This window comes from Hydrogenophaga sp. GW456-12-10-14-TSB4, assembly GCF_059424305.1.
The window spans coordinates 1-41,280 of record NZ_JBWKZH010000052.1; the positions used below are offsets into that span (position 1 = coordinate 1).

The following is a 41,280-nucleotide window of genomic DNA, read 5'->3' on the forward strand; positions in this document are numbered from 1 at the left end:
CTCCAAACGCGCAGCCCTGCTAGCCCCCGACGCCTACTCCCTCCGAGCCGCCGAAGAGCCACTGGACTTGATCCCTGTTGCGGAACCCTCCGCACCGGTCACGACCGCCGCCCCGGCGGCACAGGCCCCGAAGGGCAACGGCCGCGGGCGAAAACCGACCACCACCGCGACCAGCGCACGCGCCGAAGTGCCGAAGACGCCCGTCCGCGCACCAGCGCCGGTGGTGGCCAAAGCCCCTGAGGTGCGCCAACCCGTCCCCGAGACGCCAGCCGAAACCCGCACCCCCGTCTCGCCGGTGGCCAGCAACCGCCGACGCAGCGGGGGCAAGTCGGGCACTGGGCCGGCGCGGCTGTTCGTGCTGGACACCAACGTCCTGCTGCACGACCCGATGAGCCTGTTCCGCTTCGAGGAACACGACATCTTCCTGCCCATGATCGTGCTCGAGGAGCTCGATGGACACAAGAAGGGCATGACGGAAGTGGCTCGCAACGGCCGCCAGACCAGCCGCACGCTCGACGCCCTGGTTGCCCAGCAAGGCGGCGACATGGCCAAGGGCCTCAAGCTCTCGGCCACCGGCCACCAGTCGGCCCGCGGTCTGCTGTTCTTCCAGACCGAACCCCTGGACAACGCCCTGCCCTCCAGCCTGCCACAGGGCAAGGCCGACAACCAGATCCTGGGCGTGGTGCATGCCCTGCGCGAGCGGTATCCGCAACGCGAGGTGATTCTGGTGTCGAAAGACATCAACATGCGCGTGAAAGCGCGCGCGCTGGGCCTGCCGGCCGAGGACTACCAGAACGACAAGACCCTGGACGATGGGGAACTGCTCTACGCCGGCGCCCTGGCCCTGCCCCAGGACTTCTGGACGCGCCAGAGCAAGACCATCGAGAGCTGGCAAAGCGGCAGCCACACGTTCTACCGCGTGAGCGGCCCCGCCGTGAGCCAGTTCTACATCAACCAGTTCGTGTACTTCGAGGCCCCCGGCGAGCCCTCGCTGTACGCCCGCGTGACCGAGATCCGCGACAAGACGGCGGTGCTCAAGACGCTGAAGGACTACACCCACCTCAAGAACGCCGTGTGGGGCGTGACCAGCCGCAACCGCGAACAGAACTTTGCGCTCAACCTGCTGATGGACCCGGAGATCGACTTCGTGACGCTCGCCGGCACGGCGGGCACCGGCAAGACGCTGATGGCCCTGGCCAGCGGCCTGACGCAGGTGCTCGACGATCGCCGCTACACCGAGATCATCATGACGCGCGCCACCGTGAGCGTGGGTGAGGACATCGGCTTCCTGCCCGGCACCGAGGAAGAGAAGATGGGCCCGTGGATGGGCGCGCTCGACGACAACCTCGAGTTCCTGGCCAAGGGCGACGGCGGCAACGCCGGCGAATGGGGACGCGCGGCGACCAACGAGCTGATCCGAAGCCGCATCAAGGTCAAGAGCATGAACTTCATGCGCGGGCGCACCTTCATGAACCGGTACGTGATCATCGACGAGGCGCAGAACCTGACCCCCAAGCAGATGAAGACCCTGATCACCCGCGCCGGCCCGGGCACCAAGATCATCTGCATGGGCAACCTCGCCCAGATCGACACGCCCTACCTCACCGAAGGTTCGTCGGGCCTGACCTACGCGGTGGACCGCTTCAAAGGCTGGCCGCACGGAGGGCACATCACGCTGGCCCGCGGCGAGCGTTCGCGCCTGGCCGATTTCGCCAGCGAAGTGCTGTAAGCCGGCGGAACTTCCCCATGAAAAAACCCGGCCAAGGCCGGGTTTTTTCATGGGCGTCGCCCGTCGTCAGTAGTCGCTGCCACCGCCCATGCCCCCACCCGCCAGGCTCTCGAAGCGCGTGAGCATGTTCAGGAAGGCCAGCTTCACCGTGCCGGTGGGGCCGTTCCGCTGCTTGCCGATGATGATCTCGGCCACGCCCGGCTCCTTGCAGGCATCCCGGGTGTAGTACTCATCGCGGTAGATGAACATGATGATGTCCGCATCCTGCTCGATGGCGCCGGACTCGCGCAAGTCCGACATCATGGGGCGCTTGTCCGTGCGCTGCTCGACCGAGCGGTTGAGCTGCGAGAGCGCGATCACCGGGCACTGCAGCTCCTTGGCCAGCATCTTCAAGCCCCGCGAGATTTCACCCAGCTCGGTGGCGCGGTTGTCACCGCCGGCCGCACTCGAGCCGCTCATGAGCTGCAGGTAGTCGACCACGATGAGGCCCAGCTTGCCGCACTGCCGGGCCAGGCGGCGCGCGTTGGCACGCAGCTCGCTGGGCGTGAGGCCCGGCGTCTCGTCGATGTGCAGCGACACAGTGCGCAGCTTCTCGATCGCCTCCGTGAGGCGCGGCCATTCGTCGTCCGTGAGTTTGCCGGTGCGCAGGTGCCCCTGGTTGATGCGGCCGATGGAGCCGACCACCCGCACCGCCAGCTGCGACGCGCCCATTTCCATGGAGAACACGGCCACGGGGAGGCCTTCGTTCAGCGCCACGTGTTCGGCGATGTTGATCGCGAACGCGGTCTTGCCCATGGAGGGTCGAGCCGCCAGCACCACCAGGTCGCCCGCCTGCAAGCCCGACGTCATGCGGTCCAGGTCGATGAAGCCGGTGGGCACACCGGTCACATCCGCCGGGTTGTCGGCCATCTCCTGCACGCGGTCCAGGAGGTCGACCACGAGCTTGTCCATGCTCTGGAAGCCCTCCTTCATCCGCGAGCCTTCCTCGCCGATCTTGAAGACCTTCTGCTCGGCCTCGTCCAGAATCTTGGCGACCGGCCGCCCTTGCGGGTTGAAGGCGGCGGTCGCGATCTCGTCGCTGGCGGCCACGAGTTTGCGCAGGATGGCGCGCTCCCGCACGATCTCGGCATAGCGGCGGATGTTCGCCGCGCTCGGCACGTACTGCGCCAGCGAGTTGAGGTAGCCCAGCCCGCCCGCCTCTTCGGCCTTGCCAAAACTCTGCAGGTGCTCGAAGACCGTCACCACGTCAGCCGGCTTGCTGGCATTGACCAGCGTGGCGATGGCTGAATAGGCCAGCCGGTGCTCGTAGCGGTAGAAGTCGGAGTCGTTGATCAGGTCAGCGACCCGGTCCCAGGCGCCGTTGTCGAGCAACAGGCCGCCCAGCACACTGGACTCGGCCTCGATCGAATGGGGTGGGACCCGCAGTTGGGCGATCTGGTGGTCGGCGCTGCCGCCGACCTCGTCAAGGCCGGGATCAAAGGAGGAGAAGGAACTCGAGAAAGCAGTCGACATGGGTGTTCGGAAGTTAGGGGCCATGGTACCCCCTGGGGGTGTCGGCCGTCATGGGACAACCCTGTGCACAACCTGTTCAAAGGCGGTGAATTGCGGTGCAGGCGCCGAAAGGGAGCAGGCATGAAAAAAGCCGCTGCCCGGAGGGAAGCGGCTTTCGGGCAGGCGCCTTGGCGCCCGCGGGGCACTCAGGCGGTTTCGCCGAGCACCGAGACGTTGACGTCCACCGTCACGTCGGTGTGCAGGTTCACGCTCAGCGTGTAGTCACCCACGTTCTTGAGCGGGCCGTTCGGCATGCGCACGTCGGACTTGGCCACGGCGAAGCCTTGCTTGTTCAGCTCGTCGGACACGTCGCGGTTGGTCACGGAACCAAACAGGCGGCCGTCCACACCGGCCTTTTGCGACAGCTTGACCGTGAGGCCGGCCAGCTTCTCGCCCAGGGCCTGGGCTTGCGCCAGGGTTGCAGCGGCTTCTTTTTCGAGCTTCGCGCGGTTGGCTTCAAATTCGGCGATGGCTTGCGCGGTGGCGCGGCGGGCCTGACCCGTGGGGATCAGGAAGTTGCGGGCGTAGCCGTCTTTGACCTTGACCTTGTCACCAAGGGCGCCGACTTTGGCAACTTTTTTGAGCAGGATGATTTGCATGTCAGGCTCTCTTTCAGACGCGGTGCTGGTCGCTGTAGGGCAGCATGGCCAGGAAGCGTGCGCGCTTGATGGCGGTGTTGACCTGGCGCTGGTAGAAGGCACGGGTGCCGGTCAGGCGCGCGGGGATGATCTTGCCGTTTTCGGCGATGAAGTCACGCAGGACATCAACGTCCTTGTAGTCGACTTCTTCGACGTTGGCCACGGTGAAGCGGCAGAAGCGCTTGCGCTTGAAGAGCAGCGACTGGGTGTTGCGCTTCGGGCGCTTGTCTTTGTTGAAACGTTTGGGTGCAGCCATGATGGGCCTTCCTATGTTTTGCTGAAATCTTGGATGTGGAACACCACGCCTTTGCCGTTGCGCGCATTCGTCATGAAACCGTGAAACTCGCAAACCGCATCCAGGCCCTGTCGGGAGAGGATTTCGGCCTGGGCACCGAAGGCGATGGCCCTCAGTTGCAACTTCACCTGCCGGGGTGTGTCCATCTCGACGACCTGGGACTCGTGTTCAAGCACGAGGTTGACGGCCGGGATGCCTGCCGGTGTGTAACGCAGGCTCTGCACCTGCACCACCACGGCGGACAACTGGAGACGGTTCACCCGATGACGATGTCGCGCCGCGAACTCAGGCGGCGGCCTGCTCCTGCGACTGGTGCGGGGCCGGCTGTTGAAGCTTGCGGGCTTCTTCGCGCTCGACCGACTTCATCATGGCCGAAGGACCGGTGTCGGCCTTCTTGCGCAGCACGGTGAGGTGACGCAGCACGGCATCGTTGAACTTGAACGCGTGTTCCAGTTCAGCCATCACGGCCTGATCGGCCTCGATGTTGACGCACAGGTAGTGGGCCTTGGACAGCTTGTTGATCTGGTAAGCCATCTGGCGACGGCCCCAGTCTTCAACACGGTGGATCTTGCCGCCACCGTTGGTGATCATGCCCTTGTAACGCTCCAGCATGGCCGGAACCTGTTCGCTTTGGTCCGGATGGATCAGCAAAACGATTTCATAGTGACGCATAGACACTCCTTGAGGATGAGCCATGGGGTAACCCACAGCGGGATTCAGCCACCCGCCGCGTCTGGAAGCGGTGTGGCAAGGCGAAAAGCTCACGATTATAGCAAATCGCGGCTTTTCGGCGCCATGGGCGCTTCAGCGGTCGTTCAGCGCCTGGTCCAGCGGTGCGAACTTCTCGGGCCCCACCGCTTCCCGGATGCGGGGAGCCAGTTCCGCCAGCTGCTCATAGTTGCCGGCCGCTTCCACGGCCAGGTTCAGGCGGAACCCTCTCAGACCCAGGCTGGCGGTGAGCCGCGTGGCGATGGGATAGGCGTCCTGGTAGCGCTGCATCGGACTGCGCGACTTGTGCTCCCTGACCGCCTCCTCCTGCGCTGCCGCGGTCGCCTGCTCGGCCGCCGATGGGCGGGGACCCGAATCGGTGATCAGGCCCAGCTCGAACAGGTGCTCGACGTCTTCCTGGGACACACCCATGGCAGCCGATGCCGTGAGCAGCTCCGCCATGGAGCGCCGGCCATCGACGAGGATGAAGACCGACCGTTGGCGCGGTGTCAGCGGTACCGAGCGGTCTTTCATGACCTGCAGCCCGGTTTCGGTTTTCACAATGCTCATGGGTTCTCTCAAGGAAGCTCCACCGGGGCTGGTTTGTACCGGTCACCGGGAGAGCTCGACGCGGAAGTTGGATGAAACGAGCTTTACATGCGACTGGCGGCATTTGAATTGGGGTTTATCCATACCGGGGCACCCATGAAAAAGCCCGCACAAGGCGGGCTCTGTGAAGAAAGTCGCACCCGCTGCGGGAGCGGATGCGGCTCGGGGCGCCGTCAGTCCTTGGCGTAGATGTCCACGTCCTTGGTCTCGCGGATGAAGATCATGCCGATGATGAACGTGCCGGCGGCCACGATCACCGGGTACCAGAGGCCGTAGAAGATGTCGCCGGTCGCGGCCACCATGGCGAACGCCGTGGTGGGCAGCAAGCCGCCGAACCAGCCGTTGCCGATGTGGTACGGCAGGCTCATCGAGGTGTAGCGGATCCGCGTGGGGAACATCTCGACCAGCATGGCGGCGATCGGGCCGTACACCATGGTCACCAGGATCACGAGGAACACCAGGATGAGCAGGACCATGCCCTTGTTCATCTTGGCGGGATCCGCGGGAGTGGTCAGGCCTTCGGCCTTGGCGGTGTCGGTCAACGCCTTGCGGAAGTCGGCAATGGTCTTGGCGCTGTCAGCCGCAAACGCATCGCGCTTCTCGTTGAGCACGCCCACGGGCGAGTTCAGCACCTTGTCGCCCATCGTGACCGTCGCAGGTGCGCCGGCCGGGCCCTGCACGCTGGTGTACGGGATGTACGCTTGCGTGAGTGCGCGCTTGGCGATGTCGCACGAGGTGCGGAAATCGATGTCGCGTGCAATCGGGCTGCCCTGGAACGAGCATTCCTTCAGGTCGGCCGTCACCGTCACCTTGTTGGCCTTCTGCGCAGCCACCAGCGCCGGGTTGGCGTAGTTGAGCAGCATCGGGAACACGGTGAAGTAGGTCAGCGCGGCAATCAGGCAACCACCCATGATGATGGGCTTGCGGCCGATCTTGTCGGACAGCGTACCGAAGAAGATGAAGAACGGCGTACCGATCAACAGCGACGCGGCGATCAACAGGTTGGCGGTCGTCGCGTCCACCTTGGCGATGGTCGTCAGGAAGAACAGCGCGTAGAACTGGCCGGTGTACCAGACCACAGCCTGGCCGGCGGTCAGGCCCAGCAGCGCCAGGATCACGACCTTCAGGTTCTTCCACTGGCCGAAGGATTCGGTCAGCGGCGCCTTGGAGGTCTTGCCCTCGGACTTCATCTTCTGGAACGCCGGCGACTCGTTGAGGCTCAAGCGGATCCAGACCGAAATGCCCAGCAGCAGGATGGACACCAGGAACGGAATGCGCCAGCCCCATTCGCCGAACTCCTTGTCGCCCATGGCCGTGCGCACGCCCAGGATCACCAGCAGCGACAGGAACAGACCCAGCGTCGCCGTGGTCTGAATCCATGCCGTGTAGGCGCCCCGTTTGCCGTGCGGCGCGTGCTCGGCCACATAGGTCGCGGCACCGCCGTACTCACCGCCCAGCGCCAGGCCTTGCAGCATGCGCAGGATGATGAGGATGACGGGAGCGGCCAGACCGATGGACGCGTAGCTGGGCAGCAGACCCACGATGAACGTGGACGCGCCCATGATCAGGATGGTCACCAGGAAGGTGTACTTGCGCCCGATCATGTCGCCCAGGCGGCCGAAGAAGATCGCACCGAACGGCCGCACCAGGAAGCCGGCCGCGAAGGCCAGCAAGGCGAAGATGTAGGCGGATGTTGGATCGAGACCCGAGAAGAACTGCCGCGCGATGATCGCCGCGAGCGAGCCGTACAGGTAGAAGTCATACCACTCGAAAACCGTCCCTAGAGAAGAGGCGAAGATCACCTTTCTCTCCTCCTTGGTCATCGGTGCAGAAGCACTGGCCGTCGAAGTTGCCATGATGTTGAAGTCTCCTAAGTTAGATGGCTGGCACAAGATGCCATCGCAGTGTTTTAGGAGCGTCTGACAAGAAACTGACATTGCGAGTCCGCAGGCCGCCGGCGCCCTCGGAACTGGTGTAAACCCCTAAGCGCCAGTGCCCTTGCGGCGCTGCAGCAAGCTCAGCAGGCCGATCACGACGAAGCCCACGGGCACACCGAAGACCCCTGCGGACAAAGGCTGGATGCCGAACCAGAGGTCCTGGCCGGCCGGCAGCGCGAAGAAGGCGCGCACGGTGGGCGCGTTGATCATCATGTACAGCACCGTGGTGCCCAGTCCGATCAGCATTCCGGCCACGGCGGCCGGGCCGGTGGTGCGGGACCAGAAGATGCCCATGATCATCGCGGGCACGAAGGCCGAGGCGGCGAGCGAGAATGAGGACGCCACCAGCGGCAGGATCTCGGCCGGCTTGAGCGCGGCCACGAAGGCCGCCAGCGTGGCCACACTGAGCAAGGCGAACTTGGAGAGGATCACGCGCTGTTCGGGCGTGACATTGCGCTTGACCTCATGGCAGTAGGTGTCGCGCACCAGCGAATTGCTGATCGTGAGCAGCAGGCCATCGGCGGTCGACAGCGCCGCCGCCAGGCCTCCTGCCGCCACGAGACCGGAGACCACGTAAGGCATGCCGCCCAGCTCAGGGGTGGCCAGCATGATGACGTCGGCCCCCAGGCGGAGCTCACCGAACTGCAGGATGCCGTCGCCGTTGATGTCGCTCACCGAGACCAGCGAGCCGTCCATGCGCGACCACTGCGCGATCCAGGGCGGCAAGGCATCGAAACTGCTGCCCACCACGTTCTGCATCACCTCGTACTTCACCAGCACCGCCAGCGCAGGCGCGCTCAGGTACAGCAGGGTGATGAAGAACAGCGACCAGGCCACCGAGGAGCGCGCGGTCGCCACGGAGGGCGTGGTGTAGTAGCGCGTGAGCAGGTGAGGCAGGCCGGCGGTGCCGACCATGAGGCAGAACATCAGGGCCAGGAAGTTCGCGCGCGACGACTGGAAGGTCTCGCGCTCGGCCGCCGTGCCGTCCGGGTCACCCGCGAAGGCCTGGCTGTGCGGCAACAGCCCGCCCAGCGGTCGGGACCGCTCCTCGCTTTCCTGCATGGCGCGGGTCCATCGCTCGCGCGCCGTCGCCACGTCGGGCGGCAACGCGGCCAGTTCGCGCGTGGCGGCGACCACCAGCGCCATGTCGGCGTTCTGCGATTTGAGCGCGCGAACGCGCTCCTGCTTGGCGGCGCGCTCGCGCCTGAGCGTGCCCTCCACGTCCTGCAGCCACACGGCGTACTCTCGCGCGCGCCGCCCGAACTCGGCCTGCACCTGCTGTTCGGCCGGCGAGGCCATGAGCTCGTGTTCGAGCTTGGCGATCTTCTCGAGCTGTTCGCCGTACACCAGCGGCGCCAGCGGGCTGCCCAGCTGCTTGTAGGCCAGCCAGGACACCGGGATGAGGAAGGCGAGCAGCAGGATGATGTACTGCGCGACCTGGGTCCAGGTGATGGCCTTCATGCCCCCCAGGAACGAGCACAGCACCACCCCGCCCAGGCCCAGCATGATCCCGATCTCGAACTGCACGCCGGTCAGCCGCGAGGCCACCAGGCCGATGCCGTAGATCTGCGCGACCACGTAGGTGAAGGAACACAGCACGGCGGAAAACGCCGCGATGCGCCGCGGCCAGCGGCCGCCGAAGCGCTCCTTGAAGTAGTCCGGCACCGTGTACAGATTGAGCTTGCGCAGATGGGGCGCAATGAGCAAGGCCACGAGGCAGAAGCCCCCGGTCCAGCCCAGCACATAGGCCAAGCCGCCGGCCTGTGTCTCGGTGCCGCCGAAACCCTGCAGGTACAGCCCGCCCGCAAGGCTGATGAAGGACGCCGCGCTCATCCAGTCGGCGGCGGCGGCCATGCCGTTGTAAACGGGCGGAATGCGCCGCCCGGCGACGTAGTACTCCTCGGGATCGGCGGTGCGGCTGTAGATGCCGATGCCGCCGTACATCATCACCGTGGAGAACAGGAAGATGGGCCCCAGCCAGCGCCGCGACAGGCCGCTCTGCTCGGCCCAGGCCATGAGCAGCAGGAAGGCGATCAGGGCCAGGATGTAGAACGCCAGGAACCGGTGCAGCCGGCGCTGGTAGGCCGCGTAGGCGGGGCTGTCAGGCATCGCCGGCCTCGCCTGCCCCGTCGCGCGCCTCCTGCGCTTCCAGGCGGCTCATGACGCTGGCGTAGACGACGACCACGACGATGAACACCAGGACCGCCCCCTGGGCCGCCATCCAGAAGTGCACCGGCCAGCCCATCACGACGACGCTGAGTTCCCGTGCGAAGAAGCAGACCCCGAACGAGGCCAGCACCATGACCGACAACAGCACCGCCTTCAGCGCCAGGGCGCGGCGGTCGTGTTCGTCGGTCGTGGAGGGGCGCTCGGACATCACCGGATCATCGCACCCGGGCGGCTCGCGCCGCCTAGGTATTTGCTCGCAGCAGCGAGGCGATCACTCCTTCGCCAGCTGCTTCCAGGTGTCGATCACGCTGTCCGGGTTGAGCGAGATCGAGCTGATGCCCTCGTCGCGCAGCCATTCGGCGAAGTCGGGATGGTCGCTGGGGCCCTGGCCGCAGATGCCCACGTACTTGCCCTCGGCCTTGCAGGCGCCGATGGCCATCGTCAGCAGGGCCTTGACGGCCGGGTCGCGCTCGTCGAAGTCGCGCGCCAGCAGCTCCAGGCCCGAGTCGCGGTCCAGGCCCAGCGTGAGCTGCGTCAGGTCGTTGGAGCCGATCGAGAAGCCGTCGAAGAACTGGAGGAACTGCTTGGCGAGCACCGCGTTGCTGGGGATCTCGCACATCATGATGACCTTGAGGTCGTTCACGCCGCGCTTGAGGCCCTTGTCGGCCAGCAGCCCGGTGACGCGCTCGGCCTGGGCCAGCGTGCGCACGAAGGGCACCATCACCTGCACGTTGGTCAGGCCCATGTCTTCGCGCACGCGCTTGAGCGCCTCGCATTCCATGGCAAACGCCTCGCGGAACTCTTCGCTGACGTAGCGCGCTGCGCCCCGGAAGCCCAGCATGGGGTTCTCTTCCTCGGGCTCGTAGCGCGAGCCGCCCACCAGCTTGCGGTACTCGTTGCTCTTGAAGTCGGACAGGCGGACGATGACGGGCTTGGGCCAGAAGGCCGCCGCGATCGTGGCCACCCCCTCGGCCACCTTGTCGACGTAGAACGCGCGCGGCGAGGCATGGCCTCGCGCCACGGACTCGACCGCCTTCTTCAAATCGGCGTCGACATTCGGGTAGTCCAGGATGGCCTTGGGGTGCACGCCGATGTTGTTGTTGATGATGAATTCGAGCCGCGCCAGGCCCACTCCGCCGTTGGGGATCTGGGCGAAGTCGAACGCCAGCTGGGGGTTGCCCACGTTCATCATGATCTTCACGTCCAGCGCCGGCATCTCGCCGCGCTGCACTTCGGTGATCTCGGTCTCGAGCAGGCCGTCGTAGATGTTGCCGGTATCGCCTTCGGCGCAGCTCACCGTGACCAGCGTGCCGTCCTTGAGCAGGTCGGTCGCGTCACCGCAGCCCACCACGGCCGGGATGCCCAGCTCCCGCGCGATGATGGCGGCGTGGCAGGTGCGCCCGCCGCGGTTGGTCACGATGGCGCTGGCGCGCTTCATCACCGGTTCCCAGTTCGGGTCGGTCATGTCGGTCACCAGCACGTCGCCCGGCTGCACCTTGTCCATCTCGCTGATGTTGTGCACCAGGCGCACGGGACCGGTGCCGACCTTCTGGCCGATCGCGCGGCCGCTGGCCAGCACGGCGCCCTTGCCCTTGAGCTTGTAGCGCACCTCGGTCTTGCCGGCGCTCTGGCTCTTCACCGTCTCGGGCCGCGCCTGCAGGATGTAGATCTGGCCGTCGGTGCCGTCCTTGCCCCACTCGATGTCCATCGGGCGGCCGTAGTGCTGCTCGATCACCAGGGCGTACTTCGCCAGTTGTTCGACGTCGGCGTCGGAGAGGCTGTAGCGGTTGCGCTGCTCCACCGGCACGTCCACGGTCTTCACCAGCTTGCCGCTGGCGGCCTTTTCCTCGGGCGTGCTGAACACCATCTGGATCAGCTTGGAGCCCAGGTTGCGGCGGATCAGCGCGCGCTTGCCGGCCTTGAGCATGGGCTTGTGCACGTAGAACTCGTCCGGGTTCACCGCGCCCTGCACCACCGTTTCGCCCAGGCCGTAGCTGGAGGTGATGAAGACCACCTCCTCGAAACCGCTCTCGGTGTCGATGGTGAACATGACGCCGGCCGCGCCGGTGTCGGAGCGCACCATGCGCTGCACGCCAGCGGAGAGCGCCACGTCGGCATGGGCGAAGCCCTTGTGCACGCGGTAGCTGATGGCGCGGTCGTTGTACAGGGAGGCGAACACCTCCTTCATCTTGTGCAGCACCTCTTCGATGCCCACCACGTTCAGGAAGGTTTCCTGCTGGCCGGCGAACGAGGCGTCGGGCAGGTCTTCGGCGGTGGCCGAGGAGCGCACCGCGAACGAGGCCTTGGCATTGCCCGCGCTCAGGGTGACGAAGGCGTCGCGGATCGATTTCTCGAGGTCGGCCGGGAACGGCTGGTTTTCGACCATGGCGCGGATTTCGGCACCGGCCTGGGCCAGGGCCCGCACGTCTTCGGTGTCCAGCTGGTCCAGCCGGGCGTTGATGCGCTCGGTCAGGCCATCGTGCTTGAGGAATTCGCGGAAGGCGTGCGCCGTGGTGGCAAAGCCGGTCGGCACCTTCACGCCGGTGGGCAACTGCGAAATCATCTCGCCGAGGCTGGCGTTCTTGCCGCCGACGGACTCGACATCGCTCATTCGCAGTTTTTCGAACGGCACGACCAGATCGGTCGCTCCAAACAGCTGGGACATGGGAAAGCTCCTAAGGTTGAAAAACCGGGGGTTCCATGCGCCAGCTGGGCGACCTGTTGTTCTGTTGTGGGTCCGGCACCGGGCAGGGAAGTACATCCAGGGTGCCGACGGCAGGATAATGACGTCGGCACAACACCCAGCATTGTAAGGACGCGGCACCATGCCCAATCGGACGGTCTTTTTCATCTCGGACGGCACCGGCATCACGGCCGAAACCTTCGGCAACGCCATCCTGAACCAGTTCGAGGCCACCATGCGCCGGGTCCGGCTGCCCTTTCTGGACAGCGTGGACAAGGCGCACCAGGCGGTGCGCCAGATCAACCACGTCGCCGAGGTCGAGGGCAAGCGCCCGCTGGTGTTCACGACCGTGGTCGACATGGACGTCCTGTCGGTGTTCCGCACCCAGTGCCAGGGCGTGCTGCTGGACATGTTCGGCACCTTCGTCGCGCCGCTGGAGCACGAGCTCGGCATCAAGTCCAACCACCGCGTGGGCCGTTTTTCGGACGCCTCCAAGAGCCAGGCCTACCACGACCGCATCGAGGCCATCAACTTCTCGCTGGCCCACGACGACGGCCAGAGCCACAAGGACCTGGAGGGCTCCGACGTGATCCTGGTGGGCGTGAGCCGCAGCGGCAAGACGCCGACCTCGCTCTACCTCGCCATGCAGTACGGCCTGAAGGCCTCGAACTACCCGCTCATTCCGGAGGACTTCGAGCGCCGCCAGTTGCCTCCTGCCCTGGCGCCGCACCGCAAGAAGATCTTCGGCCTCACGATCGCCCCCGAGCGCCTGAGCGAGATCCGCAACGAGCGCCGCCCCAATTCGCGCTACGCGCAGTTGGACAACTGCCGCATGGAAGTGGCCGAAGCCGAAGCCATGATGCGCCGCGAAGGCATCCGCTGGCTCTCGACCACCACGAAGTCGATCGAGGAAATCGCCACCACCATCCTGCAGGAGATCCGGCCCGAGCGGCTCGAGTACTGAGGGCCCGGCGCGGGCGCTGTCAGAAAGACGTCAGCCAGTGCCCGAAAAATGGGCCGGCGGGCCCTGCCCGTTCCCGCCCTTCCCTGCCCCTGCGGCAGACGCCAACACCTATTCGAGACATGATCAAGATCTTCATCGCCTTCGTCATCTTCGCCGCCGTCGCCCTCTTTGCCCTCATGAAGGGTGGCGACATCGACATGGGCGGTGAGAAGCACGGCATGGATGCCCCGCACACCGAGCAGGCGGCTCCCGCCGCACCCGCAGCCCCTGCGGCACCAGCGCCCGCCGAACAGCCCAAGTAAGCCAGGAACAAGGCGCGGGTCAGCCCCGCGTCAGCCAGAGGTCAGTGCACCGTAAGTGCCAGGTCCTACGCTCCATGTCACCCGAAATCAACCCGAGAGACATGCATGGACGAGAACCTGGTTCAGCGGATCGCGAGCCATCCGACCTACCTTCAACTCAAGGCGAAACGATCGCGTTTCGGCTGGTGGCTCACGCTGGCGATGATGGCCGTGTACTACGGCTTCATCCTGCTGGTCGCCTTTGACAAGGCCTTGCTGTCGCAACTCACGGGCGACGGCGTCATGACCGTCGGCATCCCGCTGGGCTTCGGCGTCATCGTCTTCACGATCGTCATCACCGCGGTCTACGTCAGGCGCGCCAACACCGAGTTCGACGAGCTTTCGGCCGCCGTGGCCAAGGCGGTGCAGCAATGAGGCGCGTGCTCACCCTGCTGGCCCTGGCCAGCGTGTCCGTCGCGGCATGGGCCGCCGGCGCCGACCTCGGCCAGGCCGACAAGCAGGCCACCAACTGGACGGCCATCGGCATGTTCGGCCTCTTCGTGCTGGGCACGCTGTACATCACCAAATGGGCGGCCGCCAAGACCCGCTCCGCGTCGGACTTCTACACCGCCGGCGGCGGCATCACCGGCTTTCAGAACGGCCTGGCCATCGCGGGCGACTACATGTCGGCCGCGTCCTTCCTGGGCATCTCGGCGGCGGTGATGGCCTCCGGCTTCGACGGCCTGATCTACTCCATCGGCTTCCTCGTGGGCTGGCCCGTCATCACCTTCCTGATGGCCGAGCGCCTGCGCAACCTGGGCAAGTTCACCTTCGCCGACGTGGCCGCGTTCCGCTTCCAGCAGGCCCCCATCCGCATCTTCGCGGCCTCGGGCACGCTGGTGGTGGTCGCGTTCTACCTGATCGCGCAGATGGTGGGCGCGGGGCAGCTGATCAAGCTGCTGTTCGGCCTGGAATACTGGATCGCCGTGGTGATCGTGGGCGCGCTGATGATGGTCTACGTGCTCTTCGGCGGCATGACTGCCACCACCTGGGTACAGATCATCAAGGCCTGCCTGCTGCTGGGCGGCGCGTCCTTCATGGCCTTCATGGTGCTGCTGCACTTCGGCTTCAGCCCCGAAGCCATGTTCGCCGGTGCGGTGAAGATCAAGACCGAGCTTGCGCTCAAGGACGGCAAGGTGGCCGAAGCGGCGGCCTCCATCGGGCAGTCCATCATGGGCCCGGGCAACTTCGTCAAGGACCCGATCTCGGCCATCAGCTTCGGCATGGCGCTGATGTTCGGCACCGCCGGCCTGCCCCACATCCTGATGCGCTTCTTCACCGTGCCCAGCGCCAAGGAAGCCCGCAAGTCCGTGATGTGGGCCACCGGCTGGATCGGCTACTTCTACCTGCTGACCTTCATCATCGGTTTCGGTGCCATCACCTTCGTGCTGACCAACCCGCAGTTCCTCGATGCCAAGGGCGGCCTGCTCGGCGGCAACAACATGGCCGCCGTGCACCTGGCCAGCGCCGTGGGCGGCAACGTGTTCCTGGGCTTCATCTCGGCCGTGGCCTTCGCCACCATCCTGGCCGTGGTGGCCGGCCTCACGCTCTCGGGCGCCTCGGCCGTGTCGCACGACCTCTATGCCACCGTGCTGAAGAAAGGCAAGGCCGATTCGGCCGCCGAGCTGCGCGTGTCCAAGATCACCACCATCGGCCTGGGCATCGTCGCCGTGGTGCTGGGCATCGCCTTTGAAAAGCAGAACATCGCCTTCATGGTCTCGCTGGCCTTCGCCATCGCGGCCTCGGCCAACTTCCCCGTGCTCTTCATGAGCGTGCTGTGGAAGGACTGCACCACCAAAGGCGCGGTGATCGGCGGCTTCCTCGGTCTGGTGTCCTCGGTCGCCCTGACCGTGGTCTCGCCTTCGGTGTGGGAAGCGACACTGGGCAACCCCAAGGGCTCCGCCCTGTTCCCCTACACCTCGCCCGCGCTGTTCTCCATGGCGATCGGCTTCGCGGGCATCTGGCTGTTCTCGGTGCTGGACAAGAGCCAGCGCGCACGGGTGGACCGGGCCGGCTTCCTGGCCCAGCAGGTGCGCTCCGAAACGGGCATCGGCGCTGCCGCGGCCAGCGCCCACTGAAACGGCGAACCAGCCCGGGGCCTCACGGCACCCGGGCCTTGCGGTATCAGGCCGCGACGGCTTCGGCCGGTGCCGCCACCGGCTGGCGGATCAGGTGGTCGAAGGCGCTGAGCGCGGCCTTCGATCCCTCGCCGGCGGCGATCACGATCTGCTTGTACGGCACCGTCGTGCAGTCGCCCGCCGCGAACACGCCGGGCACGTTGGTGTGGCCCTTGGCGTCCACCACGATCTCGCCGAAGCGACTCAGCTCCACCGTGCCCTTGAGGAACTCGGTGTTGGGCACCAGACCGATCTGCACGAACACCCCTTCGAGCTCGACGTGCTTCACCTCGCCGCTCACGCGGTCCTTGTAGCTCAGGCCGTTGACCTTGCCGTCGGCGCCGGTGATCTCGGTCGTCTGCGCGTTCACGTGGATGTCCACGTTGGGCAGGCTCTTGAGCTTGCTCACCAGCACGGCATCGGCCTTGAGCGCATCGGCGAACTCGATCAGCGTCACGTGCTTCACGATGCCCGCCAGGTCGATCGCGGCCTCGACGCCCGAGTTGCCGCCGCCGATCACCGACACGCGCTTGCCCTTGAACAGCGGGCCGTCGCAGTGCGGGCAGTAAGCCACGCCCTTGTTGCGGTACTCGGCCTCGCCGGGCACGTTGACATTGCGCCAGCGCGCGCCGGTGGACAGGATCACGCTGCGCGCGCTCAAGGTCGCGCCGTTGGCCATCTGCACCTGGATCAGGCCGTTGGGCTCGCTCGCCGGGATCAGCCTGTCGGCGCGCTGCAGGTTCATGATGTCCACGTCGTAGTGCCGCACCTGCGCTTCGAGCGCGGCGGCGAACTTCGGGCCGTCGGTTTCGAGCACGCTGATGTAGTTCTCGATCGCCATCGTGTCGTTGACCTGGCCGCCGAAACGCTCGGCCGCCACGCCCACGCGGATGCCCTTGCGGGCGGCGTACACCGCCGCCGCCGCACCGGCCGGGCCGCCGCCGACGATCAGCACGTCGAACGGGTCCTTGGCGTCGAGCTTCGCGGCTTCGCGCGCGTCGGCATTCACGTCGAGCTTGCCGACGATCTCTTCCACCGTCATGCGGCCCGAGCCGAACACCTTGCCATTGAGGAACACGATGGGCACGGCCATGATCTCGCGCGCCGTCACCTCGTCCTGGAAGGCGCCGCCTTCGATCACCGTGGTCCGGATCTTCGGGTTCTGGATCGCCATCAGGCTCAACGCCTGCACCACGTCCGGGCAGTTGTGGCAGGTCAGGGACATGTAGACCTCGAAGTCGAAGTCACCGTCCAGCGCCCGGATCTGTTCGAGCACGTCCTGCTCGACCTTGGGTGGGTGGCCACCGGTCCACAACAGGGCCAGCACCAGCGAGGTGAATTCGTGGCCCAGCGGCAGGCCGGCAAAGCGCAGCGAGGTGTCGCTGCCGGCGCGCTGCAGGGTGAAGGAAGGCCGGCGCGCGTCCTGGCCATCGGTCTTCAGGGTGATCTTGTCGCTGCGCAGCGCCTGGATGGTCTGCAGCAGATCGAGCATTTCGCGGGAGCTCTCAGAGTCGCTCAAGGAAGCGACGATCTCGAAAGGTTGTGTCACGCGCTCGAGGTAAGCGCCGAGTTGAGCCTTGAGGGTGTCGTCCAACATGTTGTGTTTCCTTTATCAAGCGACTTTGAGAACCGGCCTCCTCAGGGATTGAAAGGCGGCCAGGGGGCAACCCGGCGGGCCTTCTGGGCCCGCGGGTTCTTCGATATCCAACCGGTGAGGCCGGGCCTCATCTCGGATCAGAACGGTGGATCAGATCTTGCCGACCAGGTCCAGCGAAGGAGCGATGGTCTTGGCGCCTTCGTTCCACTTGGCCGGGCAGACTTCGCCGGGGTGAGCGGCGGTGTACTGGGCGGCCTTGAGCTTGCGCAGCGTTTCCTTGACGTCGCGGGCAATCTCGTTGGAGTGGATTTCAGCGGTCTTGATCGTGCCTTCGGGGTTGATGATGAAGGTGCCGCGCAGCGCCAGGCCTTCTTCGGGGATGTGCACGCCGAACGCGTTGGTCAGCACGTGGGTCGGGTCGCCCACCAGCGGGAACTTGGCCTTGCCCACGGCGGGCGAGGTTTCGTGCCACACCTTGTGCGAGAAGTGCGTGTCGGTGGTGACGATGTAGACCTCGGCACCGGCCTTCTGGAATTCGGCGTAGTTCTCGGCAGCGTCTTCCACTTCGGTCGGGCAGTTGAAGGTGAAGGCAGCGGGCATGAAGATCAGCACCGACCACTTGCCCTTCAGCGTTTCGTCGCTGACGTCGATGAACTTGCCGTTCAGAAAGGCCGTGGTCTTGAAAGGCTGGACGCTGGTATTGATCAGGGACATGGTTTTCCTTGGGTTGGGTTGAGAAAAGAAGCGGCGACCAGAAAGGGTTTTCCGTATCGCCATGGAATGAATGATAGCAAATAACTACCAATCTCAAGGATTGATAGTGTTTATCCGCCCGATAGCTTTTCTTGTTGCTGTGCAGCAACTCGCCCGATGAGGGCCATTCGTGTTTACCACATTCCGGCGACAGCCCTATTGAGGCTCGTCTTCAGAGGGCAAACCGCGTTCCTGCCAGAAGCTTTCCGGCATGCCGCGATCGGGCTATCACAAAAAAATTATCAAAAACTTAACAAGAATGGTTTTCATTTGTAATAATAAAAAAAGTAGCCAGCCCGCCCCTCCCCCTGCCGTCCTTTGTGTGATGCGCGCGATGTCGAGTGGATGCATGCCAGCCAACTCCATCAACGCATGCATACGTAAGGATTTTCGATGTCGAGAGCATCCACCCCGTCGGCCGGCCGGCGCGGCGTTTCGTCGGACTACCGCTTCCCCCTGCAGGCCACGGCGGTCGCCTGCAGCCTGTACGTGATGAGCCTGGGCGTGGCCCACGCCCAGCAGGCCGAGACGACCTCCTTGTCCGAGGTCGTGGTATCGGCTTCCGGCTTCGAGCAGAAGATCACCGATGCGCCCGCCTCCATTTCCGTCATCACGCAGGAGGAACTCTCGCGCCGGCCTTACGTGACCCTGCTCGATGCCGTGCGCGACATCGAAGGCGTGGACGTGGGCGAAACCCGCGACAAGACCGGCCAGGGCACGATTTCCATGCGCGGCATGGGCTCGGACTACACCCTGATCCTGGTGGACGGCAAGCGCCAGAACAACCACGGCGACATCTACCCCAACAGCTTCAGCGGCAACCAGTTCGGCCACGTGCCGCCGATGGACGCCATTGAGCGGATCGAAGTCATCCGCGGCCCCGCCTCCACGCTGTACGGCGCGGATGCCATGGGCGGCGTGATCAACATCATCACCAAGAAGGTGGCCAACAAGTGGAGTGCCTCGGTCACCCACGGCCGCACCTTCGAGACCAAAGACGAGTACGGCAACGACCGCACCACCGACTTCTATGTGTCCGGCCCCCTGGTGGAAGGCAAGCTGGGCCTGACCCTGCGCGGCAGCCTCTACAACCGCGACGCCTCCAACCCGATCTACAACTCGGTGACCGACCCCGCTGGCGCGGTGCACGACCGCTCGCTGGGCTTCGGCGGCGGCGGCAAGACGGTGGAAAACGAAAACAAGGCGCTGGGTGCGCGCCTGTCCTGGGCCCTCACGGACAAGCAGACGGTCTACGTGGACGTGGACACCTCCAGGCAGACCTACGACAACCGGATCCGGATCAACGACGCTGGCGTGGAAGAGTACCCCGTCGGCACGGTGGATTCGCTGGCCGCCATCTGGACCGCCAGCGGCGCCGGCGCCAGCCGCCGCGCCAACCCCCGTGCCGGCTATGCCCCCGAGCAGGAGTTCACCCGCGACACGTTCTCGGTGACCCACGAAGGCAAATGGGACATCGGCAACAGCACGGTCTCGCTGTCGCACATCGCCACAAACAACAACGGCCGCACCCTGCCATTCGGCGTGGAGGAGCGCAAGCACCTGCTCGCCATGATCGACTCGGCGTCGTACACCGCCCCGGACGGCACGGTGAGCAACTACGCCGGCATGACCTTGGCCGAACGCCAGGCTGCCGCCTCGTCCACCTTCCTGCCGCGTCCCAAACGCACGCTGGAAAGCCGCCAATACACCCTGGACGGCAAGCTGGACATGCCCTTCGGCGATCACATGGTGGTGGTCGGCGCGCAGGTCATCCGCGGCGAGCTGGAAGACGGCGTGTTCGGGATGGAAAGCGGGACGCCCGGCGGCGTGCAGAGCCACAACATGGTCTCGCTGTTCGCGGAAGACAGCTGGAACGTGATCCAGCCCCTGGTGCTGACCGGCGGCCTGCGCTACGACCACCACAACGTCTTCGGCAACCAGGTGAGCCCGCGCCTGTACGGCGTCTACACGCTGAACCCGAACTGGACCATCAAGGGCGGCGCCGCCACCGGCTTCAAGACGCCCAAGACCACCCAGCTGTACGACGGCATCACCGGTTTCGGCGGCCAGGGCACGAGCCCGATGTACGGCAACCCCAACCTGAAGCCCGAAACCAGCCTCAGCAATGAAGTGGCCGTCTACTGGCAAGACCCGCGCGGCCACAACTTCAACGCCACGGTGTTCCACAACACCTTCGACGACAAGATCGCCAGCCAGCCTTGCGGCGCCGGCACCAGCCTCGTCTGCGCCACCGCAGGTGATTTCGCCGAGCTGGGCTACGCCGCCGGCTCCACCCGCACCACCAACATCGACAAGGTGGTGATCCAGGGCGTGGAACTGGCCGGCCGCTGGCAGATTTCCCGCGCCTTCGGGCTGCGCGGCAACTACACGTACACCGACAGCGAGCAAAAGAGCGGCGTGGACCGGGGCAAGCCCCTGGGCAACACCGCCAAGCACATGTTCAACGCCTCGCTGGACTGGCAGGCCACCGACAAGCTGAGCTTCCTGCTGAGCGCGCAGGCGTTCATGGACCGCTACCGCGGCCAGCACGTGATCACCAACGAAGCCCTTTTCTACAAGGACTACCACGTGTTCAACCTGGGGGCCTCCTACAAGGTGAGCAAGAACGTCACCCTGAATGCCCGCATCAACAACCTGTTTGACCGCGACTTCACCTCCTACACGAGCGAGTTCCGCGACCTGAACGGCAACGGCGTGTACCAGGCCGGCACCAACGAAGTCCTGCACTACGACGACTACAACAACAAGGAAAAGGCCCGCAGCTTCTGGGTCAGCCTGAACGTGCGCTTCTGACGCACCCCGCCTGAATCGCTGACCCGCTCAGCGACCCGCGCCACGGCCCCCGGGCCCTGGCGCCTTTCGTCGTTTCCGATGCAAATCCACAACAAAATGGAAGAATTGTGAATAGGAATGATTTTTATTTGTGATAATCCCGGCCGAAGCCAGCCAAAGCCCCTCTGACGACCTGCCGTGCCTTGCACCGTGCCGGCGCGACGTGGAAGCCCGCCAGCCAACACACCATCGCACCGCAAGGACAACTCCCCAATGGCACACATCCGCAGCCGCAAGCACAGCAAACCCGTCCACCTCCTGGCCCTCCTGGCCGCATCCGTTCCCGCCGCCGGCATGGCGCAACCGACCGCCACCCTGCCCACGGTGACCGTCAAGGAAGCCCCCGAAGTGCCGTACAAGGCCGACAAGTCGGCCAACGACAAGCTGACGGCTCCGCTGGTGGATACGCCCAAGACCATCCAGATCATCAAGAAGGAAGTGCTGGAAGAGCAAGGCGCCGTCACGCTGATGGAAGCCCTGCGCAATACCCCCGGCATCACCATGCAGATGGGTGAGAACGGCAACACCTCGGCCGGCGACACCTTCCAGATGCGCGGCTTCTCGCTGCAGCAGAACACCTTCGTCGACGGCATCCGCGACCTCGGCGCCGTGACGCGCGACACCTTCAACCTGGAGCAGGTCGAGATCGTCAAGGGCGCCGCCGGCGCCGAAACCGGCCGCGGCGCGGCGTCGGGCTTCCTCAACCTGATTTCCAAGCAGGCCCACCTGGGCGACGAGAGCAGCGCCTCCGGCACCATCGGCACCGCCAGCCGCAAGCGCGCCACGGTCGACCTGAACAAGCAGCTGAGCGACACCTCGGCCTTCCGCCTCAACGCCATGGTGCAGGACAGCGGTGTGGACGGCCGCGACCAGGTGGACAACACAGGCTACGGCCTGGGCCTGTCGTACGTGACCGGCCTGAACACGCCCACCCGCCTGCACCTGTACAGCCAGCACATCCGTCAGAAAAACGTGCCCGACGGCGGTATCCCTTCGATCGGCTACGAAGGCTTCTACAACGCCAACGCGACGATCCGGGCCGGTGCCAAGGTGGACCGCGAGAACTTCTACGGCAGCGTGCACGACCGCGAGAAGATCGACGCCGACATGTTCACCGCCAAGGTCGAGCACGATCTCGGCCAGGGCACGACGGTGCGCAACATCACGCGCGTCGGCAAGAACAGCAACGATCGCGTCCTGACCGGCATCAATGCGATCAACGGCACGGCCAACGGTGCGGTCATCACCAACCCGGCCACCTGGGACATCAGCCGCTCGCGCCAACGCGTGGACCGTGAAAACACGATCCTGGCCAACCAGACCAGCATGAACACCGAGTTCAGCGCCGGCGGCCTGCAGCACTCGCTGGCGACCGGCGTGGAACTCATGCGCGAGACCTACAAGGACCGCTCGTTCGGCACCACCGGCCTCACCATCCCCAACGCCAACCTCTACAACCCGAACCCCAACGTCGTCCTGCCGATCCCCTTCGCCACCGGCCAGGAAGACCACCGCAGCGTGAGCACCCTGGGTCTGTACGCATTCGACAACGCCAAGATCAACGAGCAATGGTCGGTGAACGGCGGCGTGCGCCTGGACCGCTACAAGCTGCGCACCCGCGCCTTCAGCGCCCTGGGTGTGCTGACCGACCTGGATGACTCGCGCAGCCTGGTGAGCTGGAGCGTCGGTGGCATCTACAAGCCGGCGCAAAACGGCAGCGTGTACGCCTCGTACTCGACGTCGAGCACGCCGCCCGGCACCGATGCGCCGCTGAGCAACGTGGTCAACAACATCAACAACCCGGCCCTGGATCCGCAGAAGACCAACACGGTCGAAGTCGGGACCAAGTGGGAGCTGATGAACAAGCGCCTGAACGTGGCGGCCGCCGTGTTCCGCACGGTGAACGACAAGCAGACCAGCTACGACTCGGTGACCAACACCACCCAGCAGTTCGGCAAGACCCAGGTGCAAGGCATCGAGTTGTCCGCCGTCGGCCAGATCACCAACTTCTGGCAGATCACCGCCGGCCTGGCCAAGACCAGCACGAAGCAGATCGATCAGCTCGCCACCGGCAACGTCGGCACCGACAGCGTCCGCTGGTCGCCCGATCTCACCGCCACGCTGTGGACGTCCTACCAGCTGGACAAGCTCACGCTGGGCTTCGGCACCCGCTACGTCTCGGAGCAGAAGCGCGTGATCACCGTGGGCACGCCGCTGGCCACCCAGAACGTGCCCAACATCCCGTCCTACTTCGTCGCCGACGCGATGGTGGCCTACCAGGTCTCCGACAAGATCAGCGTGCGCCTGAACGTGTACAACCTGTTCGACAAAGAGTACATCTCGGTGCTGAACAACGGTGGTTCGCGTCTGACGCTGGGCGCACCGCGTTCCGCCGCCGTGACGGCCAACTTCAAGTTCTGATCCCGACCGACCCTCAGAACGCCACCCTCGAAAAGGCCCGCCCCACGGCGGGCCTTTTCCCGTTCCAGGAACCCTGCCCATGCTGCTGCACATTCCCCAGGTTCTCACCCAGGCCGAAGTGGCCGAGATCCGCCAGACGCTCGACACCCAGGGCTGGGTCGACGGCCTGCGTTCCACCGGTCCGCAAGCCGCCAACGTCAAGCGCAACCTGCAGCTCGACACCTCATCGCCGGTCTTCGCCCCGCTCTCGCAGCGCATCGCGCAGGCGCTGCAGCGCCATCCGCTGTTCGTCTCGGCCGTGCTGCCCGCGACCATGCTGCCGCCGATGTTCAACCGCTACGAAGGCGGCGGGCACTATGGCAACCACATCGACAACACCATCCAGACCGACCGCTTCAGCGGCCAGAAGGTGCGCACGGATGTGTCCACCACCGTTTTTCTCAGCGCACCCGAAGCGTACGACGGCGGCGAACTGATCACCGAAGACAGCTTCGGCACGCACGAGATCAAGCTCGACGCGGGCGATGCCATCGTCTACCCGTCCACCAGCCTGCACCGCGTGGAGCCGGTGACGCGCGGCGTGCGCGTGGCCTCGTTCCTCTGGACCCAGAGCCTGGTGCGCGACGCGTGGCGGCGCTCGATGCTGTTCGAGCTGGACATGACCATCCTGAAACTGCGCAACCAGCTGGGCGACACCGCCGAGGTGGTGGCGCTCACCGGCCACTACCACAAGCTGTTGCAGCAGTGGGCAGAGACTTGAACGCCGCGCGTCAGTACACGTCGCGGCGGTAGCGGCCGTCGGCCGCGAGCTGCTGCAGCGCTTCTTCGCCGAGGATGGTCTGCAACGTGGCGTTCACCTCGCCGGCCATGCCCTCCAGGCTGCCGCAGACATAGATCGCCGCACCGTCGGCCACCCACTGGCGCACGGTGTCGGCGGCCTCGGCCAGGGCGTGCTGCACGTACAAGCGCTCGACCTGGTCGCGCGAGAACACCCAGTCCACGCGACGGAGCCAGCCATCGCGCTGCCAGGCATCGATCTCGTCGCGGTAGTGCGCGTCGCACGTGGCGTTGCGTTCGCCGAAAAGCAGCCACATGGGCGCCTGCCCTTTCCCCGCCGCGACGCGCGCCCGCATGTGCCCGCGCAAACCCGCCAGGCCCGTGCCGTTGCCGATCAGGATCAAGGGACGCTGGGCGTTGTCACCGATGCGGAAACCGCCATGCGGGCGCACGCGCAGCATGACGGTCTCACCGGTCTGCGCGGCCTGCGTCAACCAGCCCGAGGCCTGGCCCGGGCTGCCGTCGGCTCGCCGCGTGCGGCGCACCAGCAGATGCACCGCGCCGTCCTGCGGCACGGAGGCGATGGAGTAGTCGCGCGGCTCGCCCGGCGCGGCAGGCACCTCCACCTGCACCAGATCGCCGGCCTGCCACTCGGGCAAGGCCGCGCCGGCGGCTTCGGGCACCAGTTCCAGGTGATGCACTTCCTCGCCCGCACTGCCCGGGTTGAGGTGCTCGCGCGTGCGCAAGCGCCAGGGCTGCAGGGCCGGGGCTTCCCAATCCGGCAGGTCGCTGGTGCCGGCCAGGTGCGCCAGGTGCTGGCGCCAGCGCTGCAGCGCGTCCGGGTCGCTCTTGTCCACGTCGATGCGCTCGAACAGGGCCTGCGCACCGCGGTCCGTCAGCCACTGGTCCAGCTGGCGGCCGAAGCCGCAGAAGTGGGCATAGGTCTTGTCGCCGAGCGCCAGCAGGCCCACGTGCAGGTGCGACAGCGTCACGCCCGCGTCCGCCATCACCTGCCGCGCGAAGGGCACGGCGCTGTCGGGCGGATCGCCTTCGCCGTAGGTGCTGGCGATGCAGAGCAGCCGATCGGCCTGTTGCAGATCAGCCAGGCTGATCTGGCTCAGCGGTGCGAGGCGCACCGGCACGCCGGCCGTGTGCAAGGCCTGCGCGGTCTGCAGGGCCAGCTCCTCGGCCTGACCGGTCTGGCTCGCGTACGCCACCCACCACGCGGGCACGCCCGGTGTGGCCGGCAACAGCGCGTCCACGCGGCGTTGCGCGGCGCGCTGGCGGTTGCGGTGCTGCCAGGCCATCGCCACGCACAGGAGCGCGTAGCACAGCAGGGTGGCCAGGGCATACAGCATTTTTTCGCTGGTCATCCGGCGAGTTCCTTCATCGCGGGTGTGAGGGTTTCTGTCAGTCGGCCGTCGGCCTCGCGCTGCACGAACAGCGCCGCTATGCCGTGGGCGGCGGCCAGGGCCATGCCCTGCTCGCGGCCGAGCACGGTCAGCGCGGTGGACCAGGCATCGGCCCACAGGCATTCGGCGTGCAGCACGCTCACCGACGCCAGGCCGTTGGCCAGCGGGCGGCCGCTGCGCGGGTCGAGGGTGTGCGGCCAGCGCACACCCTCGTGCGTGTAGACGCGGCGGTAGTCGCCCGAGGTGGCCACACACAGCCCGTGCAGGGCCACGCGCGTGGTGGGCAGCGGACCCTGCCCTGGCGCAGCGGGCGGCGATTCGAGGTCCACCCACCAGGGTTGCCCACCCAGGCGCAGACCCTGGCCGCGCAGTTCGCCTCCCACTTCCACCAGGGTGTGCCGCAGGCCCATGCCGCTCAGGCGGCGCGACACGCGGTCCACCGCATAGCCTTTGGCGATCGCGGAAAAGTCCAGTCGCACGCCACCGGGCTGGTGGAGCTGGCGCGAGGCGGCGTGCCAGCGCAGGGCGCGCCAGTCGTGCTGCGCCAGCGCCCGTTGCACGGCGCCATCGGTCGGTGGTGCGAAACCGGGATCGGTGTAACGCGGGCTGGGGCCGAAACCCCACAGGTTCACCAGCGCGCCCGCGGCGGGGTTGAACGCGCCACCCGACACCTCGGCCAGCCACAGCGCCGCCTCCAGCACCTCGGCCATCGCCTCGGGCACGGTGTGCACGGTGCCTGCCGGAGCGCGGTTGAAGCGCTCCAGGTCGGAGCTCTCCAGCCAGGTGCTCATCTGGGCAACCACCAGGTCCAGCTCGCTCTGAACCGCCGCGCGCACCGGCTCGGCGGGCGACGGCCCGGGTGCCGCCCACAGCACCTGCCAGGTCGTGCCCATGGTCTGGCCGTCCAGGCGGTGCGCCTGGGCACCCAGCACGGGCATGGACGCATCCAGCTCCAGCGGCACCAGCACACGGTTCATGTTGCGAGGGTCAGAAAACCAAAAAACAACCCCAGCCATCTGCATGGACTGGGGCAGGCCGGCATGCGCCGGGAATCAACGGGGCAGGACTTCCAGCGTCAGGCTGTAGCCCGAGCGGCGCACCGGCTCGGCCAGCGTGCCGGCCGGGCCGGTCGGCGCAGGACGCGGTGCATCGGCCGCGGGGGCTGCAGCCGCAGGCGCGCCCGGACCACCGGCGCCAGGGCCACCGGCTCCGCCGGGGCCGCCCATGCCGGGGGCGCGCGGCGGCGCGATGTTGACCCAGTACATGCCGGCGGCCGGCCACTTCACCTTGATCTCGCCCTTGTCATCGGTCGTGGTGCGGATCTCACCCAGCTCGCTGCGGTAGCGCAGGCCGGCCAGGATGACGGTGGCCGCGTAACCGGCGGCAGGCTTGCCGTTGTCGAGGAAGCGGAACGTGGCGGTGTCACCCTCCACCAGGTCGTTGGGGTGCGTCACCGGCACCAGCTCAATGCCGCGGCCGGTGGGCTTGAGGGCGTCGGTGGTGGGCTTGCCGGAGGTCACGAAAGTCTCCACGCGGTTCTGCGACTGGCTCACGCGCAGGTCTTCGGCGTTGGCGGGGATTTCCTTGGCCAGCGATTCGGCCGTGCCGCGCAGGCGCTTGCTCTCGGTACCGACCTTGAAGCTGGCGATGATGGCGTCGTTCACCAGCGCGAGGCGGTAGGTGCCCTGCTTCTCCAGCTTCACGTCGAACATGCTGCGGTAGCGGCCCTTGGCCTGGTTCTCGGCCTGCACCGGCTGGCCGTCGGGACCGATCACCACCAGGTTGTCCAGGCCGGCGGCGTTGTGCTCGTAGTAGAAGATGTCGTTGGAGACGGCGGCATCGACCGACACCCAGGGCTGCTGGCCCGAGTAGATGGTGCCCGAGGGCAGCAGCCACGAGCGGTGCGCATGCACGGCGGCCGGCAGGGCCAGCGCGGCCGCGGCGGCCAGGGTGAGAACGCGTGCGCGAACGGAAGTGGTTTTCATGAGGGTCTCCAGTCGGGTCAGGGTTTGACGGTGACGCTGATCGCGCCGAGTTCGTGTTCGCCACGGGCTTGGGTGGTGGTGGCGGCCTTCGGGGGCCACACAAACGGCACCTTCACCACTTCGCGGCCGCCCACTTCGCGCGCGGCTTCGAGCACCACGTTGTATTCACCCGGGGCCAGCTTGCCCAGCGCGGTGGCGTCCGAGAACTGCACCGACTGCTCGCCGGGCGCGCGCGTGGCGCCGCTGATGCCGTCCACCGGCATGGTCAGCTCGCGCCCGCTCTTGCGCCACCAGGCGCGCATGTCCTTGAGCCACTTGGTGCCCTCGTTGTTGCGCATCTTGATGTCGTACCAGACCGCGAGGTTGCCGGCGAAAGACTGGTCGTTCTTCTCGATCCAGATCGCCACGTAGGGGCGGTGGTACTCCGCCACGGTCAGGCGCGGGATCTCGACCTTGAGCGCCATGTCGGCGGCCAGGGCGGGGAAGGCAAACCCAGCCGCGGAAATGGCGGTGGCGTATCGGATCAACATGGGAACGCAGCTCCTTCAACAATCAATGGATGAACAGGATCACGAGCAACAAGGGAATCACCAGGCCCGCGCCCACCATGGGCCAGGTGGTGGGACGGCTCGTCGCATGGAACTTGAGGATGAACAGGCCGGTGATGCAGAACACCAGGCAGGCCACCGAGAAGATGTCGAGGAACCACTTCCAGGCCAGGCCGGTGTGGCGGCCCTTGTGCAGGTCGTTCAGGTAGGAGATCCAGCCGCGGTCGGTGCGCTCGTATTCCACGCTGCCCGACTCGCGCTCGATGCGCAGCCAGGCATCGCCACCGGGGCGCGGCAGCGAAAGGTAGATCTCTTCCGGCGACCACTCGGCGGTCGTGCCGGGCAACGCCACGTCCAGCGCCTCGGCCAGCCAGCGGTGCACCTCGGGCGGCAGCACCGCGTTGTCCGGCTCGTCGTCCTTGGGCGCCAGCGCCGTCTGCAGCTCGGCAGGCAACTGCACCAGCTTCTGCTGCACCTGCGGGGCGGCCGCGATGTCGGCCGCGTGGTTGAGCGTGATGCCCGTGAAGGCGAACAGCAGCATGCCGATCAGGCACAGGGCCGAACTGATCCAGTGCCACTGGTGCAGGGTCTTGAGCCAGTAGGCACGGTTGGATGCCGCTTGGGCGGCAGGAGGGTTCTTCACGGGAGTAGAGACAACGCAGAAACGGATCGGAAGCCAACGGAAGGCGAGACATCGCAAGGGCGAAAACCGCCTGCGCTCATCAGTCTGAGAATTATAACTATTCTCATTTAGAAAGACGCTCGCACCCCCATAAAAATGGCGGGCTCGTGCTCTTCTTTTTCAGGAAAGCGGGGGTGGCGGGCCGGCCCAGTCGCCGCCCAGGGCCTTGTACAGGTCCAGCGCGGCCGTCAGGCGCGACAGGCTTTGCGTGGCCAGCGCGTCGAGCGCGGAGAACAGGGTGCGCTGCGCGTCCAGCACCGAGAGCAGATCGCCGCTGCCCTCGCGGTAACGCAGCTCGGCCAGTTGCAGCGAACGCCGCGCCTGGGCCACCACCTCGCGCTGCAAGGCCTCCTGGCGCTCGCTGCGCGCCGCATTGCCCAGGCCGTCATCGACCTCCTTGAGCGCGGTGCGGATGGCCTTGCCGTAATTCTCGATCAGCACCACGCGCTGGGACTCGGTGCTGCGGATCTGCAGCCGCTGGCGGCCGCCGTCGAAGATCGACTGCGCCAGCGACAGGCCCAGCGACACGCTGCGCGTGGGATCGGCCAGGCTGATCAGGGCCGAGGTGCCCAGGCTGCCCGAAGCGGACAGCGACAGGCTGGGCAGCAGCGCCTTGCGCGCGGCTTCCACGTTGGCGTCGGACGCCGCGAGTTGCGCCTCGGCCGAGGCCAGGTCGGGGCGGCGCGTGAGCAGCGAAGACGGCAAGCCCGGCGACAGGGCCGGCACGCGCAATTGCGTGAACTCGCCCGCCTCGGGCTGGTAGCCCTGCGGCACGCGCCCCAGCAACAGGGCCAGCGCCGTGGCGGTCTGGCGCTGCTGGAGCTCGATGGGCAGCAAGGCCGTGCGCTGCGACAGCACGGTGGTGCGCTGCTGCGACACCTCCAGCGCCGTGGCCACGCCGTTGCGCTGGCGCGCCTCCACGATGCCCAGCACGCGCTCGGCAATGGCCAGGTTCTCGCGCGCGATGCGCAGGCGCTCGGCGGTGTTGAGCCAGAGGAAATAGTTGTTGGCCACGGCCGTGAGCAAGGTCAGCCGCGCGGTCTTCCAGTCGTACTGGCTGGCCTGGAACGAGGCCTCGCCCGCCCGCACGCCGGCCGCGATGCGGCCCCAGAGATCGACCTCGTAGCTGACGGACAGCCCGGCGCTGCTCGACTCGCGCGAGGTCGACGCCGTGCCCGGCGCATCGGTGCGGCCGGTCGAGGTGCCCAGGCTGCCGTTGACCGACGGCAGGCGCGAGATGCCGGCCTGCTGCAAGGCGATGTCGGCCTGGCGCATGCGCTCGATCGCGATGCGCAGGTCCGGGCTGCCGGCCTGGGCTTCTTCGATCAGGCGCTCCAGCGGCTGCGAGCCGAAGGACTCCCACCAGGCGGTGGTCAGCTGCGGCGCCTCGGCGGCGGGCGTGGTCGGGCTCCAGGCCGCGGGCATCTCGACCACCGGCCCACGGGCCGGTTCGGTGCTGGCACAGGCCTGCAGGGCCAGCACGGCGGCCAGGAGCAACGGTTTGGCCAAGGGGAACGTTGACGGTTTCATCACGGTGCTCATTCGGAAGACAGGGCCACGACGGGGTCGAGCCGCGCGGCCTTGCGCGCGGGCAGGTAACCAAAGATCAGGCCGGTGGCGAAGGCGCAGCCGAACGCCAGCACGACCGGGGTGACGGAGAACTGCACCGCCGTGCCGGTGGCGCCGATCACAAAGGCCACGCCCAGGCCGATGACGACGCCGACCAGCCCACCCAGCGCGGAGACCACCAGCGCCTCGATCAGGAACTGCTGGAGGATGTTGCGCATGCGCGCGCCCGTGGCCATGCGGATGCCGATCTCCCGGGTGCGCTCGGTCACGCTCACCAGCATGATGTTCATGACGCCGATGCCGCCGACCAGCAGCGAGATCGCCGCGATCGAGCCCAGCAGGATGGTCATGGTGTTCTGCGTCTCGGTCGCGGTGTCGATGATCGACGCCATGTTGCGGATCTGGAAGTCGATCACGCCGTGGCGCTCGGCCAGCAGCGACTCCACCGCCGACTGGGTTTCGTCGATGCGGCTCACATCGGACACCGCCACCGTCACGTTGCGCAGGAAGCGCTGGCCGGACAGCCGCAGCTGGCTGGTGGCGTAAGGCACCAGCACCACGTCGTCCTGGTCCTGGCCGTTGGGCGAGGCACCGCGCGTGCTCATCACGCCCACCACCTGGAAGATCAGGTTGTTCACCAGCACGTACTTGCCCAGCGGCTCCTCATCGCCGGGGAACAGGGCCTTGGCCACGGTCTGGCCGAGCACCGCCACGGTGGCGTACTCCTGCTCGTCCTCGTCGGTGAAGAAGGTGCCGCGCTGCACCTTCCACTGGCGCGCCAGCGGGAACTTGGACGAGGTGCCCAGGATGCTGCTGGAATAGTCCGACTCGCCGTACCGCAAGGTCGCGTTGCTGCTCTGCTCGGGCACGGCCGCCAGCACGTTGGGCACTTCCTTGTCGATGGCGTTCACGTCGGCCAGCACCAGCGTGGCGGTGTTCTGGAAGCCGCGCTGGTTGGGCGCGCCCGGGCGCACCAGCAGCAGGTTGGAGCCCATCGCGCTGATGCGGTCGATCACCACCTGCTTGGCGCCGTCGCCGATGGCCAGCATGGCGATCACCGAAGCCACCCCGATCACGATGCCCAGCAGCGTGAGGATGGCGCGGAACACGTTGGCGCGCAGCGCGCGCAACGCGGTCTTGGCGGCCTCGACCACGTCGCTCAGGTGCGAGATGCGGCCGGCGCGCGCCGTCCAGTTCTGCGCCGCCAGCGCGGCCTGCCCTTCGGGCGGGCGCGGGCCCGGGTCGGCCAGGATGTGGCCGTCCTTGATTTCGATCACGCGCTGCGCGTGCTGCGCCACTTCGGCCGCGTGGGTGATCAGGATCACCGTGTGGCCCTGGGCCGCCAGCTCCTTGAGCAGCACCATCACGTCGGCGCCGCTCTTGCTGTCCAGCGCGCCGGTGGGCTCGTCGGCCAGGATCACGCGGCCACCGTTCATCAGGGCGCGGGCGATCGACACACGCTGCTGCTGGCCGCCCGAGAGCTGGTTGGGCCGGTGGTGCATGCGATCGCCCAGGCCCAGCGAACCGAGCAGCTCGGTCGCGCGCGCGTGGCGCTCGGCCGGCGGAATGCCGGCGTAGATCGCGGGCACCTCGACGTTGTCGGCCGCCGTGCCGGTGGCGATGAGGTTGTAGCTCTGGAACACGAAACCGAAGGCATCGCGGCGCAGCTCCGCGAGTTCGTCGCGCTCCAGCTCGGAGACATCGCGGCCCATGAAGAGGTAGCGGCCAGTGGTGGGCTTGTCCAGGCAGCCCAGGATGTTCATCAAGGTGGACTTGCCCGAGCCGGACGCCCCCATGATGGCCACCAGCTCACCCGGGTAGATCTTCAGGTCGATGCCGTGCAGCACCTCGACCGACAGATCGCCGTTGTGGTACGTCTTGGTGATGCCGCTCAGGTCGATCAGCGGCACGCCCGCGCTCTGCGGCGCGGCGCGCAGCGCCTCGGCCTCCTGCGACTGCGGCAGCTGGCTCATCGACGCGCCCCACCGGCCGCGCCGGCGGGCATGCCACCGGGGCCGCCCATGTTCGGCTGCTGGCCCAGGCCCGTGCCCTGCTGCGTGTTCGCGGGACGGCGCTCGGGTTCGCGCACGCCGGCGATCACGCGGTCGCCTTCCTTCAGGCCCGAGAGCACCTCGGCATGCACGCGGTTGCTGATGCCGATGGTGACCTCGCGCTCCTCGATCGTTCCGTCCTCGGCCATGACCTTGACCTTCGCCTGGCGCGGACCGCGCGCCGGCCGCGCGGGGCCATCGCCGCGGGCCGGCATGCCACTCACGTTGGGCGCCGCGGGTTTGGTGGCGGCGGCGTCCTTGCTCCCCGCCTCGGCGCCCGGGGCCGGGCGCTTCTGCGCGGCGGCGGCACCGCCGGCGGCGGGCGCGGTGGCCGCGTTGCCGCCGCTGGCTTGCGCCTGCTCACGCTCCTTGCGGCGCTGTTCGCGGAAGCGCGCACGCTCCTCTTCGCTCATCTTCTCGAAGGCCTCGCGGTCCATGCGCGGGCGCTCGCCGCCGGCACCGGGACCGTTGCCACCGCCGGCAGCACCCGGCGCGGCGCCACCTGCGGCCTCGCGTTCCTTGCGGCGCTGCTCGCGAAAGCGCGCACGTTCCTCTTCGGTCATTTTCTCGAAGGCCTCGCGGTCCATGCGCGGACGCTCGCCGCCCGCCTGCGCGACCACGACGGTGTCGGCCACCGTCTTGAAGGACGCCGAAGGAATGGCGGAGGTGCTCGTGCCCCGCTGCGTCGGCGCCGCCGGTGCGGCCCCCGGCGTGGCGGGTGCGGGCGTGGTCCCCGAAGGTGCGGCCGGTGCGGGCACGCCCGCACCGGGGTTGTTGCGCGCGCCGCCCGGCCCGCCCTGCTGCCCGCCGCGGTTGCCCTGGGCGCCGCGCTGGATCGTCAGCGCCGACATCGGCACCACCAGCACGTCCTTGGCCTCGGCCACCACGAAGAACACCTGCGCCGTCATCTGCGTCATCAGGCTGCGGTTGTTGTTGGGCACCTCGAACAGCGCGTTGTAGAGCACCACGTTGTTGGTCACGGTGGGCGTGGGTTCGATCTTCTTGAGCTCGCCGTACCAGCGGCGGCCCTGGCCGCCCAGGGTGGTGAAGTACACCGGCATGCCACCGCGCAGCTTGCTGACGTCGGCCTCGGAGACCTGGGTCTGCACCGTCATCACCGAGAGATCGGCGATGCGCATCAGCGTGGGCGCGGACTGGTTGGTGTTCAGCGTCTGGCCCTGGCGCGCCGTGATGCTCACCACCGTGCCGGCCATCGGCGCGTAGATCTTGGTGTACTTCAGGTTGGCCTCTTCCACCCGCATGCTGGCCTGGAGCTGCTCCATCGAGGCCTTGAGCGACAGGATCTGCGCACGCGCCGTCTTCACCGCGGTTTCCGCGTTCTGCAGCGTCTCGGCGGTGGTCGCTTCCTCGGCCATCAGGTTTTTCTGGCGCTGCAGGTCGCGCTCGGCCTTGGCCAGCGTGAGCTCGCGCTCGCCCATCTGCGCCTGCTGCGAGCGCAGCTGGGCGCGGCTGGCGTCCACGCGCGCCATCGAGGTCTCGGCGTCGATCTCGGCCAGCAGGTCGCCTTCCTTGACCTCGGTGCCCACCTCCACATGGATCTTGCGCAGCTGGCCCGACACCTGGGCGCCGACGTCCACATAGTCGCGCGGCTGCAGCGAGCCGGTGGCGCTGACCTGGTCCTCGATGTCGCCGCGCTGCACCGTGGCGGTGATGTAGGCGCTCTCGGTCTTCGCGCCCGGGCCCCAGCGGTAGTACGCAAAACCGCCGCCCCCGAGCACGGCCAGGCTCACCAGCGCGATCAGCGCCAGTTTCCAGGTCTTGCGGCGGCGGACGGCTGGGGCCTTGCCCCCTTCACGTTGGACTTCGTTCATGAATGACAACAATGCGTTGGTGTTCTGGATGGGTGGCGCCGACAGGCGCGTGCCAGGATGATGCGGGATATTGCCCGCGAAATATGGAAAGAATGAGCAAGCAGAAGGGCCTGCCTTGCACAAAGTTTGAAAGATTTGGGTTTAGTCTTGGCGACACCATGCAGACCGACCGTGCCAACCCCTCGTCCAGCCACCGGGCCTGGCTTTCGCGCTTCGATACGCTGCGCGTCAAGCTCTTCCTGGCCATCGCGGGCGCCAACGTGGTGCTGGTCATGTCCGCCTACCTCATCTACAGCTGGAGTTTCGACAAAGGCCTGGTCGAGTACCTGAACAAGGCCGACGAAAACCGGCTGCAGCCGATGATCGTGCGGCTCGCCGAGGGGTACCGCCAGCACGGCAGCTGGGCCTGGATCACCGAAGACCGCCAGCGCTGGCAGGACCTTTCGCGCGAGGTGCTGGGCACCGGCCGCATGCCGCGCCGCCCCGCCGAACCGCAGACCGCGCCCGGTCTGCCGCCACCACCACCACCTCCTCCTCTTGCGGCCCAGCCGGCGACCGCCGTGGCGAACGTGCCGAACGTGCCGCCGCCCTTCACCATCGACCCCAGGCTGTTGTTGCTCGACCCGCAGCGCAACCTGCTGGCCGGCCCGGAAGGCCGCACAGAGCAGGCCGTGCTCAAGCCCATCCAGGTCAACGACCAGCTGGTGGGCTACCTGGGCTATGTGCCGCGCCTGCAGATGGTGGCCTCGCTCGAACGCGTGTTCCTGGCCCAGCAGACCCGCACCTTCGCCGCCATCGCACTGGGCATGCTCGCGGCCGTGCTGCTCAATGCCGCCCTGATCGCGCGCTGGCTCTCCCGGCGCCTGCACGTGCTGGGCGAAGGCACGGCGGCGGTGGCCCAGGGCGACTACAGCGTGCGCCTGCCCGCGCGCGGGCACGACGAACTCGCGCAGCTGGCCGACGCCTTCAACCACATGGCCACCTCGCTGCAGGCCGCCCAGCAGGCCCGCCAGCAGTGGATCGCCGACATCGCCCACGAGCTGCGCACACCGCTGGCGACCCTGCGCGCCGAAATCGAGGCGCTGCAGGACGGCATCCGCCAGCCCGACACCGCCAACCTCGATTCGCTGGCCCAGGAAGTCGGCCGCCTGACGCGGCTGGTGGAAGACCTGCGGCTGCTCTCCCTGTCCGACCTGGGCGCGCTGGACTACCGCTTCGCCCCGCTCGACCTCGGCCGTTTCGTCGGCCACCACCTGAGCGATGCGGCCGGCCTGCCGGGCCGGCGCCTGCAGGTGCGCACCGAACTGGCCGACGGCGTGGAAATCCGCGCCGACGGCGACCGGCTCGACCAGGTGCTCAACAACCTGATGCAGAACACGCAGCGCTACAGCGCCGACCCCGCCACGCTCAACGTGCAGGTGCGCCGCCACGACACCGAGGCCCAGCTGACCTGGGAAGACACCTCGCCCGGCGTGCCCACGGAAGCCCTGCCCCACCTCACCGAACGGCTCTACCGCGTGGATGCTTCGCGGGCCAGCGCCAGCGGCGGCTCGGGCCTGGGCCTGGCGATCGCGCACGCCATCGTCGTGGGCCACGGCGGGCGCATGCAGGCCTCGGCCAGCGCGCTCGGCGGCCTGCGCTGGGACATCTGGCTGCCCCTGAACACGGAGGCCGCGCATGGCTGATCGCCACATGGCCAGCCGCATCCTCGTCGTCGAGGACGAGAACAAGATCGCCGGTGTGCTGCTGGACTACCTGAAGCAGTCCGGCTTCGACACGCACCACCTCGCGCGCGGCGACGAGGTCGAGCCCTGGCTGGAACACCACCCGGTGGATCTCGTGCTGCTGGACCTGATGCTGCCCGGCAAGAGCGGGCTGGACGTGTGCAAGGCGCTGCGCACCGGCGCGCCAGGTCAGCAGGCGCCGGCCATCATCATGGTCACGGCGCGCGTCGAAGAGATCGACCGCCTGCTCGGGCTCGAGCTCGGGGCCGACGACTACATCTGCAAGCCTTTCAGCCCGCGCGAGGTGGTGGCGCGCGTGAAAGCCGTGCTGCGCCGGGGCACGCACGCGGTGGCGGCGGCCGACGAATTGCCCCATGGCTTGAAACTGGACGACGCGGCCTGGCGCGCCACCATCGCCGGACAGGACCTGGGCCTGACCGCCGTGGAGTACCAGCTGCTCAAGGTGCTGAGCGCGCGGCCCGGGCGCATCTTCTCGCGCGAGCAGCTGATGGACTCGATGTACCAGGACGAGCGCATCGTCTCGGACCGCACGGTCGACAGCCACATCAAGAAGCTGCGCCGCAAGATCCAGGAGCACCTGCCGGAGCAGGAGCTGATCCACTCGGTCTACGGCCTCGGCTACAAATACGAGGCTTGACCGCTCAGCGCGCGGCGATGGCGCCCAGGCGCTGGGCGTTCTCGCGCAATTCGGCCACCGGGTCGCGGCCTTCGGTCTGCAACACGATGGTCTTCGCTCCCGCCTGTTGCACCGCCTGCGCCAGGGGTGCCGGCAGGTCGCGGTGGTGCAGAACGGCGGCCACCGAGGCGCTGCGCAGCCGCTGCGTCAGCTGCGTGAGGGCCTCCGGCGTCCAGGCTTCGTCGGCGCGGGCGTCGGTGCCCGCGAGGTCGAGGTTGAAGCCGTTGACGAGGTAGTCGAGCCGGTCCGAGAGGCTGAACACCGCGAGGTTGCTCGCCGTGGCCAGGCGGGCCTCGCTCTGCGCCGTGATGGTCAGCAACTGCTGGCGCAGCGCGCCCACATTGGCCTGCAGGCGCGGCCTGGCGGCCGGCACCAGCCGGCCGACATCGCTGGCGATCACGTCGGCCATGCGGCCCAGGTTCACCGGGTCCAGCCAGGGCAATGCGTTCGCTGTGGTGTCCTGCTCCTGCAAGGCCATGCCGGGCAGGGAGGCATCGAGCGGGCGCGCCGCGTCGATCTCGATCAGGCGGATGTTCTGGCGCCGCGCCAGCGGAAACAGCGGGTCGTCGGGCCAGATCGAGCGCAGGGCGATCACGGCGTCGGCCTGGCGCGCGGCCTCGCCGAGCCCGGCCGCGCCGCGGCCCGAGAAGAAGGCCAGCTGCCGGTTCGGCGGCAGCGTTTCGGGCACCGGCCGCAGCACCACGATGCCGGTGTCGCGCGCCAGGGTGGTGGTGAGCGCGGCCACCACGGGATGGGCCACCAGCAGGCGCGCCGGTGCGGCGGCAGCAGCAGCGGTGGGTGCGGCGGGCGCCTGTGCGGTGGCGGCGCCGGCCGACAGGGCCAGCAGACCGGCCAGGCACCAGGCCGGGGGAGACAGAAGACGCGAGGTCATCCGGCATGTCCTTTCAGTGACGGGGTGAAGCCCCGGATGACCGCCGCGAGCGCAAACAGCCCGCCGGCGGTGAGGATGATGGCCGCGCCCGAAGGCACCGGCAGTTCGAGTTCGATCGGCAGCAGGATGCCAATCTGCGTGCTGACGGTGGCGATGCCCACGCTCAGCCAGAAGAAGCCCCGCAGCGACAGGCTCAGCAGGCGCGCGGCAGCCGCGGGGATGATGAGCAGGGCACCGACCAGGATCGCGCCGATCACCTTGACCGAAGCCACCGTCACGATGGTCACCAGCACCACGAACAGGTAGTCCAGCAGCTTCACGCGCACGCCGCGCACGCTGGCGAGCTGCGGGTTGAAGCTGGCGAGCATGAAGCGGTTGTAGAGCGGCACCGTGAGCGCCACCACCAGCGAGCCCACCACCGCGAGCACCAGCAGGTCTCCCGCGTCCACCGTGAGCACCGAGCCGAACAGCACGTTCTCCAGGATGTGGATGTTCACGCGCCCCGACAGCATCAGCAGCAGGCTCGCCCCCATGGCCAGCGAGACCGCGAGGAAGACCCCGATCAGCGTGTCGGGCGAGAGGCCGGTGCGGTTGCGCAGGTAGTTCAGCAGCATGCCAAACAGCAGGCAATAGGCGAACAGGCTGCCGTAGGGCCCGGTGTAGGGCTCGCCCAGCAGGATGCCGATGGCCACCCCGGTGAGCGCGGCGTGGCCCACGGCTTCGGAAAAGAAGGCCAGCCGCTTCACCACGACCAGCGTGCCCAGGCCGCCGAGCACGGGGCCGATGAACAGGCCCGCCAGCACGGCATTGACCACGAAGCCGTAGGCCAGCGACGCGGGCAGCGTGCCCTGTTCGGCCAGGTGCTGGATGCCCTGGCGGAAAGTATCGAATGCGCTCATCAGGCCACCGCCTTGTCTTTTTCTTCTTCGCGCCGCTGCCGGCTGGAGAACAGCGCGAGCACGCGCTGCGGGGTCAGCGTCTCGGCGGCCGGGCCGTCGAACAGCACCTGCCGGCTCAGGCCGGAGACGTGGTCGGCCAGGCGCGTGACGGCGTCGAGGTCGTGCTCGATCCACAACACGGTGACGCGGGTCTCGCGCCAGTGCGCGAGCAGCTTCTCGAAGATCGCTTCGCCCGCCTCGTCCAGCGCCGACATGGGTTCGTCGAGCAGGATCAGGTCGGGCGCAGGAATCAGCGCCTGGGCCAGCAGCACGCGCTGGCGCTCACCGCCGGACAGCGCGCCCATGCGGCGGCCCGCCTTCTCCAGCATGCCGACCTGCTGCAGGGCCTGCTCGACCGGCTCGCGCCAGCGCGGCGACAGACCGAGGAACACCGGCCGGCGCTGGCACATGGCGCCCATGAAGTCCATCACCGTCATCGGCAGGCCGGCGTCGAAGGCCAGGGCCTGCGGCACGTAGCCCACGACCCCGGGCAACTCGCCGGGCCAGGTCAGGCTGATCTGCCCGCGGTGCGGCACCTGGCCGAGCAGGGCCTTGAAGAGCGAGCTCTTGCCGCCGCCGTTGGGGCCCACGAGCGCGTGCACGCTGCCCGCCGCCACCTGCAGGCTCACCTGCTTCAGGATGTCGGTGTGACCGAGGGTGAGATCGACAGAGTCAAAGGCGATGCCGGGTCCACCCGCCATCGCGCTCACGCAGACTCCTTGATCGCGCGCACCACGGTGGCGAGGTTGCGGGCGATCTCGTTCTCGAACTTGTCGGCCGTGTACGGGCCGTGCGAGATGTGCGTCAGCGCGTACAGGCGCACGCCGGTTTCGCGGCGGATGGTGTCGACGTAGGCCGATGGGAAGTCCATCTCCGAGAAGATCACCTTCACGTCGAGCGAGCGGATCTGGTCGATGGTGCCCTTGAGCTGCGAGGGGCTGGGCTCGATGCCGTGCGCCGGCTCCACCACCGCCGCCACTTCCAGGCCGAACTCGCGCAGCAGGTAGTCGTAGGCGCCGTGGATGGTGGCGATGCGCAGGCCGCTCGCGGGCGCCTGGGCCAGCTGGCCCAGCGCGTCGGCGCGCAGCTTGCGCAGCTTCTGCGCGTAGGCGCGCGCGTTGGCGGTGTATGCGTTGGCGTTCGCCGGATCGAGCTTGCCCAGTTCGCGGGCGATGGTGTTGACCTGCGAGATCGACGCCGTCACCGACAGGAAGGTGTGCGGGTTCACCACTTTGCCCGAGGTGCCCCGGCCGGTGCCCACCGCGGCGAGCAACGGCACCTGGGCATTGGCTTCGATCACCTTCAGGCCGGGCTTCTCGCTCGCCGCGATCATGCGGCCGGCGAAGTCGTCGTGGCCCACGCCGTTGAGCACGATCACATCGAGCGAACCGATGCGCTTGATGTCTTCGGTGCGCGGCTCATAGGCGTGCGGGTTGAAGCCGGCGGGAATGACGGGCACCACCTCGGCCAGATCGCCCACCACGTTGGCGACATAGCTGTAGTAGGGGTGCAGCGTCACGCCCACGCGCAGCTTGCGCGCCTGGGCCCAGGCCGGCACGCCGGTGGCGGCCAGGGCCATGGGCGCCCAGGCCATCGCCGACAGCAGGTGGCGGCGGCGCGCGGAAGGCAGGGGGTGGTCTGACATGAGAGAAATCCCGAAAGAAAGAAAAAACGGAAAGGCGGGCGGCGGGGGTCAGTGCGCGGTGTCTTTGCGCGTCACGCCGGCGTCGTAGCGCACCACCACCTGGCGCCAGCCCTGGCGCATGAGCGATGCGTCGTCCAGCTGCTCGGGCCAGGTGTTGGCGCCTTCGCGGCGCACCCAGACCTCGGCTTCGTCCTCGTGCTCGTGGGCCTTGGGGGAGGCGTCGGCCTCGCCCTTGGCCGGCAGGCGCAGCAGGACGGACGCCGCGACCTCCGGTGCCGCGCTGCGCCCCACGTAGGCCACCTCGTGGCCTTGCACCTGGGTGCGCCATTCGTGTCCGCCGCGCGCGGCCGCGCCGACACCCGTGACGAAGGGCGGCAGGTCCATGCCGCGCAGCTGTTCGATGCCCGGCACGGCCTTGTCGGCCTCCATCAGGGCGGTGATTTCTTCGGCCGCGACCAGCAAATCGGCGTGCACGCCCTGCTCCGCCGCATTGAGCTGCGTGCGCGCGTCGATCTGGTGCGACGACAGCGCCGCGGCGGCCAGCGGCTGCGCGCGCGCGCCGATCAGGATCGCCGCCACCAGCAGCACGCACGCCGCCGCCAGCACCACCCACAGGGTTTCATGCCCCGCGCCCGCCGGGCGCACCACTTGTGTGGTCATGGCTTGACGTCGGTGTGATCGACCTCGGCCGAATGCTCGCCGCCGTCGTCCAGGCGCACGAAGAACTCGCCTGCGGGCCGCTTGAACTGCCAGGCCGAATCGCCGCCCAGCGTGCCCTTGGCCAGCACGCGCTCGTCGTAGGCCTTCACCTGCACCGCCATGCCGACCGCGTCGCTGCCGTCCGAGAACTCGCCCACGCAACGCACCATGTCCGCGGCGGCGGGCTTGCAGGTCAGCAACAGGCTGTGGGCCGACGCCAGGCCGGGCAGCGCCGCCGCCCCCACGAACAGGGCGGACAGAAACAGGGGATGAAGGGTTTTTCGCATGGACCAGAATTCGCCGAGGCATGCGCAGGTCGAGGGAATCGGCCCGGCATGGACAATAATGAACTACAAATGAGAATTGTTCCCATTATAGACAGCAGGACAAAGCCCTTGCCCGGACTGCTCCTGTTTTTGCTGCACCGCCACCAAGCCCGCCGCATCCCCACGACACCATGACAC

General features: G+C 67.4%; 36 protein-coding genes. 10 read left to right on the forward strand and 26 right to left on the reverse strand.

Going from position 1 to position 41,280, the window contains the following annotated elements; translation table 11 throughout:
• Nucleotides 1–16 precede the first annotated feature (16 nt).
• Complete coding sequence (locus AC07ZS_RS21680) at nt 17–1,729, forward strand: PhoH family protein (RefSeq protein ID WP_494800635.1); 1,713 nt, start codon at nt 17–19, stop codon at nt 1,727–1,729.
• Nucleotides 1,730–1,795: 66 nt separating this feature from the next.
• Here AC07ZS_RS21680 and dnaB read toward each other — a convergent pair whose 3' ends face one another.
• From dnaB to ppsA, 10 genes are all read right to left on the reverse strand, one after another.
• Nucleotides 1,796–3,241 carry a replicative DNA helicase gene (dnaB, locus tag AC07ZS_RS21685; RefSeq protein WP_494800602.1) on the reverse strand — a complete coding sequence of 482 codons (1,446 nt, stop codon included), beginning with the start codon at nt 3,239–3,241 and terminating at the stop codon, nt 1,796–1,798.
• A gap of 185 nt (nt 3,242–3,426) precedes the next feature.
• Nucleotides 3,427–3,879 (reverse strand): 50S ribosomal protein L9, encoded by a 453-nt coding sequence (rplI, locus tag AC07ZS_RS21690; RefSeq protein ID WP_494800603.1) that lies wholly within the window; start codon nt 3,877–3,879, stop codon nt 3,427–3,429.
• A gap of 13 nt (nt 3,880–3,892) precedes the next feature.
• Entirely contained in the window at nt 3,893–4,174 is a 282-nt protein-coding gene (gene rpsR / locus AC07ZS_RS21695; protein ID WP_068166407.1) for a 30S ribosomal protein S18, read from the reverse strand.
• An 11-nt stretch (nt 4,175–4,185) separates the two neighbouring features.
• Nucleotides 4,186–4,458, reverse strand: coding sequence for a primosomal replication protein N (gene priB, locus AC07ZS_RS21700; protein WP_494800604.1), 273 nt, complete (start codon nt 4,456–4,458; stop codon nt 4,186–4,188).
• Between the two features lie 40 nt (nt 4,459–4,498).
• Nucleotides 4,499–4,885 (reverse strand): 30S ribosomal protein S6, encoded by a 387-nt coding sequence (rpsF, locus tag AC07ZS_RS21705; RefSeq protein WP_494800605.1) that lies wholly within the window; start codon nt 4,883–4,885, stop codon nt 4,499–4,501.
• Between the two features lie 132 nt (nt 4,886–5,017).
• A complete protein-coding gene (locus tag AC07ZS_RS21710; RefSeq protein WP_494800606.1) occupies nt 5,018–5,491 on the reverse strand; it encodes a hypothetical protein in 474 nt (157 codons plus the stop codon).
• A gap of 212 nt (nt 5,492–5,703) precedes the next feature.
• A complete protein-coding gene (locus tag AC07ZS_RS21715) occupies nt 5,704–7,386 on the reverse strand; it encodes an MFS transporter (protein WP_494800607.1) in 1,683 nt (560 codons plus the stop codon).
• Between the two features lie 126 nt (nt 7,387–7,512).
• Nucleotides 7,513–9,576: a VC_2705 family sodium/solute symporter gene (locus AC07ZS_RS21720; RefSeq protein WP_494800608.1), complete on the reverse strand. Its 2,064-nt coding sequence runs from the start codon at nt 9,574–9,576 to the stop codon at nt 7,513–7,515.
• The gene (locus tag AC07ZS_RS21725) at nt 9,569–9,844 is read right to left on the reverse strand and encodes a DUF4212 domain-containing protein (RefSeq protein WP_494800609.1); all 276 of its coding nucleotides are present in this window, start codon (nt 9,842–9,844) and stop codon (nt 9,569–9,571) included. Before AC07ZS_RS21725 ends, AC07ZS_RS21720 begins: the two co-directional genes overlap by 8 nt.
• Nucleotides 9,845–9,907: 63 nt before the next feature.
• Entirely contained in the window at nt 9,908–12,301 is a 2,394-nt protein-coding gene (ppsA, locus tag AC07ZS_RS21730; RefSeq protein ID WP_494800610.1) for a phosphoenolpyruvate synthase, read from the reverse strand.
• 160 nt (nt 12,302–12,461) lie between these two features.
• Between ppsA and ppsR the strand changes: the two genes are divergently transcribed.
• From ppsR to AC07ZS_RS21750, 4 genes are all read left to right on the forward strand, one after another.
• Nucleotides 12,462–13,283, forward strand: a complete 822-nt coding sequence (gene ppsR / locus AC07ZS_RS21735; RefSeq protein WP_494800611.1) for a posphoenolpyruvate synthetase regulatory kinase/phosphorylase PpsR — start codon at nt 12,462–12,464, stop codon at nt 13,281–13,283.
• Between the two features lie 119 nt (nt 13,284–13,402).
• Nucleotides 13,403–13,585: a hypothetical protein gene (locus AC07ZS_RS21740; protein WP_494800612.1), complete on the forward strand. Its 183-nt coding sequence runs from the start codon at nt 13,403–13,405 to the stop codon at nt 13,583–13,585.
• A gap of 105 nt (nt 13,586–13,690) precedes the next feature.
• Entirely contained in the window at nt 13,691–13,999 is a 309-nt protein-coding gene (locus AC07ZS_RS21745; RefSeq protein WP_494800613.1) for a DUF485 domain-containing protein, read from the forward strand.
• On the forward strand, nt 13,996–15,702 hold the full coding sequence (locus tag AC07ZS_RS21750; protein WP_494800614.1) for a cation acetate symporter: 1,707 nt from the start codon (nt 13,996–13,998) through the stop codon (nt 15,700–15,702). The genes AC07ZS_RS21745 and AC07ZS_RS21750 overlap by 4 nt, the downstream gene beginning before the upstream one ends.
• Nucleotides 15,703–15,748: 46 nt before the next feature.
• On the opposite strand, the gene ahpF is transcribed toward AC07ZS_RS21750, so the two are convergent.
• Both ahpF and ahpC read right to left on the reverse strand, forming a co-directional pair.
• A complete protein-coding gene (gene ahpF, locus AC07ZS_RS21755) occupies nt 15,749–17,338 on the reverse strand; it encodes an alkyl hydroperoxide reductase subunit F (protein WP_494800615.1) in 1,590 nt (529 codons plus the stop codon).
• A gap of 150 nt (nt 17,339–17,488) precedes the next feature.
• A complete protein-coding gene (ahpC, locus tag AC07ZS_RS21760) occupies nt 17,489–18,052 on the reverse strand; it encodes an alkyl hydroperoxide reductase subunit C (protein ID WP_494800616.1) in 564 nt (187 codons plus the stop codon).
• A gap of 432 nt (nt 18,053–18,484) precedes the next feature.
• Between ahpC and AC07ZS_RS21765 the strand changes: the two genes are divergently transcribed.
• From AC07ZS_RS21765 to AC07ZS_RS21775, 3 genes are all read left to right on the forward strand, one after another.
• A complete protein-coding gene (locus AC07ZS_RS21765; protein ID WP_494800617.1) occupies nt 18,485–20,905 on the forward strand; it encodes a TonB-dependent receptor domain-containing protein in 2,421 nt (806 codons plus the stop codon).
• Between the two features lie 252 nt (nt 20,906–21,157).
• On the forward strand, nt 21,158–23,365 hold the full coding sequence (locus tag AC07ZS_RS21770; protein ID WP_494800618.1) for a catecholate siderophore receptor Fiu: 2,208 nt from the start codon (nt 21,158–21,160) through the stop codon (nt 23,363–23,365).
• Between the two features lie 79 nt (nt 23,366–23,444).
• Nucleotides 23,445–24,125: a Fe2+-dependent dioxygenase gene (locus tag AC07ZS_RS21775; protein WP_494800619.1), complete on the forward strand. Its 681-nt coding sequence runs from the start codon at nt 23,445–23,447 to the stop codon at nt 24,123–24,125.
• 10 nt (nt 24,126–24,135) lie between these two features.
• Here the strand turns inward: AC07ZS_RS21775 and AC07ZS_RS21780 are convergent, their stop codons facing one another.
• The 8 genes from AC07ZS_RS21780 to AC07ZS_RS21815 all read right to left on the reverse strand — a co-directional run bounded on the left by AC07ZS_RS21780 (nt 24,136) and on the right by AC07ZS_RS21815 (nt 34,221).
• Nucleotides 24,136–25,515 (reverse strand): sulfite reductase subunit alpha, encoded by a 1,380-nt coding sequence (locus AC07ZS_RS21780; protein ID WP_494800620.1) that lies wholly within the window; start codon nt 25,513–25,515, stop codon nt 24,136–24,138.
• The gene (locus AC07ZS_RS21785) at nt 25,512–26,531 is read right to left on the reverse strand and encodes an FAD:protein FMN transferase (RefSeq protein WP_494800621.1); all 1,020 of its coding nucleotides are present in this window, start codon (nt 26,529–26,531) and stop codon (nt 25,512–25,514) included. Before AC07ZS_RS21785 ends, AC07ZS_RS21780 begins: the two co-directional genes overlap by 4 nt.
• Before the next feature lie 75 nt (nt 26,532–26,606).
• A complete protein-coding gene (locus AC07ZS_RS21790) occupies nt 26,607–27,539 on the reverse strand; it encodes a DUF4198 domain-containing protein (protein ID WP_494800622.1) in 933 nt (310 codons plus the stop codon).
• 17 nt (nt 27,540–27,556) lie between these two features.
• On the reverse strand, nt 27,557–28,069 hold the full coding sequence (locus AC07ZS_RS21795) for a DUF2271 domain-containing protein (RefSeq protein ID WP_494800623.1): 513 nt from the start codon (nt 28,067–28,069) through the stop codon (nt 27,557–27,559).
• A gap of 22 nt (nt 28,070–28,091) precedes the next feature.
• Entirely contained in the window at nt 28,092–28,730 is a 639-nt protein-coding gene (locus AC07ZS_RS21800) for a PepSY-associated TM helix domain-containing protein (protein WP_494800624.1), read from the reverse strand.
• Between the two features lie 159 nt (nt 28,731–28,889).
• The gene (locus AC07ZS_RS21805) at nt 28,890–30,299 is read right to left on the reverse strand and encodes an efflux transporter outer membrane subunit (protein ID WP_494800625.1); all 1,410 of its coding nucleotides are present in this window, start codon (nt 30,297–30,299) and stop codon (nt 28,890–28,892) included.
• Between the two features lie 8 nt (nt 30,300–30,307).
• Nucleotides 30,308–32,311, reverse strand: a complete 2,004-nt coding sequence (locus AC07ZS_RS21810; RefSeq protein WP_494800626.1) for a MacB family efflux pump subunit — start codon at nt 32,309–32,311, stop codon at nt 30,308–30,310.
• Complete coding sequence (locus tag AC07ZS_RS21815) at nt 32,308–34,221, reverse strand: efflux RND transporter periplasmic adaptor subunit (RefSeq protein WP_494800627.1); 1,914 nt, start codon at nt 34,219–34,221, stop codon at nt 32,308–32,310. Before AC07ZS_RS21815 ends, AC07ZS_RS21810 begins: the two co-directional genes overlap by 4 nt.
• Before the next feature lie 158 nt (nt 34,222–34,379).
• On the opposite strand from AC07ZS_RS21815, the gene AC07ZS_RS21820 reads away from it, so the two are divergent.
• Together AC07ZS_RS21820 and AC07ZS_RS21825 are read left to right on the forward strand one after the other, a co-directional pair.
• The gene (locus AC07ZS_RS21820; protein ID WP_494800628.1) at nt 34,380–35,906 is read left to right on the forward strand and encodes an ATP-binding protein; all 1,527 of its coding nucleotides are present in this window, start codon (nt 34,380–34,382) and stop codon (nt 35,904–35,906) included.
• Complete coding sequence (locus tag AC07ZS_RS21825; protein WP_494800629.1) at nt 35,899–36,603, forward strand: response regulator; 705 nt, start codon at nt 35,899–35,901, stop codon at nt 36,601–36,603. Before AC07ZS_RS21820 ends, AC07ZS_RS21825 begins: the two co-directional genes overlap by 8 nt.
• Before the next feature lie 4 nt (nt 36,604–36,607).
• Here the strand turns inward: AC07ZS_RS21825 and AC07ZS_RS21830 are convergent, their stop codons facing one another.
• From AC07ZS_RS21830 to AC07ZS_RS21855, 6 genes are read right to left on the reverse strand one after another with little or no spacing between them, the layout of a single operon-like run.
• On the reverse strand, nt 36,608–37,534 hold the full coding sequence (locus AC07ZS_RS21830; RefSeq protein ID WP_494800630.1) for a metal ABC transporter solute-binding protein, Zn/Mn family: 927 nt from the start codon (nt 37,532–37,534) through the stop codon (nt 36,608–36,610).
• Nucleotides 37,531–38,433 (reverse strand): metal ABC transporter permease, encoded by a 903-nt coding sequence (locus AC07ZS_RS21835; protein WP_494800631.1) that lies wholly within the window; start codon nt 38,431–38,433, stop codon nt 37,531–37,533. The genes AC07ZS_RS21830 and AC07ZS_RS21835 overlap by 4 nt, the downstream gene beginning before the upstream one ends.
• Nucleotides 38,433–39,173 (reverse strand): metal ABC transporter ATP-binding protein, encoded by a 741-nt coding sequence (locus AC07ZS_RS21840; protein ID WP_494800636.1) that lies wholly within the window; start codon nt 39,171–39,173, stop codon nt 38,433–38,435. The genes AC07ZS_RS21835 and AC07ZS_RS21840 overlap by 1 nt, the downstream gene beginning before the upstream one ends.
• A gap of 5 nt (nt 39,174–39,178) precedes the next feature.
• The gene (locus tag AC07ZS_RS21845) at nt 39,179–40,117 is read right to left on the reverse strand and encodes a metal ABC transporter solute-binding protein, Zn/Mn family (RefSeq protein WP_494800632.1); all 939 of its coding nucleotides are present in this window, start codon (nt 40,115–40,117) and stop codon (nt 39,179–39,181) included.
• Between the two features lie 48 nt (nt 40,118–40,165).
• Nucleotides 40,166–40,777 carry a DUF6162 family protein gene (locus AC07ZS_RS21850; protein WP_494800633.1) on the reverse strand — a complete coding sequence of 204 codons (612 nt, stop codon included), beginning with the start codon at nt 40,775–40,777 and terminating at the stop codon, nt 40,166–40,168.
• Complete coding sequence (locus tag AC07ZS_RS21855) at nt 40,774–41,103, reverse strand: hypothetical protein (RefSeq protein ID WP_494800634.1); 330 nt, start codon at nt 41,101–41,103, stop codon at nt 40,774–40,776. Before AC07ZS_RS21855 ends, AC07ZS_RS21850 begins: the two co-directional genes overlap by 4 nt.
• Nucleotides 41,104–41,280: the final 177 nt, after the last annotated feature.

Excerpts from the sequence above, each read along its gene's own strand:
- dnaB (WP_494800602.1), bottom strand. The coding sequence starts at position 3,241 with ATGTCGACTGCTTTCTCGAGTTCCTTCTCCTCCTTTGATCCCGGCCTT.
- rplI (WP_494800603.1), bottom strand. The coding sequence starts at position 3,879 with ATGCAAATCATCCTGCTCAAAAAAGTTGCCAAAGTCGGCGCCCTTGGT.
- rpsR (WP_068166407.1), bottom strand. The coding sequence starts at position 4,174 with ATGGCTGCACCCAAACGTTTCAACAAAGACAAGCGCCCGAAGCGCAAC.
- rpsF (WP_494800605.1), bottom strand. The coding sequence starts at position 4,885 with ATGCGTCACTATGAAATCGTTTTGCTGATCCATCCGGACCAAAGCGAA.
- AC07ZS_RS21710 (WP_494800606.1), bottom strand. The coding sequence starts at position 5,491 with ATGAGCATTGTGAAAACCGAAACCGGGCTGCAGGTCATGAAAGACCGC.
- AC07ZS_RS21715 (WP_494800607.1), bottom strand. The coding sequence starts at position 7,386 with ATGGCAACTTCGACGGCCAGTGCTTCTGCACCGATGACCAAGGAGGAG.
- AC07ZS_RS21720 (WP_494800608.1), bottom strand. The coding sequence starts at position 9,576 with ATGCCTGACAGCCCCGCCTACGCGGCCTACCAGCGCCGGCTGCACCGG.
- AC07ZS_RS21725 (WP_494800609.1), bottom strand. The coding sequence starts at position 9,844 with ATGTCCGAGCGCCCCTCCACGACCGACGAACACGACCGCCGCGCCCTG.
- ppsA (WP_494800610.1), bottom strand. The coding sequence starts at position 12,301 with ATGTCCCAGCTGTTTGGAGCGACCGATCTGGTCGTGCCGTTCGAAAAA.
- ppsR (WP_494800611.1), top strand. The coding sequence starts at position 12,462 with ATGCCCAATCGGACGGTCTTTTTCATCTCGGACGGCACCGGCATCACG.
- AC07ZS_RS21740 (WP_494800612.1), top strand. The coding sequence starts at position 13,403 with ATGATCAAGATCTTCATCGCCTTCGTCATCTTCGCCGCCGTCGCCCTC.
- AC07ZS_RS21745 (WP_494800613.1), top strand. The coding sequence starts at position 13,691 with ATGGACGAGAACCTGGTTCAGCGGATCGCGAGCCATCCGACCTACCTT.
- AC07ZS_RS21750 (WP_494800614.1), top strand. The coding sequence starts at position 13,996 with ATGAGGCGCGTGCTCACCCTGCTGGCCCTGGCCAGCGTGTCCGTCGCG.
- ahpF (WP_494800615.1), bottom strand. The coding sequence starts at position 17,338 with ATGTTGGACGACACCCTCAAGGCTCAACTCGGCGCTTACCTCGAGCGC.
- ahpC (WP_494800616.1), bottom strand. The coding sequence starts at position 18,052 with ATGTCCCTGATCAATACCAGCGTCCAGCCTTTCAAGACCACGGCCTTT.
- AC07ZS_RS21765 (WP_494800617.1), top strand. The coding sequence starts at position 18,485 with ATGTCGAGAGCATCCACCCCGTCGGCCGGCCGGCGCGGCGTTTCGTCG.
- AC07ZS_RS21770 (WP_494800618.1), top strand. The coding sequence starts at position 21,158 with ATGGCACACATCCGCAGCCGCAAGCACAGCAAACCCGTCCACCTCCTG.
- AC07ZS_RS21775 (WP_494800619.1), top strand. The coding sequence starts at position 23,445 with ATGCTGCTGCACATTCCCCAGGTTCTCACCCAGGCCGAAGTGGCCGAG.
- AC07ZS_RS21780 (WP_494800620.1), bottom strand. The coding sequence starts at position 25,515 with ATGACCAGCGAAAAAATGCTGTATGCCCTGGCCACCCTGCTGTGCTAC.
- AC07ZS_RS21785 (WP_494800621.1), bottom strand. The coding sequence starts at position 26,531 with ATGAACCGTGTGCTGGTGCCGCTGGAGCTGGATGCGTCCATGCCCGTG.
- AC07ZS_RS21790 (WP_494800622.1), bottom strand. The coding sequence starts at position 27,539 with ATGAAAACCACTTCCGTTCGCGCACGCGTTCTCACCCTGGCCGCCGCG.
- AC07ZS_RS21795 (WP_494800623.1), bottom strand. The coding sequence starts at position 28,069 with ATGTTGATCCGATACGCCACCGCCATTTCCGCGGCTGGGTTTGCCTTC.
- AC07ZS_RS21805 (WP_494800625.1), bottom strand. The coding sequence starts at position 30,299 with ATGAAACCGTCAACGTTCCCCTTGGCCAAACCGTTGCTCCTGGCCGCC.
- AC07ZS_RS21810 (WP_494800626.1), bottom strand. The coding sequence starts at position 32,311 with ATGAGCCAGCTGCCGCAGTCGCAGGAGGCCGAGGCGCTGCGCGCCGCG.
- AC07ZS_RS21815 (WP_494800627.1), bottom strand. The coding sequence starts at position 34,221 with ATGAACGAAGTCCAACGTGAAGGGGGCAAGGCCCCAGCCGTCCGCCGC.
- AC07ZS_RS21820 (WP_494800628.1), top strand. The coding sequence starts at position 34,380 with ATGCAGACCGACCGTGCCAACCCCTCGTCCAGCCACCGGGCCTGGCTT.
- AC07ZS_RS21825 (WP_494800629.1), top strand. The coding sequence starts at position 35,899 with ATGGCTGATCGCCACATGGCCAGCCGCATCCTCGTCGTCGAGGACGAG.
- AC07ZS_RS21830 (WP_494800630.1), bottom strand. The coding sequence starts at position 37,534 with ATGACCTCGCGTCTTCTGTCTCCCCCGGCCTGGTGCCTGGCCGGTCTG.
- AC07ZS_RS21835 (WP_494800631.1), bottom strand. The coding sequence starts at position 38,433 with ATGAGCGCATTCGATACTTTCCGCCAGGGCATCCAGCACCTGGCCGAA.
- AC07ZS_RS21840 (WP_494800636.1), bottom strand. The coding sequence starts at position 39,173 with ATGGCGGGTGGACCCGGCATCGCCTTTGACTCTGTCGATCTCACCCTC.
- AC07ZS_RS21845 (WP_494800632.1), bottom strand. The coding sequence starts at position 40,117 with ATGTCAGACCACCCCCTGCCTTCCGCGCGCCGCCGCCACCTGCTGTCG.
- AC07ZS_RS21850 (WP_494800633.1), bottom strand. The coding sequence starts at position 40,777 with ATGACCACACAAGTGGTGCGCCCGGCGGGCGCGGGGCATGAAACCCTG.
- AC07ZS_RS21855 (WP_494800634.1), bottom strand. The coding sequence starts at position 41,103 with ATGCGAAAAACCCTTCATCCCCTGTTTCTGTCCGCCCTGTTCGTGGGG.